Origin of the sequence: Roseburia faecis (genome assembly GCF_001406815.1) — a bacterium.
GTDB lineage: Bacteria > Bacillota > Clostridia > Lachnospirales > Lachnospiraceae > Roseburia > Roseburia faecis.
Window position 1 is genome coordinate 57,672 of the sequence record NZ_CVRR01000093.1, and the last position, 55,016, is coordinate 112,687.

The 55,016-nt window shown below is 45.2% G+C and carries 57 protein-coding genes (1 of these 57 only partly in view); 5 read left to right on the forward strand and 52 right to left on the reverse strand.

Annotation, left to right across the window (positions count from 1 at the left end):
- From rluF to aroD, 3 genes are all read right to left on the reverse strand, one after another.
- Positions 1 to 91 carry the start of a 23S rRNA pseudouridine(2604) synthase RluF gene (gene rluF / locus M72_RS15850; RefSeq protein ID WP_082413945.1) on the reverse strand. It extends 758 nt beyond the left edge of the window, so 91 of the gene's 849 nt are visible here — the first part of the coding sequence; its start codon is at positions 89 to 91; the stop codon falls past the left edge of the window.
- A gap of 65 nt (positions 92 to 156) precedes the next feature.
- Positions 157 to 1,455, reverse strand: a complete 1,299-nt coding sequence (locus M72_RS15855) for an SH3 domain-containing protein (RefSeq protein WP_055068882.1) — start codon at positions 1,453 to 1,455, stop codon at positions 157 to 159.
- Between the two features lie 266 nt (positions 1,456 to 1,721).
- On the reverse strand, positions 1,722 to 2,486 hold the full coding sequence (gene aroD, locus M72_RS15865; protein WP_055068883.1) for a type I 3-dehydroquinate dehydratase: 765 nt from the start codon (positions 2,484 to 2,486) through the stop codon (positions 1,722 to 1,724).
- A gap of 150 nt (positions 2,487 to 2,636) precedes the next feature.
- Here aroD and M72_RS15870 point away from each other — a divergent pair, with 150 nt between their 5' ends.
- Positions 2,637 to 3,671 (forward strand): 3-deoxy-7-phosphoheptulonate synthase, encoded by a 1,035-nt coding sequence (locus M72_RS15870; protein ID WP_022046154.1) that lies wholly within the window; start codon positions 2,637 to 2,639, stop codon positions 3,669 to 3,671.
- Positions 3,672 to 3,743: 72 nt separating this feature from the next.
- On the opposite strand, the gene M72_RS15875 is transcribed toward M72_RS15870, so the two are convergent.
- From M72_RS15875 to malQ, 30 genes are all read right to left on the reverse strand, one after another.
- A complete protein-coding gene (locus tag M72_RS15875; RefSeq protein ID WP_022046155.1) occupies positions 3,744 to 4,280 on the reverse strand; it encodes a hypothetical protein in 537 nt (178 codons plus the stop codon).
- 61 nt (positions 4,281 to 4,341) lie between these two features.
- Positions 4,342 to 4,908 (reverse strand): NUDIX domain-containing protein, encoded by a 567-nt coding sequence (locus M72_RS15880; protein ID WP_022046156.1) that lies wholly within the window; start codon positions 4,906 to 4,908, stop codon positions 4,342 to 4,344.
- 306 nt (positions 4,909 to 5,214) lie between these two features.
- Positions 5,215 to 6,735: a ribonuclease Y gene (gene rny / locus M72_RS15885; protein WP_405560145.1), complete on the reverse strand. Its 1,521-nt coding sequence runs from the start codon at positions 6,733 to 6,735 to the stop codon at positions 5,215 to 5,217.
- Positions 6,736 to 6,889: 154 nt separating this feature from the next.
- Positions 6,890 to 7,495, reverse strand: a complete 606-nt coding sequence (locus M72_RS15890; RefSeq protein WP_055068885.1) for a regulatory protein RecX — start codon at positions 7,493 to 7,495, stop codon at positions 6,890 to 6,892.
- A gap of 3 nt (positions 7,496 to 7,498) precedes the next feature.
- A complete protein-coding gene (recA, locus tag M72_RS15895; protein WP_055068886.1) occupies positions 7,499 to 8,560 on the reverse strand; it encodes a recombinase RecA in 1,062 nt (353 codons plus the stop codon).
- Between the two features lie 146 nt (positions 8,561 to 8,706).
- A complete protein-coding gene (gene trxA, locus M72_RS15900) occupies positions 8,707 to 9,033 on the reverse strand; it encodes a thioredoxin (protein WP_055068887.1) in 327 nt (108 codons plus the stop codon).
- Positions 9,034 to 9,050: 17 nt separating this feature from the next.
- Entirely contained in the window at positions 9,051 to 10,643 is a 1,593-nt protein-coding gene (locus M72_RS15905; protein WP_022046161.1) for a peptide chain release factor 3, read from the reverse strand.
- A 67-nt stretch (positions 10,644 to 10,710) separates the two neighbouring features.
- On the reverse strand, positions 10,711 to 11,340 hold the full coding sequence (locus tag M72_RS15910; protein ID WP_022046162.1) for a SpoIIIAH-like family protein: 630 nt from the start codon (positions 11,338 to 11,340) through the stop codon (positions 10,711 to 10,713).
- 2 nt (positions 11,341 to 11,342) lie between these two features.
- Entirely contained in the window at positions 11,343 to 11,867 is a 525-nt protein-coding gene (locus tag M72_RS15915; RefSeq protein WP_022046163.1) for a hypothetical protein, read from the reverse strand.
- On the reverse strand, positions 11,827 to 12,123 hold the full coding sequence (locus M72_RS15920; protein WP_022046164.1) for a stage III sporulation protein AF: 297 nt from the start codon (positions 12,121 to 12,123) through the stop codon (positions 11,827 to 11,829). The genes M72_RS15915 and M72_RS15920 overlap by 41 nt, the downstream gene beginning before the upstream one ends.
- Before the next feature lie 14 nt (positions 12,124 to 12,137).
- The gene (locus M72_RS15925) at positions 12,138 to 13,271 is read right to left on the reverse strand and encodes a stage III sporulation protein AE (RefSeq protein WP_055068889.1); all 1,134 of its coding nucleotides are present in this window, start codon (positions 13,269 to 13,271) and stop codon (positions 12,138 to 12,140) included.
- A gap of 2 nt (positions 13,272 to 13,273) precedes the next feature.
- On the reverse strand, positions 13,274 to 13,657 hold the full coding sequence (locus M72_RS15930; RefSeq protein ID WP_158569461.1) for a stage III sporulation AC/AD family protein: 384 nt from the start codon (positions 13,655 to 13,657) through the stop codon (positions 13,274 to 13,276).
- Between the two features lie 5 nt (positions 13,658 to 13,662).
- Positions 13,663 to 13,857, reverse strand: coding sequence for a stage III sporulation protein AC (gene spoIIIAC / locus M72_RS15935; protein WP_022046167.1), 195 nt, complete (start codon positions 13,855 to 13,857; stop codon positions 13,663 to 13,665).
- A 26-nt stretch (positions 13,858 to 13,883) separates the two neighbouring features.
- The gene (locus M72_RS15940) at positions 13,884 to 14,399 is read right to left on the reverse strand and encodes a stage III sporulation protein AB (RefSeq protein WP_055068890.1); all 516 of its coding nucleotides are present in this window, start codon (positions 14,397 to 14,399) and stop codon (positions 13,884 to 13,886) included.
- Positions 14,372 to 15,295: an ATPase, T2SS/T4P/T4SS family gene (locus M72_RS15945; protein WP_055068891.1), complete on the reverse strand. Its 924-nt coding sequence runs from the start codon at positions 15,293 to 15,295 to the stop codon at positions 14,372 to 14,374. The genes M72_RS15940 and M72_RS15945 overlap by 28 nt, the downstream gene beginning before the upstream one ends.
- Before the next feature lie 101 nt (positions 15,296 to 15,396).
- Positions 15,397 to 17,181: an arginine--tRNA ligase gene (argS, locus tag M72_RS15950; RefSeq protein ID WP_055068892.1), complete on the reverse strand. Its 1,785-nt coding sequence runs from the start codon at positions 17,179 to 17,181 to the stop codon at positions 15,397 to 15,399.
- A gap of 156 nt (positions 17,182 to 17,337) precedes the next feature.
- Positions 17,338 to 18,729 carry an NADPH-dependent glutamate synthase gene (gene gltA, locus M72_RS15955; protein ID WP_022046171.1) on the reverse strand — a complete coding sequence of 464 codons (1,392 nt, stop codon included), beginning with the start codon at positions 18,727 to 18,729 and terminating at the stop codon, positions 17,338 to 17,340.
- Complete coding sequence (locus M72_RS15960; RefSeq protein ID WP_022046172.1) at positions 18,729 to 19,619, reverse strand: sulfide/dihydroorotate dehydrogenase-like FAD/NAD-binding protein; 891 nt, start codon at positions 19,617 to 19,619, stop codon at positions 18,729 to 18,731. Before M72_RS15960 ends, gltA begins: the two co-directional genes overlap by 1 nt.
- Positions 19,620 to 19,744: 125 nt before the next feature.
- Complete coding sequence (locus M72_RS15965) at positions 19,745 to 20,689, reverse strand: TIGR03943 family putative permease subunit (RefSeq protein WP_022046173.1); 945 nt, start codon at positions 20,687 to 20,689, stop codon at positions 19,745 to 19,747.
- Between the two features lie 39 nt (positions 20,690 to 20,728).
- Positions 20,729 to 21,847: a CobW family GTP-binding protein gene (locus M72_RS15970; RefSeq protein ID WP_055068893.1), complete on the reverse strand. Its 1,119-nt coding sequence runs from the start codon at positions 21,845 to 21,847 to the stop codon at positions 20,729 to 20,731.
- 84 nt (positions 21,848 to 21,931) lie between these two features.
- Complete coding sequence (locus tag M72_RS15975; RefSeq protein ID WP_055068894.1) at positions 21,932 to 23,662, reverse strand: ABC transporter ATP-binding protein; 1,731 nt, start codon at positions 23,660 to 23,662, stop codon at positions 21,932 to 21,934.
- 67 nt (positions 23,663 to 23,729) lie between these two features.
- Positions 23,730 to 23,906, reverse strand: coding sequence for a 30S ribosomal protein S21 (gene rpsU / locus M72_RS15980; protein ID WP_006856185.1), 177 nt, complete (start codon positions 23,904 to 23,906; stop codon positions 23,730 to 23,732).
- A 140-nt stretch (positions 23,907 to 24,046) separates the two neighbouring features.
- On the reverse strand, positions 24,047 to 25,780 hold the full coding sequence (locus M72_RS15985; RefSeq protein ID WP_055068895.1) for a methyl-accepting chemotaxis protein: 1,734 nt from the start codon (positions 25,778 to 25,780) through the stop codon (positions 24,047 to 24,049).
- A gap of 13 nt (positions 25,781 to 25,793) precedes the next feature.
- Positions 25,794 to 27,092, reverse strand: coding sequence for an extracellular solute-binding protein (locus M72_RS15990; RefSeq protein ID WP_022046177.1), 1,299 nt, complete (start codon positions 27,090 to 27,092; stop codon positions 25,794 to 25,796).
- Between the two features lie 162 nt (positions 27,093 to 27,254).
- Positions 27,255 to 29,915: an alanine--tRNA ligase gene (gene alaS, locus M72_RS15995; protein ID WP_055068921.1), complete on the reverse strand. Its 2,661-nt coding sequence runs from the start codon at positions 29,913 to 29,915 to the stop codon at positions 27,255 to 27,257.
- Positions 29,916 to 29,932: 17 nt separating this feature from the next.
- Complete coding sequence (locus M72_RS17270) at positions 29,933 to 30,070, reverse strand: hypothetical protein (RefSeq protein ID WP_022046179.1); 138 nt, start codon at positions 30,068 to 30,070, stop codon at positions 29,933 to 29,935.
- A 72-nt stretch (positions 30,071 to 30,142) separates the two neighbouring features.
- Positions 30,143 to 30,898: an MBL fold metallo-hydrolase gene (locus M72_RS16000; protein ID WP_022046180.1), complete on the reverse strand. Its 756-nt coding sequence runs from the start codon at positions 30,896 to 30,898 to the stop codon at positions 30,143 to 30,145.
- Positions 30,889 to 31,725 (reverse strand): purine-nucleoside phosphorylase, encoded by an 837-nt coding sequence (locus tag M72_RS16005; RefSeq protein WP_055068897.1) that lies wholly within the window; start codon positions 31,723 to 31,725, stop codon positions 30,889 to 30,891. The genes M72_RS16000 and M72_RS16005 overlap by 10 nt, the downstream gene beginning before the upstream one ends.
- Positions 31,726 to 31,838: 113 nt before the next feature.
- The gene (gene spoIVA, locus M72_RS16010; RefSeq protein WP_055068898.1) at positions 31,839 to 33,338 is read right to left on the reverse strand and encodes a stage IV sporulation protein A; all 1,500 of its coding nucleotides are present in this window, start codon (positions 33,336 to 33,338) and stop codon (positions 31,839 to 31,841) included.
- A gap of 93 nt (positions 33,339 to 33,431) precedes the next feature.
- The gene (gene malQ / locus M72_RS16015) at positions 33,432 to 35,000 is read right to left on the reverse strand and encodes a 4-alpha-glucanotransferase (protein ID WP_055068899.1); all 1,569 of its coding nucleotides are present in this window, start codon (positions 34,998 to 35,000) and stop codon (positions 33,432 to 33,434) included.
- 121 nt (positions 35,001 to 35,121) lie between these two features.
- On the opposite strand from malQ, the gene M72_RS16020 reads away from it, so the two are divergent.
- Positions 35,122 to 36,381, forward strand: a complete 1,260-nt coding sequence (locus tag M72_RS16020) for a chloride channel protein (RefSeq protein WP_055068900.1) — start codon at positions 35,122 to 35,124, stop codon at positions 36,379 to 36,381.
- Here M72_RS16020 and pulA read toward each other — a convergent pair.
- From pulA to trpE, 9 genes are all read right to left on the reverse strand, one after another.
- Complete coding sequence (gene pulA / locus M72_RS16025; protein ID WP_082413947.1) at positions 36,362 to 38,287, reverse strand: type I pullulanase; 1,926 nt, start codon at positions 38,285 to 38,287, stop codon at positions 36,362 to 36,364. The two genes, M72_RS16020 and pulA, sit on opposite strands and share 20 nt — an antisense overlap.
- A complete protein-coding gene (locus tag M72_RS17425; RefSeq protein WP_195490488.1) occupies positions 38,265 to 38,477 on the reverse strand; it encodes a hypothetical protein in 213 nt (70 codons plus the stop codon). Before M72_RS17425 ends, pulA begins: the two co-directional genes overlap by 23 nt.
- Before the next feature lie 4 nt (positions 38,478 to 38,481).
- A complete protein-coding gene (gene trpD / locus M72_RS16030) occupies positions 38,482 to 39,492 on the reverse strand; it encodes an anthranilate phosphoribosyltransferase (protein WP_055068901.1) in 1,011 nt (336 codons plus the stop codon).
- Positions 39,493 to 39,525: 33 nt separating this feature from the next.
- Positions 39,526 to 40,320 (reverse strand): tryptophan synthase subunit alpha, encoded by a 795-nt coding sequence (gene trpA, locus M72_RS16035; protein WP_055068902.1) that lies wholly within the window; start codon positions 40,318 to 40,320, stop codon positions 39,526 to 39,528.
- A 16-nt stretch (positions 40,321 to 40,336) separates the two neighbouring features.
- Positions 40,337 to 41,524 (reverse strand): tryptophan synthase subunit beta, encoded by a 1,188-nt coding sequence (gene trpB / locus M72_RS16040; RefSeq protein ID WP_055068903.1) that lies wholly within the window; start codon positions 41,522 to 41,524, stop codon positions 40,337 to 40,339.
- Positions 41,521 to 42,186, reverse strand: a complete 666-nt coding sequence (locus M72_RS16045; RefSeq protein WP_055068904.1) for a phosphoribosylanthranilate isomerase — start codon at positions 42,184 to 42,186, stop codon at positions 41,521 to 41,523. Before M72_RS16045 ends, trpB begins: the two co-directional genes overlap by 4 nt.
- Positions 42,183 to 42,968 carry an indole-3-glycerol phosphate synthase TrpC gene (trpC, locus tag M72_RS16050; RefSeq protein WP_055068905.1) on the reverse strand — a complete coding sequence of 262 codons (786 nt, stop codon included), beginning with the start codon at positions 42,966 to 42,968 and terminating at the stop codon, positions 42,183 to 42,185. Before trpC ends, M72_RS16045 begins: the two co-directional genes overlap by 4 nt.
- A gap of 93 nt (positions 42,969 to 43,061) precedes the next feature.
- Positions 43,062 to 43,631, reverse strand: a complete 570-nt coding sequence (locus tag M72_RS16055) for an anthranilate synthase component II (RefSeq protein WP_055068906.1) — start codon at positions 43,629 to 43,631, stop codon at positions 43,062 to 43,064.
- Positions 43,628 to 45,040, reverse strand: a complete 1,413-nt coding sequence (gene trpE / locus M72_RS16060) for an anthranilate synthase component I (protein WP_022046192.1) — start codon at positions 45,038 to 45,040, stop codon at positions 43,628 to 43,630. The genes M72_RS16055 and trpE overlap by 4 nt, the downstream gene beginning before the upstream one ends.
- A 553-nt stretch (positions 45,041 to 45,593) precedes the next feature.
- Here trpE and M72_RS16070 point away from each other — a divergent pair.
- Genes M72_RS16070 through M72_RS16080 form a run of 3 tightly spaced genes read left to right on the forward strand, consistent with a single transcriptional unit; the run spans position 45,594 to position 47,961 of the window.
- Positions 45,594 to 46,547: a TAXI family TRAP transporter solute-binding subunit gene (locus M72_RS16070; RefSeq protein ID WP_055068908.1), complete on the forward strand. Its 954-nt coding sequence runs from the start codon at positions 45,594 to 45,596 to the stop codon at positions 46,545 to 46,547.
- Positions 46,548 to 46,567: 20 nt separating this feature from the next.
- On the forward strand, positions 46,568 to 47,755 hold the full coding sequence (gene gltS, locus M72_RS16075) for a sodium/glutamate symporter (protein WP_055068909.1): 1,188 nt from the start codon (positions 46,568 to 46,570) through the stop codon (positions 47,753 to 47,755).
- Between the two features lie 17 nt (positions 47,756 to 47,772).
- Positions 47,773 to 47,961, forward strand: coding sequence for a hypothetical protein (locus M72_RS16080; RefSeq protein ID WP_022046195.1), 189 nt, complete (start codon positions 47,773 to 47,775; stop codon positions 47,959 to 47,961).
- 63 nt (positions 47,962 to 48,024) lie between these two features.
- On the opposite strand, the gene M72_RS16085 is transcribed toward M72_RS16080, so the two are convergent.
- The 10 genes from M72_RS16085 to M72_RS16125 all read right to left on the reverse strand — a co-directional run bounded on the left by M72_RS16085 (position 48,025) and on the right by M72_RS16125 (position 54,977).
- Positions 48,025 to 48,924 (reverse strand): hypothetical protein, encoded by a 900-nt coding sequence (locus M72_RS16085; RefSeq protein ID WP_055068910.1) that lies wholly within the window; start codon positions 48,922 to 48,924, stop codon positions 48,025 to 48,027.
- A 67-nt stretch (positions 48,925 to 48,991) separates the two neighbouring features.
- Positions 48,992 to 50,014, reverse strand: a complete 1,023-nt coding sequence (locus tag M72_RS16090; protein ID WP_314733832.1) for an MATE family efflux transporter — start codon at positions 50,012 to 50,014, stop codon at positions 48,992 to 48,994.
- A gap of 26 nt (positions 50,015 to 50,040) precedes the next feature.
- Positions 50,041 to 50,310: an MATE family efflux transporter gene (locus M72_RS17875; RefSeq protein ID WP_055068912.1), complete on the reverse strand. Its 270-nt coding sequence runs from the start codon at positions 50,308 to 50,310 to the stop codon at positions 50,041 to 50,043.
- A gap of 4 nt (positions 50,311 to 50,314) precedes the next feature.
- A complete protein-coding gene (locus M72_RS16100; RefSeq protein WP_022046199.1) occupies positions 50,315 to 50,758 on the reverse strand; it encodes a hypothetical protein in 444 nt (147 codons plus the stop codon).
- Between the two features lie 100 nt (positions 50,759 to 50,858).
- Positions 50,859 to 51,482, reverse strand: coding sequence for an HNH endonuclease (locus tag M72_RS16105; RefSeq protein WP_055068913.1), 624 nt, complete (start codon positions 51,480 to 51,482; stop codon positions 50,859 to 50,861).
- Positions 51,483 to 51,514: 32 nt separating this feature from the next.
- Positions 51,515 to 52,309: a DUF6033 family protein gene (locus tag M72_RS16110; protein WP_155175972.1), complete on the reverse strand. Its 795-nt coding sequence runs from the start codon at positions 52,307 to 52,309 to the stop codon at positions 51,515 to 51,517.
- A gap of 282 nt (positions 52,310 to 52,591) precedes the next feature.
- Positions 52,592 to 53,110 (reverse strand): alpha/beta fold hydrolase, encoded by a 519-nt coding sequence (locus M72_RS16115; RefSeq protein ID WP_141652773.1) that lies wholly within the window; start codon positions 53,108 to 53,110, stop codon positions 52,592 to 52,594.
- 89 nt (positions 53,111 to 53,199) lie between these two features.
- The gene (locus M72_RS16120) at positions 53,200 to 54,099 is read right to left on the reverse strand and encodes a putative ABC transporter permease (protein WP_055068915.1); all 900 of its coding nucleotides are present in this window, start codon (positions 54,097 to 54,099) and stop codon (positions 53,200 to 53,202) included.
- Positions 54,100 to 54,154: 55 nt separating this feature from the next.
- Positions 54,155 to 54,325 (reverse strand): hypothetical protein, encoded by a 171-nt coding sequence (locus tag M72_RS17275; protein WP_176694806.1) that lies wholly within the window; start codon positions 54,323 to 54,325, stop codon positions 54,155 to 54,157.
- Positions 54,326 to 54,449: 124 nt separating this feature from the next.
- Positions 54,450 to 54,977, reverse strand: coding sequence for an IS66 family transposase (locus tag M72_RS16125; protein WP_055068916.1), 528 nt, complete (start codon positions 54,975 to 54,977; stop codon positions 54,450 to 54,452).
- Positions 54,978 to 55,016 lie beyond the last annotated feature (39 nt).

The window sequence follows — 55,016 nt, forward strand, 5'->3', positions numbered from 1 at the left end:
TGGTTACATTTCCTGCTTCAATCTGGCGATCTGCTTCTCTTCTGGAGCATACCCCTGCTTCACTTAAAAATTTATTAATTCTGACTTCCACGTTTCTTCCCTGTCTGACAAAAATCGCGGAGACCTCACAGCCTCCGCTTCTTTATGATGTCTTTATTATTTTACCGTTTTTATTAAATCGCTCTTGATGTATCCGGTTTTTCCCTGGAACTTCACCTTCGTCCATTCTCCCTTGGTGCCAAGTTTCTTTAATTTTACGCCCGCATCTACTTTTCCAAGAAGTTCTCCATCTGTACTGGCGGTTTTACGCACATTGCAGATATCCTTCGTTTTTACGGTTCCCTTGCCGGAACCTGACTTGGAAGATACTTCCTTTACAAATTCGCTCTTTACATATCCGGTTTCTCCCTGGAATTTTACCTTGGTCCAGTCACCTTCCGTTCCAAGTTTCTTCAGTTCCACACCAATATCCACTTTTCCGAGGAGCTCACCATCCGTACTCGGGCTCTTTCTGACATTACAGATATCTTTTGTCTTGACCGTACCGGTAGATTTCTTGGAATCGCTCTTTTGGGTATCTTCCTTCTTTTCCGTAGACTCCGTTGTCTGGGTTTCCTCGGTCTTTTGAGTTTCTTCTTTCTTTTGAGTTTCTTCCTGTTTCTTTGTCTCTGTGGTCTGGGTTTCCTGCGTCTGGCTTTCCGTCTCTGTCGTCTGGGTTTCGGTATTGCTTACAATCGTTTCTCTCCATTTTGCCATGGCATTTCGAAGTGTTCCACCCACCATATTGGCAAGTTTTTCATCACTCTTTACAGCTTCATTATAGCTTGTCTGCACCTCTTTCTGCAGAGCAACCACTTCATCACTCTTCTCATATGCCAGAATCAGGGAATACAGATTTGCATCCAGATCCTGATCCAGGAAATTGAAATTGTATGCAGAGTATATGTTATTGATGATCAGATTTCCCTTTCCGTCTCTCTCCACATAGAAGAAATCCATTCCCGGTGCCGGAGTATCCACACCTTTGAATTTCAGATCATAGCATACAGATACCAGATAAGAATCATCGGTTGCCCCCTTTGTGGAATAACAGGTGATGTTCTGATAATCCTCATAATACTCAGAAAACGTCGTGATATAACTCTTTTCATTGTCACTGAGCGGCTGTGCAATCATCTCCAGCGAATCCGTATCTCCACCGGCATATGCCGCATAATAATTTTCCATCAGTGTCACAAGTTCCGCATCTGCATCCTTCTGCAGCTTACCAATTTCCTGATATTCTGTAGTCTGTGTCACTCCCTGTGTACCGTTTTGTGTCTCTTTCTGATCTTTCTGCGGACCGGTACACTTTACCAGAATCACAACAAGAATCACAAATAAAACAGCTGCGCAAAAATATCGTCTATATTTCACAAAAAAGTCTGTAAACTTTTTTAATTTTTCATTCTGCATATGAACCCTCCATAAAAATGCATCTTTCCATTTATGATACCACACCTCATACTATTCGTCCAGTAAAAAAGCGGTGCATGACGCACCGCTTTTCCTGTCGTTCCATGGGTAAGTTGTTTCCTTGCCACATAGCATAAACTGCACCCGGCGGGAATCGAACCCGCATCTCAGGAGTCGGAGTCCTGCGTTCTATCCATTATACTACGGCTGCATAGCACTCTTATTTCACAAGTGCCTTTTTACTATATCACACTTCAAATTTAGAGTCAATCCACACTTTGATGTAAAATATGAAGTATTTCTTCCAGCTGCTTTACCGGAAGCTGCCCCGGTGCGCTCGCCTGCCCGCCTGCGCCAAATGTCACACACGATCCGAAAAACTCTCCGGCCACGCGGGAAATCCCCCCTTTTACACCCATGGACATGGTAATCAGCGGATGATCCGGATGGTTTTCATGAAAGCGGTTGGTCTCCTCCAGCAAATGCAATACATCCCACATATTCTGCGGCATAACTGCCAGTTTCACGACATCTGCGCCACTCTCACGGATCTGTTCCAACAGCATGCGGATCACCTCCGGGTCCGGCGTCTGTTCAAAATCATGATGGGAAGCAATCACATATACTCCCATCTCCTGCAACCTCGCTATTTCTTTCTGCGGATTTTTTGCTTCAAAATATTCCACATCAATAAAATCCACGACATCTGATTCTGCCGCCACCTGATGAATATCATAAATATCCGCCGCGGAAAGTGCTTTGCACCCTCCCTGATTTTTAGAACGGAAGGTATACACCAGAATACTTTCCTTTATGATATGTTTCATTTCGTTTAATATTTCGCGGATCGCATTCGGACTTTCCACGTTTTCAAACGCATCCACACGCCACTCAATCATTTCCGTGTGTGCTTCTTCCAGCCTTCTGGTTTCTCTTAAAATTTCTTCTTTCGAAGACTCCATGACCGGCACACACACGAGCGGTTTCCCTTTTCCTATAATCTTTCCTTTTATACAAAGCAGATTTTCCATCTCTGCACCTCCTGCTGTGTTGTAATTCTCTGTTATTATATTCTAAAAGCCCGAAAGAAACAACCGATTCCTGTTATTTGACATTTTTCCCGTTTTCCATTAAGATAGTCACGGTATGTGATATCCGAACTTAAGAGATAGGAGAAAAAAATGAGTTTTGAATTTTTAAACCAATTACCGACTCCGGCAGACATTAAGCGCGATTATCCGCTTTCCCCGGAGCTTCGTGAATTAAAAAAACACAGAGACCTCATGATCTCTGATGTAATTACAGGTAAAGATTCACGTGTCCTCGTAATCATCGGACCGTGTTCTGCAGATAACGAAGATTCTGTATGTGATTATGTGAGCCGTCTGACCAAAATCCAGGAAGATGTCAAGGATCAGGTCATCTTAGTTCCGCGTATTTACACCAACAAACCACGTACAACCGGCGAAGGCTACAAAGGGATTGCTTCCCAGCCAGATCCGGAAAAAGCTCCGGATATGATCGAGGGTCTGATCGCCATGCGTAAAATGCACATCCGTGCAATCGAAGAAAGCGGTCTTACCTGTGCCGATGAAATGCTTTACCCGGAAAACTGGGGATATGTCGAGGATCTTCTCTCCTACGTTGCCATCGGAGCACGTTCGGTAGAAGATCAGCAGCATCGTCTGACGGTCAGTGGTTTTGATGTCGCTTCCGGAATGAAAAATCCTACCAGTGGTGATTTTTCTGTTATGCTCAATTCTGTATACGCGGCACAGCATCCGCATCATTTCGTTTATCGCGGATACGAGGTGGAGACAACCGGAAATCCTCTGACTCACGTGGTTCTTCGCGGTGCAGTCAGCAAGCACGGCAATACCACCCAGAATTATCACTATGAAGATCTGATCCGTCTTCATGAGATGTACGAAAAAATGGATGTCATCCATCCGGCAGCCATCATTGATACCAACCATTCCAACTCCGGAAAGAAGTTTAAGGAACAGATCCGTATCGCAAAAGAAGTGATGCATAACCGCCAGCTTTCTTCCGATATCCGTTCTCTGGTAAAGGGTCTGATGATTGAAAGTTACATCGAAGAGGGAAATCAGTCTATCGGAGATCATATTTACGGAAAATCCATTACCGATCCTTGTCTCGGATGGGAAGATTCCAAACAGCTGATCTATGACATTGCGGAGATGAACGCAAAATAAACAGTTTTTGTCTGAAAACAAAAATGGAGTGTAAAAAGTGTTCCTTTTGCACTCCATCTTTTTATAATTTTTTTATAATTTTTCTACAACAAAACGTAACAGCCGGATTCCAACAGATGCCTCCAATACACATCCAAGAAGTACCAGTACCGCAACTCCCATCCCCCATGCCAGCCGCAGCAGCCATGGATTTTTCCGGTTATAAAACCTGTGCGGTTCTACCAGCAGTAAAAGCGCAAGCGCTGCAAGATACAAAATTCCATGTGGCAGCCACGATACCAGAAAAAAAACAATTCCAAGAATCCCCATATTCATCACACAGGCAGCAAAAAATACCCCGCCGGTAAAATAAATCAGGCAGCGCAATAATAATGGCAGAATTGCTTTTAAAGCAGTAAGGGAAAGGATTGCAATAATCACAAACACTTTTCCCCTTTCCCATAAAATATTTGCCAGAAGCGGCAAATACCCGGTATCCGATGCCGCAAATGCTTTCATATGATACGCATTTAAAAATCCATAAGTCGTAAAATATTCATATCCAAACAGACAGGTACATAAAATTCCCGCCAGGCCAAAACAGATTCCAATCGCCAGTTCCTTTTTCATAAAAATTCCTAAAACTCTTTTCTTTTCAGCCTATGCCCTGTCCGTTTTCTTTATTCCATTTTTATAAATCCAGATGTTTTCCCATTCCGCCTTTTTTTGCTGCCGCATATGCCATAATTGCAGCAATGGTTTTTCCATCCTGAATTTTCCCTTCATAGATCATATCGCACAACTCTTCCAGTGTGTAAATTTCCACATCAATGGATTCCGCTTCATCCAGATGCCGGGTTCCCACTTCCAGATCGGTAGCTACAAAAATATCAACCGCCTCATCACAAAATGCCACCGTCGTACGCAGGGATAATAAATGTTTCACATTCGTGCTGCGGTATCCCGTTTCCTCTTCCATCTCCCGTGCCGCACAATACGCCGTATCTTCCGTCTTACTGTCCCGACAGCCGGCCGGAATTTCAAGTGTTTCTCTCTCCAGCGCATTGCGGTACTGACGCACCATCACAATTCTTCCATCCTTCATAACCGGAAGAATGGCGGCTGCGCCCATACGATGGGATACAAAATCCCACTCTGCTTTGTTTCCATCCGGAAGTTCCATCGTATCTTTGTAGATATCCAGAATTGCTCCCTTGTATACCAGTTCTCTCTTCAATCGTTTTACATGCTCTACCATATTTCAAACCTCTCTTTCCTGTCCGAACATCATCCCCGGATATTTTTCATCGTTCACAGTTTCTTCAAATTTGTAACATATCCATTTCACACTTTTCCGGTATAGTGAAATCATCAAAAGGAACCAAAACCTTTCGATCATTTTTTTTCATAATCTGGCCAGTGCAGCCGTGCTGTACTGGTCCCTCCTTTTTATTCTATACGTCCCATGAAATCCCAATGTATTTATTTTACAACACATTATGATATAAAAAAGGCTTAATCCCGCTTTCCGCGGTCTTAAGCCTTTTTAAGTTCATTTTCACAATTACTTCGCATAGTCAACAACACGCGATTCCCTGATCACATTTACCTTGATCTGACCCGGATATTCCAACTCAGTCTCAATCTGTTTTGAAATATCTCTGGCTAAAAGAACCATATCCGCATCGCTGATCTGCTCAGGAACAACTAAGATACGAACCTCTCTACCTGCCTGAACTGCAAAAGATTTTTCTACACCCTTATAGCTATTTGTAATATCCTCAAGCTGCTGTAAGCGGTTTGAGTATGTTTCCAAAGTTTCTTTTCTCGCACCCGGACGTGCAGCGCTGATGGTATCGGCTGCCTGCACCAGACATGCAATCAGACTCTCCGGCTCCACATCACCGTGATGTGCTTCCACTGCATTGATGACAAGAGGTGATTCCTTGTACTTTCTACACAGTTCCACACCCAGCTGGATATGGGAACCTTCCATATCATGATCTACAGCCTTACCAATATCATGTAATAATCCCGCACGTTTTGCCATACGGACATCCTCACCGATTTCTGCGGCGAGTAAACCTGTCAATTGTGCGACCTCAATCGAATGTTTCAATGCATTCTGTCCATAACTGGTACGATACTTCATTTTGCCCAAAAGCCGGACAAGCTCCGGATGAATGCCGTGGATGCCGACTTCTAATACAGCAGCCTCGCCTTCTTCACGAATCATTGTCTCTACTTCTTTTTGCGCTTTTTCAACCATTTCCTCGATACGAGCCGGATGAATCCGTCCATCCACGATCAACTTTTCAAGTGCAATTCTTGCAACTTCTCTTCGAATCGGATCAAAGCTGGAAAGGATAACTGCTTCCGGCGTATCATCAATGATCAGATCTACTCCTGTCATCGTTTCAAGTGTACGAATATTTCGTCCTTCCCTACCGATGATACGGCCTTTCATCTCATCATTCGGAAGCTGTACAACAGAGATTGTGGTTTCAGCAACGTGATCCGCAGCACATTTCTGAATTGCAGTAACTACATAGTCCTTTGCCTTCTTGTTGACTTCTTCCTTCGCCTGCGCTTCCATTTCCTTGATCATCTTCGCAGTGTCAATCTTCACATCTTCTTCCACGGTCTTTAAGAGGTATTCTTTTGCCTGTTCAGAGGTTAATCCTGAAATTCTTTCCAGTTCCTGTACGCGCTGTTCGTTGAGCTTTGCTATCTCAACTTTCTGCTTCTTTAAATCTTCTTCTTTGGCACGGAAACTTGCCTCACGCTTTTCAATCGATTCGAGTTTCTTGTCCAGATTTTCTTCCTTCTGCACAATACGACGCTCGTTACGCTGAATTTCATTTCTACGCTCTTTGATCTCCTTGTCAATCTCATTCTTGGAACGAATGGTTTCTTCTTTGATCTCAAGCATAGCTTCGCGCTTCTTGTCTTCGGCATTTTTCACAGCCTCGTCGATGATGCCTCTGGCCTGCTCTTCTGCATTTCCAATCTTGGTATTTGCTACCTTCTTGTGATATTCAGTCGAGATAAACCATACAGCAACCGCAGTAATTATAAGTGTGATAACAACAGCAATAATTACTTGTGGCACAGGAGCACCTCCTTTATTAAGTTTTCATTGTACATATAACAAAAAGAAATATTAGTCTTCCATGTCATACTTCTACAACATTATAATTTTATCCTTTTTGCTTAAATATGTCAAGCAATACGTGCTTTCATTGTTTACTTTTCATAGCATGCAGCACATCATTGCTCCGAAAGCCCCTGCGCATCAGATACTGGTAAACACGTGTAAATTCTTTTTGGTCAGAATTTTGCGCGTCAAACTTTTTCTTTTCCAGCAGATGTATGATCTGCTCCTGTTCGTCCCCCTCATAACATTCCTCAAGGGCACGATCAATCACTTCTCCAGGAACTCCTTTTCCATACAGTTTTACTTTCAGCTGATAGCGGCTCATACGATCCTGACGATAATTGATATAGGTACATGCATAGCGGTAATCATCGACATAATGAAAAGATTTCACATATTCAAGTGCAAGATCAATACACGCCTGCGGATATCCGCCCTGTTTCAGTTTCTCCCGCAGCTGCTGCTCTGTACGGTCCATCTGTTCCAGCAGATGCATGGTTCTTCTCTTTGCACGCTTTCCCACCACTTCATAAATCAGCTGATGCTCCTCTTCATCCGAAAGTGTGCTTCCTTCCCGCATCCGAAACTGTTTTGCCTCTCCCCGGTAAAGAACAAGCTCCGTTCCATTATCCAGATGGAAACGAAGCCTGCCCTTTCCCAGAGTCGTACACTCTGTCACTGTAACCATATCTTATTCATTCTTGCTTTCCGCATCTGCAGATACCGGAGTCTCTTCTTCGCCTTCCGGGGTCTCATCCTCCTGTGCAAAATAATGTTCACGCACCATTTCTTCAATCATCTTACAGAATTCCGGATTTTCACGCAGATACGTCTTTGCATTTTCACGTCCCTGTCCGATCTTGTCTCCTTCATAAGCATACCATGCACCGGATTTGCTGATAATTCCGACATTTGCTGCCAGATCCAGAATATCTCCCTCTTTGGAAATACCCTTTCCGAACATGATATCAAACTCTGCTTCACGGAATGGAGGTGCTACTTTGTTTTTTACGACTTTGACACGGGTATGGTTACCAATGACTTCTCCTGCCTGCTTGAGCTGTTCTACACGGCGCACGTCCAGACGAACAGAAGAATAAAACTTAAGTGCACGGCCACCGGTCGTTGTCTCCGGATTTCCAAACATAACACCAACTTTTTCACGGAGCTGGTTGATAAAGATTACAATACAGTTTGACTTGCTGATCACACCGGTCAGCTTACGAAGCGCCTGACTCATCAGACGTGCCTGCAGGCCCACATGGGAATCTCCCATATCTCCGTCAATTTCCGCCTTTGGCACAAGAGCTGCTACCGAATCGACAATTACAATATCGACGGCTCCGGAACGCACCATGGTCTCGGTGATCTCGAGCGCCTGCTCTCCGCAGTCCGGCTGGGAAATATAGAGATTGTCAATATCAACACCGATGTTCTTTGCATAGACAGGATCAAGCGCATGCTCTGCATCAATGAATCCGGCAATTCCGCCCTGCTTCTGCACCTCTGCCACACAGTGCAGTGCAACGGTAGTCTTACCACTGGACTCCGGTCCGTAAATCTCAATGATACGTCCTTTCGGAAGTCCTCCGAGTCCCAATGCAATATCCAGACTGAGGGATCCTGTAGGAACCGTTTCTACGTTCATATTTGCGGAATTGTCCCCCAGCTTCATCACAGATCCTTTGCCATACTGTCTCTCGATCTGTGCGATTGCCGCATCCAGTGCTTTTAATTTATCGTCCTTTGCCATAATATTCTCCTTCTTATCGAACCTATGTTCGTATCTATGTTCTAATAGTAGTATATTTTGTTTGTATTGTCAATGCAAAATTTTAAATGGGGAAATAAAAAAAGACAGTCGCTCTGCAACTGCCTTTTATTATACGTTGTATCCTACTACGCGTCAAGAAGTGTTTTCAGGTAATCCTCAATCGCATCCTGCGTCTGTAATCCTACCATCTTCTTTTGAAACATTCCATCTTTCATGAATACCAGCGTAGGAATACTCACAATCTGGTAATTTAATGCAAGCTGTGGCTGCTCGTCCACATTTACTTTGCATACTTTCACCTGATCTCCCATTGATTCTGCAACTGCATCCACAACCGGTGACTGCATCTGACAAGGGCCACACCAGGATGCCCAGAAATCAATCACGACCGGCACCTTTGCGCCGACAACTTCTGCTTCAAAGTTTTCTTTTGTAATTGTTACAACTCCCATGATCTTTCCTCCTTTGATTAATTCTTACTGAACTCGGATAATACGAGTCCTTCGTTTCGGTCAAGTGTCATGCCGACACTCCATGCATTGACAAATAAAAGAAGCGGATTTCCCTTCATATCAATCACTTTCTTCATATCTGAAGTACCAGTCAGCGCGTCCACATCCACTTCCTCCTTGTTCTCGATCCAGCGGATATGTTCATATGGAAGATTCTCCAGACGGATCTCCACATTATACTCGTTTTCCAGACGGAACCGGAGTACATCAAACTGCAGCACACCAACTACTCCTACTATGATTTCCTCCATACCGCCTTTGTATTCCTGGAAAATCTGGATGGCACCTTCCTGTGCAATCTGTGTTACTCCTTTTACAAACTGCTTGCGCTTCATGGAGTCGATCAGACGTACACGTGCAAAATGTTCCGGCGCAAATGTCGGGATTCCCTCAAACTGAAACTTGTCCTTTGCCGTCGTGAGGGTGTCCCCGATAGAGAAAATGCCGGGATCAAAGATACCAATAATATCTCCCGCATATGCTTCTTCTACCATTTTACGCTCGTCTGCCATCATCTGCTGCGGCTGGGAAAGCTTGATCTGTTTGTTTCCCTGCACATGGAATACTTCCATGCCCGCCGTAAACTTACCGGAACAGATACGCATAAACGCAATACGGTCCCGGTGATTTTTATTCATATTTGCCTGAATCTTAAAGACAAACGCAGAAAAATCTTCCTGAAACGGATCAATCATTCCGATGTCTGATTTCCGGGCCATTGGCGCATAAGTCATCTTCAGGAAATGCTGCAGAAAAGTTTCCACACCAAAATTGGTCAGGGCAGAACCGAAAAATACCGGGGAAAGTTCTCCCTTTGTCACAAGTTCCATATCAAATTCCGCACTGGCACCGTCAAGAAGTTCGATTTCGTCATCCAAAATTGATTTTTTCTCCTCACCAATCTCGTCGATCAGTGCCGGATCATCGATATCAATAATCTTTTCGGAACCTTCTTTTGTTCCCTTTAATGTATCGGCAAATGTCATAACTTTTCTGGTATGACGGTCATATACACCTTTGAATTCTTTTCCGGAACCGATCGGCCAGTTGACCGGATACGTTGCGATTCCCAGTTCATTTTCAATATCATCAAGAAGCTCAAACGTATCATTTGCATCGCGGTCCATCTTATTGATAAATGTAAAAATCGGAATATGGCGCATTACGCATACCTTAAACAGCTTACGTGTCTGCGCCTCTACTCCTTTGCTTGCATCAATCACCATGACTGCGGAATCCGCCGCCATAAGTGTACGGTAAGTATCCTCCGAGAAATCCTGATGTCCCGGGGTATCCAGAATATTGATACAGTATCCGTCATAGTTAAACTGCAGCACCGACGAGGTGACCGAAATACCTCTCTGCTTCTCGATCTCCATCCAGTCAGACACCGCATGTCTTGCTGTTGCCTTTCCTTTTACGGAACCGGCAAGATTGATGGCTCCTCCGTAAAGCAGGAACTTCTCCGTCAGAGTCGTCTTACCTGCATCCGGATGGGAAATGATAGCGAATGTACGCCGTTTTTCTATTTCTTTTCTTAAGTCACTCACAGTATATCCTCCAAACCAATTGCACACTGTACCTCATTTTATACTAAAAACTATGTATTTGCAAGTGCTACTGGATGGGAGTGATCACAATCTTATCTGCGGATACTCCGGTCTTACGCTTTACAATATCTTCGACCTGCGCCCGCTTGGCATCGGTTGCCTCCCCCATATTAAGAACCACATCACAGCCGTCATCATTCATACTGACAACCACATCCGTAAACCCTTTTGCCTCCAGCATCATTTCTGCATTGGACTCTTTCTCCGCAATATCCGTCAGTGTAATCATTTCATTGACCGCATCTTTCTTTTTGGACTCATCCAAAGAATCATTGTCAATGATTGCCTGCAGGGTTTCTTTATTTTTGGAACGCACCTGTTCCCGGTTAAGTTTCACTTTTGCCGCATAGTCGGAATCCCCGCTTGTCACAGAGGTAAGTACCGTCTCTCCCGGATTTTCCACATCTTCCGTCGATGCATTCGCCAGATCTTCCTTGCTGCTTGTGATATCCAGATCCTCCCCGGTTTCATAATCTTTATCCGCCTGGTCACTTACGGCACCCTGATTCATATTAGCTACCGTCTCGGCATCTTTGATATCAGCGCCCTTTTTGTCATAAGTAACATAACCGGCCACCGCAATCAGCACCGCCAGCGTTGTAATAACAATCTGATTTTTATGCACTCTTTTTTTCACGTCTATTCCTCCTGTACCGACATTTTAACTACTACTACCTTATGCGCTTCCACCGGAAATAATGACATTACCGCGTTGGAAATTTCTGTAACGGTCTTTGCATTTCCTCCACCCTGTGCCACAACCACAACCCCTTCAATTTTCGGCATCTGCCTGCAGATCACATAGGGCTGTCTGGTATCACCGGTATCGTACACCACCGTTGTCTCTTCCTTTTTGTTTCCATCTTTTGTCACATTTTTATCCAGCTGGTCGGTTCCCTCATCGGAAAATGTCAGCATTACACGGGTTTTTCCCACCCCGTCCATGTGTTCAAGCAGCTCCTTCAGCTGCTGCTGCAGCTGCTCTTTATAGGAATCTTCCGTCTGCAGCTGCTGCTCCTTTTGTTCCTGCGTCTGTGTTTCTTTCTGGCTTTGTTTTGCCCCCGTCGGCATCGCAACGATCATTACCATCACCCCAAGCAGAATCAGTACAACGAAATCCGATTTATTCCTCTTTTTGATCCACTTTCCCAAGATACTGTTCAAAAATATTCTCTCCCTTCTCCTGATATTCTATGCTTTCCATCTGCTCGACAATCTCATGCAGCTGCTGCCTTGCCTCTTCTTTTTTCATTCCTCCCACATAGACCAAAAGCGGCTGTGCCAGCACGGTGATCACGAGCACGCTGACAAAAAAATGAAAATATTTCTGATAGGTTTCCTTTGGTGTCAGATATGACAACAGATAAAAAATCAGCATCAGCACGAAATAATTTTTCACAAATGTAAGTACAACTTCCATGTTCTCCTCCCTCCTCAATAGATGAAACTGGTGGAAACACTGATTATGGATGTGGTAATAAAAAATAAAAGCAGCGCATCCAGCTGTATGGTACAAAAAAGCGCGCATCCCCTGGCAGCGGCCTGCACACACTGCGCAATCCGGCTGTCTGCGACCGGTGCCAAAAATGCAGCGGTCAGGCGGTACATCACAGAAAAACAGAAAGATTTCAGCAGCGGTGTCATCCCGATTACAAGAAGAAGGATAAGGGCAGCCGCGCCAATGCTGTTTTTTATGAGGATTCCGCTTCCGAGCAGGATCTCTGCTGCGGAACCGAAGGTATTTCCTACTCCGGGAACCGCGGATATACTGTTAAAAATACTGTTTGTGGAAAGCCTGTCTCTTGCAGGTACAATCAGAGACTGTACAACACCGATTCCCATAACGGCAGTCAGCCCGCCTTTTAAGACCAGTCGTATTCCGTCTTCGAACAGCTGCGCCATCTTTCCAAGTTTTGTTTCCTCAAACAGGTTATCCATCAGAAGAAGCAGCACAAACACATGAACCCCCGGCAGAAAAATAAATTTCATTCCCAGTTCCAGCAGATACATCAGTCCAAATGCCAGCTGATAAAAGGAACCCGCAGATGCCGCATTGCCGGAGCAAAACAGCGTTGCCGCATACAAAGGCACAAATGCGGTCATAAATGCCACCAGACGGTCAATCCCCTGATCTACCACCTCTGAGATCAGGGCAAATGATTGCAGCAATAACAGAACCACCCCAAGATAAACAATAAAAAAGCTCATCTGCGAAACATACCCCTGTCGCGTCATCATCACTTTTCCGTACAGCGCAAATAAAAGTCCTATGGCAAACATCTGCAAAAACATGGGCTTTGCAGCCGTGATTTCATAAAAAAATAAATCTGCAATATATTCACAGATCATTCCCGCATCCAGTCCGCCTGTTCCTTCCGTCACCAGTTTATTCACCATTTTTTCAAAATCCATCTTTTCCGGCAGATCCTGCGTCTGTGCATTGATATCCGTAAAATCAAGTTCTTTTATGATCTCATCCGCCTCGGCCGCCATCACATTTTGCGGCTGTAAAAAAATCATCCATACGAACAAAACAGACCAGAACAAAATTTTAGCAATTTTTTTCATTTCTACCCCCCGGTCATCTGTTCGATCAGCCGCAACAAAACCCACAATTCCGGAATGGACAAAGCAACGATCGATAATTTTGCAAACAGTTCAATCTGTCCTGCGACAGATCCATATCCCGCTTCCCGGCAGACCGATGCGGAAAAATCGGCAACATATGTAATTCCAAGCATCTTTAACAGTGCTTTCAAAAGTGCCGGATCTACCGGAAGCGTGTCCATCAGTTCCCGTAAAAAATCCAGGATAAACGAAATTCTTGACAGTGTGTATCCGAAAATCAAAACCGATGCTGCAATTCCCACAAGCAACGCCAGCTCTCCCTTTTCTTTTTTCAGTAAAAGAGCCAGAAAAACCGCAGCAATTCCGATCATTCCTATCTTTATCATAGACATCACATACGAAACAGGGTTTCCATCGTTGTAAACAGTTCACTGATACAAGGCACGATCCAGAACAACACTATTATCAGACCTGCCAGGCTCAGCAGAAATGCCTGTTCCTCCCTTCCACTATGCTTGAGAATCTGGCTGAGTACTGCCACAACAATTCCAAGCGCTGCAATTTTAAAAATAATTGTTACACTCATACACTCAAGGTTCCCTTCCTACGCCTTTACACCAGAAGAATGATCATAACCACGCCGGTCAGCATTCCAACAGGCAGATACACCCGCTGTTTTTTTAAAAATTCCAATCGTGACTCTGCCAGAAATTTTTCCATCCGTTTTCTGCAGATTTCATTGCATCGCAGATTCTCTGCACTGCTTTCGCCATAAAATGCTCCCGCGGCAGACGTAAGGATTTCCCAGCCCTCCTGCCCGATCTGCAGTTCTCTTTTGTGCTTCTGCAGACAATCCTGCCATATTTTCTGTCCGCTTGGATTCTGATGGTTGCGCATACATACACAGACCTCATCCAGAAATGCCTGCATGGATGCATCTGCCGTTTCATAAAAAGACAAAAAATCGTACAACCGCACATGTTCCTGTTCCAGTGCATATCCCCAGCGCACAAACAGGCGTATCCATTCCCCCGCCATCCGCTGTCTGGCTTTTTCCCCCTCTGCCCATTTGTACAAAAATCCGGCACACCCTGCCAGTATCAGGACGGTTCCGAAAATCCTTGCCACAATGGATTTCCTCCTCCCTCATATACGGTGAGAATCCGGCGCCCGTCCGGTTCTCTCTGCAGACCGATGAGCCGCATCTGTGAGCGGATCAGATCCAGTCCTCCCATCTGCAGGCGGTGCAAAACCTCTAAGACACTGCCGGCATGTATGGTTCCAAGGATCGATACCCCGCACCGGGCACAGTCTGCCACCGCAGCAAAGTCCTCCGGAAGTCCCAGTTCGTCCACTGCAATGATCTGCGGGGACATGGAACGAAGCAGCATATGGATTCCATGTTCCTTCGGACAATTGTCCAGCACATCCGTGCGGGGGCCCAGATCGTTTTGCGGAATTCCCCGGTAACACGCGGCAATTTCCGACCGTTCATCGACTACCCCGACCTTTTTCCCGGCACGCAGGTGATTTCCTTTCGAAAGCAGCCGGATACAATCCCTTAAATAGGTTGTTTTTCCGACCCCCGGCGGTGCAAAGAAAAACGTATGATATACATTCTCTCCGCAATACAGCCATGGAATCAGTACCGATGCACACCCCTTTTTTTCGTGAGCCAGACGGATATTTAAACCGCTGATACAGCTTAACAGCTTCATACAGCTTGAGGTTCCGTGTTTCTCATAGCTTGCCCGCCCAGAAACCCCGATCCTGTGCCCGCCTTCCAGCGTAAAATACCCCTGTCGCAGTTCTTCTTCCAGTGCATACACGGAATATCCACTCAGATAATTCAGTACCTCCCGCATATGTGCTTCCGTGAGCAGCCCAATCTCTTTTTCTTTCTCATCCCCATATAAAATTTCCAGCGGTTGTCCGACCCGAAGCCGGATTTCTTCTGCCCCGCACAACGTTTCTGCTTCCATCTGCGTTCGAAAATCTACCGGAAGATATTCTGTAATCTCCATTCTGTCACTTCCTCCATGTTTCTTTCCATAAAAAATGAGCCATAAGGACAAATCCCTATGACTCATTTATATGTTTTATATGTGATTTTAGAACATCCGATTTACATACGGTCCGGTGCGGAAAAACCAAGCACATCGATACAGGTCTCAAGAATATTTTTGGTCAGTACCAAAAGACCGATATAAGAAGCCTGTACCTTAAGATCTTCCTCGGAAAGAATCTTTGTCTCATGATAAAATCCGTTGAATGCATTGGCCAGTTCATAAATATATGCACAGATCTTGTGCGGTGCTTTCTCCTCATATGCATTTTCCATCATGGCATTGAAACGTGACAATACAAGCATCAGGTTCTTCTCACTTGCAGAATGTGCCCCAAGAATCGGTGCATCCGGCAGCGTATTTTTTGCAGTGTATTTCTTTAAAATGGATTTAATACGCACAATCGTATATAAAATATACGGTCCTGTATTCCCTTCAAAAGAAGTAAAACGCTCAATATCAAAACAGTAGTCCTTGCTTGCCTGATTGGACAGATCTCCGTATTTGACTGCTGCCAGAGCAACCGTTTTTGCAGTCTGCTTTGCCTCTTCCTCGGAAATATCGAGGTTTTCCTTTTCTTTCTGGTTCTCTGTAATCTTTTTGAGCATCTCCTCATTGATCTCATCAAGCAGATATTCCAGACGCATAACGCCGCCATCTCTTGTCTTAAACGGTTTGCCGTCTTTTCCGTTCATGGTACCGAATCCGATATGGGTCAGTTCCACATCCGGTCCGACGAGTCCGGTCTTTCTTGCACAGCGGAATACCTGTACGAAATGCATGCTCTGACGCTGATCCGTCAGGTAAATAATGGCATCCGGGTTGTAATCCTGCATACGCATCACAATCGTAGCAAGATCTGTCGTACTGTATAACGAAGCTCCGTCTGACTTTAAGATGATACATGGCGGAATCTCTTTTGTATCCGTATCCTCTTTGACATCCACAACCAGAGCCCCTTCGCTCATGTAGGCAAAGCCCTTGTCCTTCATCATCTGTACCATATCCGGAATATACGGCTGTGCATCCGACTCTCCCTTCCAGAGCTCAAAGGAGACATTCAGATTATCATAGTTCTTCTTTAAATCTGTCACGGAAACATCCAGAATGTGTGCAAGAAGTGCACGGTATCCCCGTCTGCCGGCCTGCAGCTGGCTGGTTGCCTCCATGGCAGCCTCACGGAACGCTTCGTCTTCCTTACTCTTTTTGCTGGCAGTCGGATAGATATCCTCCAGTTCGGAAATGGTAAACGGCGCCTCTTTCGGATATTCTCCGGTATAGCTTTCATCATAATATACCAGATCCGGCTTACGCTCTTTTAATTCTACAATGATCAGTCCCATCTGCAGACCCCAGTCTCCCAGATGCACATCACCGATCATGTTATGTCCCATAAATTTGCCGATCCGCTTGATACTCTCTCCAATGACAGCAGAGCGCAGATGTCCGACATGCAATGGCTTGGCAACATTGGCCCCGCCGTAATCTACAATAATGGTCTTCGGATGTGCCGCTTTGTCACAGCCAAATCTTCCCTCATCTGCTTTCATATCGCTGACATATTTCGCCAGATAGGCAGGACTTACTTTCATATTGATAAATCCCGGTTTTACAGACTCTACGCTCTCAAACAGTTCGTTTTCTGCCAGCGCCTGCGCAATCTTATCCGAAATCATGAATGGTGCACACTTGTACTCCTTTGCTGCAGCCATTGCTCCGTTACACTGGTATTCACACAGGTCCGGACGATTGGAAAGTGTAACTTTCCCGTATTTTGCATCATATCCCTGACCGGTAAATGCATTTGTCACCTGCTCGGTGATCAGATCTATTAATGTCTTCATCCTAGGGTTCTCCTCTTTTTTTACTACAGATTATTGTATACATCATAGAAGAAAAAGTCAAACGCTTCTTCGTATCTGACATTTTTCTTCATACAAAAACGGCTGCCACATTACGCGGCAGCCGTCTCCACTTTTATCAGTTCTATCCGTTATTGTCTAATTGTTCTTTCCGGAAAGGTACTCATCAATACCCTTTGCAGCTGCCTTACCTGCTCCCATTGCAAGGATAACGGTAGCGGCACCTGTTACGGCATCTCCACCTGCATAAACACCGTCTTTGCTTGTTGCACCGGTATCTTCGGTTGCAACGATACACTTGCGGCGGTTTGTCTCAAGCCCCTTGGTTGTGGAAGAAATGAGTGGGTTTGGAGAGGTACCGAGTGACATGATCACGGTATCACAATCCATCTCATACTCAGAACCAGGAATCTCCACCGGACTTCTTCTTCCGGACGCATCCGGCTCACCGAGTTCCATCTTGATGATGCGCACACCCTTTACCCAGCCATTCTCATCGACAAGAATTTCCGTCGGATTCTGCAACAGATCAAAAATGATTCCCTCTTCTTTTGCGTGATGTACTTCTTCCTTACGTGCCGGAAGTTCTTCCTCACCACGACGGTATACAATATGTACCTCTGCGCCGAGACGGAGTGCGGTTCTTGCAGCATCCATGGCTACATTACCACCACCGACAACGACAACTTTCTTTCCATGGGAAATCGGGGTTTCATATCCTTCCTCAAATGCTTTCATGAGGTTGTTTCTTGTCAGGAATTCGTTTGCAGAGAATACTCCGTTTGCCTGCTCGCCAGGGATTCCCATGAAACGTGGAAGTCCTGCTCCGGAACCGATAAATACAGCCTCAAAGCCTTCCTTTTCCATCAGCTCATCGATCTTTACGGATTTACCGATGACAACGTTGGTCTCGATATCCACACCGAGTGCTTTTACGTTTTCTACCTCGGCTGCTACAACCTTGTCCTTTGGAAGACGGAACTCCGGAATACCGTAGCTTAACACACCACCGGCACGATGCAGTGCTTCAAAAATGGTCACATCGTAGCCAAGCTTTGCCAGATCTCCGGCACAGGTCAGACCTGCAGGGCCGGAACCGATCACTGCTACTTTGTGTCCGTTTAACTTCTCTGCTTTCTTTGGCTTGATACCGTGCTCGCGTGCCCAGTCTGCAACGAAACGCTCTAATTTACCGATGGCAACCGGATCACCCTTGAAACCGCGGATACATTTACCTTCACACTGGCTCTCCTGTGGGCAGACACGTCCACAGACAGCCGGAAGTGCGGAAGACTCGGAGATAATATGATAAGCCTCCTCAAAATTGCGCTCCTTGACCTGTGCGATAAATGCCGGAATATTGATAGAAACCGGACATCCCTTCATACACTGTGCGTTTTTACAATTTAAGCAACGGGAAGCCTCTGCAACTGCCTCTTCCTCGTTGTATCCATAACATACTTCCTCAAAATTCGTAGCGCGAACCTTTGGTTCCTGCTCACGAACCGGTACTCTGACTAATCCTTCCATTACTTGTCACCTCCGCAATGGCCGCATCCACCGTGATGGGTAGCGCCCTCTTCATATGCGAGCTTTGCTCTGCCTTCTTCTGTCTTATACTGCTGCTGACGCTTCATTGCCTGATCAAAGTCAACGAGATGTCCGTCGAACTCCGGTCCGTCAACACATGCGAATTTTACTTCTCCGCCAACCATCAGACGGCATGCTCCACACATACCGGTTCCGTCTACCATGATCGGGTTCATGGATACAACGGTAGGAATCTCAAGCTTCTTGGTAAGGATTGTAACGAATTTCATCATGATCATCGGTCCGATTGCGACACATACATCATAATGTTTTCCCTCATCGATCAATGCCTGTAACTGCTGACAGCCATTTCCGTGAAATCCGTAAGTACCGTCATCCGTACATACGTATACATTTCCGGCTACTGCCTTCATCTCATCCATATAAAAAAGCAGATCCTTGGTACGGGAACCCATGATCACGTCTGCATCAATTCCGTGCTCATGCAGCCATTTTACCTGTGGGTATACCGGTGCGGTTCCCAGACCTCCTGCGATAAATACAATTTTCTTTTTCCTGGTCTCCTCAAGGTTCTCCTCCTCACAGAGTTCGGACGGACATCCCAAAGGTCCAACGAAATCTTCGAGAGCATCGCCCTCATTTAAGGCCATCATACGCTCGGTTCCTGCGCCAATCGTCTGTACCACGATGGTGACAGTCTCCTTCTCTCTGTCATAGTCACAGATCGTAAGCGGAATACGCTCTCCTACTTCATCTGTCTTTGCAATGATAAACTGTCCCGGCAGACACTCATTGGCCACACGCGGTGCCTTGATGTCCATCAGGATAATGTTATCTGCCAATGTTTCTTTTCGAACAATCGGGTACATAAACTGCCTCCTGTATGTAATAAATTTAATCTAATCCCTGTTCTCTTTTTCTGCTGAATACAAAAAGAGGTGTATAGCACACCTCTTTATTGTATATGACTTCTTCACTTTTCGCAACGACTTTTTTACGAAAAATATACAAGCTCATCTTCCGGTTTCTGGGCTTTTTCGATGGAAATCGGGTAAAGAACCGGTCCTTTTCCCTTATATTCCCGTGCAAATTCGACACGAATCTCTGCCGTAATTGTAATCCATGACTTGTGCGGAAGTTCCTCTTCCCTGTCATATTTACATTTGAAACCGATAAATGTCACATCCTCAATGCAGCAGGTCATCGCAAACCGTCCCGGAACAAACACGCCTTTCTTGAGTTTATCCGGATTATATACCAGAGCCAGGAATTTTACTTTCTTGCGATCGTATTTCTTGTAATTTTCCATGGCATCCATGTACCAGATAGCATAATCCGCATCGGTCAGCTCAATCACATCCTGATTGATATCAAACGGTAATTCCTCCGGACGCTCATCAATCGTTCCGTCCTTGCGCTCATAGACAATCTGTGCTTTCCGGTTGATGTTCTTAATGGTACGGCGCAGATGTCCGCGATCGGTATCATCATCTGTACGGTTAAAAATAACCACATCACTGGAAAAAACCTGTTCCTGCATCATTGCACGCATATTATTCATATACAGATCATACGTCGTAGAATCTACGGTTGCCAGTGACTGTACAATCACCCAGCCCTCCGGCATTTTTGCCTCAAGCAGCTTGTCCATCCCCCAGGTGCCGTTGTACTCGATAAAAATTTGTTCCGGCTGATAGGTGTCCTGGATTTCCTGCAGTTTTGCAGGCGTAAAATCCTCTTCCTCTTCGACCGTTACCAGCTTGAAGTTGATGGTTGCCAGTTTTGCTTCGTCATATTCTTTCTCGCCGTCTTCGCACATGATGATAATTCCTTTCGAACCATCACCGAAGTTATTCTCAAACAGCGTTTCTTCTACGAGAGTTGTTTTTCCGCTGTCCATAAATCCTGTAAATAAATATACCGGAATATCCTGTGCCATAATTGCTCTCCTTACATTTTTATTGGGGTTTACAGCATTTTAAAGACCAAATGTCTTCAGTAATTCATCCTCATGAATCTCCGTTCCGATTACCACGATACGTCCGGTGTAATCCGGCTCACCCTCACGGATCTCATACTCGCCCGGAACCATATCAAAGTACAGCCAGGTACCATCGGTACTCTCCACCATACCTTTGGAGCGGAGGATATTGTCAGAATCGACAAACTTCTTAAGTACTTCCTCAAGTTTTGCACGCTCGAATTTGTGCGGTGTCTCCTTGCCCCAGCTGGTAAATACATCATCTGCATGATGATGGTGATGGTGCTCATGGTCATGGCAGCCACAGGTACAGTTTTCATCATGCTCATGGTGATGCTCATGCTCCTCATGATCATGGCAGCCACAGGTACAGTTTTCATCATGCTCATGGTCATGGTCTTCGTGGTCATGGTGATGCTCATGGTCTTCGTGGTCATGGTCATGATGATGGTGCTCATGCTCATGTTCTGCCTCTTCCTTTGCATGATGTGCCTCGGCAAGAGCCTTCATCTCCAGATTATCCTGTCCTTCCATTACCTTAAGGATCTGTTCTCCGGATAATTTTGCCCAGTCTGTTGTAATAATGGCAGCCTTTGGATTCAATTCCTGAATTTTATTGACACAAAACTCCAGCTGTTCCGGTGTTGCATTCTGGCTGCGGCTTAAAATGACAGTTGTCGCATACTCGATCTGGTTGTTGAAAAACTCACCGAACGCCTTCATCTGCTTGCTCGCCTTAAGCGCGTTTACAACCGTTACCAGTGCGTTTAATTTTACATCCTGCTCTTTTTCAATATCAATCACGGACTTCATAACATCGGAAAGCTTACCGACTCCGGATGGCTCAATCAAAATACGATCCGGATGATACTTGGTGATGACTTCATTTAAGTTCTTTCCGAAATCACCAACTAAAGAACAGCAGATGCATCCGGAATTCATCTCTGTAATCTGGATTCCAGCATCCTTTAAAAAACCACCGTCAATGCCGACCTCGCCAAATTCATTCTCGATAAGGACAATCTTTTCCCCGGTAAATGCCTCATCAATCATCTTTTTGATAAAAGTTGTTTTTCCGGCTCCTAAGAATCCGGAGATAATATCTATTTTGGTCATGATAATCCACTCCTTTTTGTTTTTTCAAAATCTATTCTATTTTACTCGTTTTTTTATAATAATGCAAGTTGTGACACAGCCGGTCTAATAATGCATATGATAAAGTTTTTCATACACACCGCCCCGTGCCAGCAGTTCTTCATGGGAACCGGATTCCGCAATCCCATCTTCTGTCAGAACCAGAATTTTTTGTGCATTCTGGATCGTTGTCAGACGGTGGGCGATCACAAATGTCGTACGGTTCTTTGCCAGTTTCTCCAATGATTCCTGTACGACCCTCTCGCTCTCGTTATCCAGTGCGGAAGTTGCCTCATCAAAGATCAGAACCGGTGGATTTTTCAAAAAAACACGGGCTATGGAAAGCCGCTGCTTCTGCCCTCCGGAGAGCTTGATTCCACGCTGTCCGATATCTGTATCATATCCATCGGGAAATGCCATGATAAATTCGTGGGCATTGGCATTTTTTGCAGCAGCAATCACTTCTTCCCTTGTCGCATCCGGCTTTCCATACCGTATATTTTCAAAAATCGTTCCCGCAAACAGGTATACATCCTGCTGCACCATTCCGATATGGTCACGCAGGCTCTTTAACGTCACCTTACGGACATCTTTCCCATCCACGCGGATACATCCTCCGGTCACATCATAGAATCTCGGAATCAGGGAACAAAGCGTTGTCTTTCCGGCACCGGATGATCCCACCAGTGCCATATATGCCCCTGCAGGCACATGCAGATTGATCCGGTTAAGCACCTTCTCCTGATTGTCTTTGTACTGAAAAGAAACATTTTCAAAATCAATGGTTCCTTTCACATCGGTCAGTGCTACAGCATCGTTTGCATCCTGGATTTCCGGTTCAATATTCATAATTTCCTGAAACCGTTCAAATCCCGTATAGCCATTCTGAAACTGCTCGGTAAAGTCCACCAGTGTCCGGATTGGATCCGTAAATACCCCAATATACAGCAAAAACGTAACCAGATCATTGACCGTGACCATTCCCTTTGCAATGAGAACCCCTCCGGCAAGGATGACATTTACCTGAATCAGTGTTGTAAAAACGCCAACCCCGGCCTGAAAACTGCCCATGTAATGATAACTGTTCTTCTTTGCCGCAAGAAATCCGTCATTTCCATGACGAAATTTTTCGTTTTCAATCGCCTCATTGGCAAACGATTTCACCACACGGATGCCTGACAGATTATCCTCGATCTGTTCATTAATCTCGGCAATTTTAATACGGTTCTGCTGAAAAGCCCGGCGCATCCGCTTATTTAACACAAATGCAAATACAAACATAACCGGAAGCACCGCAAACGCGGCAAGCGCAAGCCATCCATTAATGTTGAGCAGGATCACAAACGCTCCCACTATCTTTAATACCGACAGGATAATATTCTCCGGGCCATGGTGCAGCAGTTCTGTAATATCAAATAAATCTGCCGTCACACGGCTCATCAGCTGTCCGACTTTTGCATCATCATAAAAAGAAAAAGACAGCTTCTGCAGATGCCCAAACAATTCGGCCCGCATGTCATATTCCATTTTTGCCCCCATCACATGTCCATAATTTCCGATAAAAAACCGGCTGTAACAGTCCAATGCCAGAAGCACAAACAATCCGATGCCAATCAAAAAAAGTTTCCGCAACATCATCTGGGGCTGCTGATAAATCAGAGTCGATGTCACATACCGCACAACCAGTGGAATGGTCAGTGCCACTGCCGCAGAAAGTGTCGCAAATAACATGTCTGCCGCAAAAACTGCCCGGTAGGGTTTGTAATAGCTTATCATTTTTTTCAGATTTTGATTCATGGTTCACCTCATCCTGATCATTTTTACAAAAAAGCACCCCGCGAGTTATCCCGCGGGGTTAAATACATTAGTTGTATTTTCTTTTTCTAGCAGCTTCAGATTTCTTCTTACGCTTTACGCTTGGCTTCTCGTAATGCTCTCTCTTACGAATCTCCTGCTGGATACCAGCCTTCGCACAGTTTCTCTTGAAACGACGTAATGCGCTATCTAAAGTCTCATTCTCTTTTACGATTACACTAGACATTCTTTCCTAACCTCCCTCCAGTTGCGATATTGTGCATCAACTGTAAGGTAATCTTAATTGCACTATCGATTATTTTAACAAAATATCCTGATTTGTCAATAGTTTTTCCGAAATTTGCATAGTTTTTTTCTTCCACATGCTTAAAGCTTTGTAAACACGGAAGTTTCTTTCTTCAATCCCTCTGCAATCGCAAAGTTCTCATCCATCTTCTTGGAAATTTTATCCATATCGGATACAAGAACCTGTGTGCTGTCCGCTGCCGAAACGACTCCACTGACGCCTTCCTCGATCGCATGGGAAATCGTATTTACGGAATTTGCAATCTCATCCATGGAATTCTGTAAAGAATCCGTCTTTGCCTCAAAATCTGCCATGACACTTTCGATAAATGTTGCCTTGTCATGATATGCCCCACCGGATTCCACAAACTTCTGGAATTCCGGCAGGATTTTTTCATTCATGTACTCTACCAGTCCGTTTGCATTGTCTGCAAGATTATGTACTGCAGTTATAACAATGGCATTGATGCTCTGGATATTGTTAGCCGCTTCCTGACTGGCGGCTGCCAGCTGACTGATTTCGGAAGCAACCACTGCAAATCCTTTTCCTGCATCCCCGGCACGGGCAGCCTCAATGGATGCGTTTAATGCAAGCAGGTTTGTCTGGCTTGCAATATTTAAGATGTCGTTTGTCAGATTGTCTACCTGATTGACACTGTTGCTGTCCTCAATTGCCTGACTCAGCACGGAAACAATGTCATTTACTTTCGCACCCGTTGTATCCATATTTTCACGTGCAGCATGTTCCATTGCCTCTGCATGCTCTTTCATTTCTTTTGTATACTGATTGATTTCAATCGTTTTCTCTGCAATTGACTTGACTTCACCGGCAACCGATTCGGTATTTTCATTAATCCGTGAAGCATTGTCGGAAATATCCTGCATCGTTGCAGAAAGTTCTTCCGTCAGTGCGGACAGATCGGATACACTTCCGTTGGAAGTCTGCACACTCTCACGCACTTCATTTACAACACCCTCAAGATCCCTGGAATTGCTGCTGATCATCCGGAAAATTTCCTGCAGCTTTGCCATAAAAGCATTGATGCCTCCACCGACAGATGCCACTTCTTTGTTGTTGGTAATGGTAACCCTGCGGGTCAGGTCACCCTGCCGGTTATCAATTCCAGAAATAATCTCATTTATTTCCCTGTTCGTATTTGTAAGCGGATAGATTACCCACCGAAGCACTGCCACCATTGCTGAAAAAAGTGCTGCAATACTAATCAGAATCGTCACTACGCTTGTTCCGATTGAACTATGGTATGCAGATGTCAGTTTCTGTCTCTGTGCATCTGCATCCTGATTTACAATTTTCTTGATACTTTCGATATCCGACTCAATGGCATCTGCACACTTGCTGATTTTTCCATTCGCAAGTTCATAGGCATCTTCATTTTTCCCTGCTGCGGAAAATGCCATAACATTGGCACATTCATACTTTAATTCTTCGTAATTTTTTTGGATGTCATTGTATTCTTTTTTGGTATCCGGTGTCACGTATGTCTTGTAACTTTCCAGATCTTTCTCCAATGCATCTTCCTGACTGCGGATTTTTTCCACCAGCTTGATCATGGAATCCAGATCCACCGCTATGATATGGGACAGTCCCAGATTATGGATGTCCTGCGTCTGTTTCTGGATTTCTGCCAGACCCGAAACATTCTTTAAAGATACTTCCGAAATCTGTACGGCACTCCGGTTAACGTTCCTGATATTGGAAACAGACATCACATTCGAGATGATACTGAATATTCCAAGTATAAATACCGGAATTAAAATGATAAGTTTGGTACTTAATTTCTTTTTCTGATTCATATGCTCCCACCTCTTAGCCTGCTACTGATTTTGTAATACCATCGACCAGATTATCCATCAGTTTCTGTAACTTTATGTGGTTTGGATTTCCTGCTGCCATCGTATTCCCGAATTCCATGCTTGCATCCCAGTAACTGTTTCCGACACGCTGCAGTTTTCCGAATTCCGACTGTGCAATCACTGCCTGAATGGATGGAGAAGCCTTAACCGCATCCGAATCCGCTGCCTTTGTATTGGAAGGTCCCTGTCCGTTCATCTCAAACCGGACAGTCTGGTTCTGCTCATTGGTCAACCAGTCTGCCAGTTTTGCTGCCCACTGTGGATTTGCCGAATAAGCACTGACTCCCATCAGCTTATAGCCGGTAAAGGAAGCCATCTGTACCTGTTTTCCTGCCACGGTATAGGTCGGAAGCTTGGCTGCGCCAATATCATCTCCCCAGATCTTTTTCAGTTCGGTCTCACTCCATACACCGCTTACCCCTGCAATTACACTGCCTTTTTTTGCACCTTTAATAAAATCTTCATTCACCGCATTTTCAAATCCACTGCTGGAACTGATATCAAGCATCGCCTGCGCAATATCCACGCCTTTGATATCCCCTTCGGTGGAATTCCATTCACAGTGGTTTGTCACATTGTCATCATTGATACCGAAATCCAGTCCTGTATTTCCGAAAAACGAATACAGATACCAGCCGGAAGACCAGTCCATCATAAACTTCTTATGATTTTTTTCTGCTACTTTTAAAATGCCGTCAAGGGTTTTGACATCCGAATCACTCAGGTACTTTTTGTTATAATACAAAAAATACCCATTGTCTGCAGTCATGGGATATGCATAAAGCGTATCATCGACTGTGGCAGCGTCTATTGCGCCCTCCACATTTGCTTTTTTCACTTCGTCTGCATTCGGAACCGGATACAATGCACCACCGGCCGCCATAGAAGCCACCTGGTCATCTGCAAGGATAAACACATCAGCTGCGTTATGCACATCTCCAAGCACATTGTCACGCGTATCGGAATCCGCATTCTGTTCCAGAGTGATATCAAAAGTTGCCTGCCCCTTATACTCTTCTTTGAAACTGTCGATCATCTTATTCAACGCATCATACGTTGATTCCTCTGCCCACACTCTCAGTTTTACCGTTCCGCTCGTCCTGTCCGTCTCCTGTGCACTGCCCTGCGTGGTCTCCGTTGCACCCTGAGGTACCGCCGATGCGCAGCCGCCCAGCATGGACACAGCAAAGATTCCTGCCAGCATGGCTGACAATAACCTCTTTCTCTTCATAAAGTCTCTCCCTTTCTTCATGTCGTTTCCACCTTTTGTTGTATATACACAAATTTCACAGTGGATTTACTGTTATTATACTATAAATATTTGCAAAAAACAGGTAAAATTGCATTTTTATTGCGCATTTTTACCTGTTTTTTGCGTTTTTATTATATTCTTTTATACGTTATCAGTGATAGATTATTTCAACATGTTTTCCAGTGCCGTCTTCGCCTGTGCAATGGCATCCGGAATACCAGCCGGATTCTTTCCACCGGCCTGTGCCATATTCGGACGTCCACCGCCGCCACCGCCGACGTTTCCGGCGATCGCCTTGATCAGATTACCGGCATGTGCCCCCTGCTTCATCGCTGCATCGGTTGCCATGGCAATCAGGTTTACCTTTCCGTCACAATCGGATGCGATCACTACGACGCCCTCACCGATCTTGTCCTTCAGCTGGTCACCGAGATCACGCAGACCATTCATATCCACACCAGATACGCTGGTTGCCAGAAGCTTCACACCTTTGACATCCTCGATCTGATTCATCACATCCCCAAGTGCATCCTTGGCTGCCCTGCTCTTTAACGCCTCGTTCTCGCTCTGCAGATCTTTCATCTCTGCGGTCAGATGCTCCAGACGTTCCTTAAGGTTTGCAGGTGTAGACTTTACAACCTTCGCTGCTTCCTGAAACTCTTCTTCCATCTTTTTGTAGTATGCAATCACATTGTCACCGGTCAGTGCTTCGATACGGCGCACACCGGCTGCAACACCGCTCTCAGAAAGAATCTTAAATGTCTTGATCTCTGCAGTATTCTTTACATGTGTACCGCCACAGAACTCCCTGGAGAACTCTCCCATGGAAACGACACGGACTTTTTCCCCATACTTTTCGCCAAACAGAGCCATTGCCCCGGTCTTCTTTGCCTCATCAACGGTCATGATATCGGTACGGACTTCCATGCCCTCGTTGATCTTTTCATTGACCATTTCTTCCACTTTCTGCAACTCTTCCGGAGTCATGGCTGCAAAGTGGGTGAAATCGAATCTGGTACGTTCACTGTCCTGATAAGACCCCGCCTGCTCGACATGTGTACCCAGCACTTCACGGAGTGCTTTCTGCAGTAAATGGGTTGCCGAATGGTTTGCACAGGTCTTTGCGCGAAGTTTTGCGTCTACAACCAGTTCCACTTCCTCGCCGGTATGGATCATGCCGGATACCATATGTCCGATATGTCCGTATTTACCGCCCAGAAGCTTAACCGTATCCTCAACCTGGAATACACCGTCCGCCGTACGGATCTGTCCCTTATCGCCCTGCTGACCGCCCATCGTGGCATAAAACGGAGTCTTCTCTACGATAATGGTTCCTGCATCCCCATCGGAAAGTGCTTCCACGATCTCGGTCTCGGTCGTCATAACCGTAACTTTAGAAGCATATGTCAGATTCTCGTATCCGACAAATTCTGTTGTGATGGAAGGATCAATCTGCTCGTAAACCGTTGCATCTGCACCCATGTAGTTTGTCACTTTACGGGCACTTCTGGCTTTCTGTCTCTGTTCTTCCATACAGGCCTTAAACTCGTCCTCATTATAGGAAAAGCCCTTTTCTTCAAGGATTTCTTCGGTCAGATCTACCGGGAATCCATAAGTATCGTAAAGTTTGAATGTATCGGCACCGGAAAGTTCCTTTTTGCCGTTTTTCTTCATCTCCTCCATCAGGTCAGACAAAATGGCAAGTCCCTGATCGATGGTCTTATTGAATTTCTCTTCTTCCTGTGTCAGAACCTTAAAGATAAATTCTTTCTTCTCTTCCAGTTCCGGATATCCATCCTTGCTCTCATTGATGACCGTCTCTGATAATTTTGCAAGAAACAGTCCGTCAATTCCAAGCATCTTTCCGTGACGTGCCGCACGACGGATCAGACGGCGCAGAACGTAGCCTCTTCCTTCATTGCTTGGCATAACACCATCGGATACAAGAAATGTGGAAGAACGGATATGATCCGTAATCAGACGGATGGATACGTCATCCATGGCATCTACTTCATACTTCTTTCCGGACATCTCACAAATCTTGTCGCGGATCGCTTTCATGGTATCAATATCAAATACGGAATCCACATCCTGCATAACAACTGCCAGACGCTCAAGTCCCATACCGGTATCAATATTTTTCTGGGAAAGCTCGGTATAACCGCCCTTGCCGTCCCCTTCAAACTGTGTAAACACGTTGTTCCATACTTCCATGAAACGGTCACAATCACAGCCTACTTTACAATCCGGACTTCCGCATCCGTATTTTTCGCCTCTATCATAGTAAATTTCAGAACACGGACCACATGGACCGGCACCATGCTCCCAGAAGTTGTCACATTCTCCGGTCTCAGGATCACGGTAAAAACGTGTGATCTTCTCTCCCGGAACTCCTACTTCCCTGGTCCAGATCTCATACGCTTCCTCATCTTCTCCATAAATGGACGGATACAGACGATCCTCCTCAAGCCCAAGTACCTTTGTCAGGAATTCCCATGACCAGGCAATCGCTTCATGCTTAAAATAATCCCCAAAAGAGAAGTTTCCAAGCATCTCAAAGAATGTAAGGTGACGCGCAGTCTTTCCTACATTTTCAATATCTCCGGTACGCACACACTTCTGACATGTAGTCACACGTCTGCGTGGCGGAATCTCCTGTCCTGTAAAATACGGCTTGAGCGGTGCCATTCCCGCATTGATGAGTAATAAGCTGTTGTCATTGTGTGGTACTAATGAAAAGCTCTTCATGACAAGATGTCCCTTGCTCTCGAAGAAGTCAAGATACATCCGGCGCAGCTCATTTACGCCATAACTCTTTTTCATTACCAGTTCCTCCAAAATCATTCTTTCGTCGTGTCAGCCTTCGCATCCTTGTGCCTGCGGAGTCTGATACCAATAAATGCCCCTAATCCGCCGATCAAAGCCAAAGCAGCCATCTCGACCACATATCTGCCAATACATAAAAGAAAATCTGTCATATAGTTTTCTCCTCTCTGTTGTTACCCCATTAACTTAATTATTATATATGAATTTTTCTGTAAATTCAAGAGTTAGAGTTCCCCGAACGGAAATACCTGATTCTCCCTTTCAATTTCAATTACGCGGTCTGCCATTCCAAGATTTGTAATGTGTTTTTTGTATTCCCTGATTGCAGAATAATCCTGCCACATATGCATCGGGAAAACAAATTCTGCATCGGTGTTTTTCAGCACAAAATCAATCCCGAGTGTCTGATACGGTCCCAGCCGCGGATCCATCGGGACAAACGCAAAATTGACCGGCTTGTCCGCAAGCTTACGGATCTCGTGCCGGAAAGTGCGTTCCTGTTTGCCGTTTATAAGTTCTCCCACATGTTCCATCTTCCAGTCGTTTAAATCTCCTGCATGGAAGATACTCACCCCACGCACATTCACATAAAATGCCACTCCTGCATCGGTAGACAAAAGGGTCTGGATCTTTAGATCATCCACTTCATAATGGTTGTTTGCGGAGACAAACGTCACTTTTTTCCGCACCCCCGGGTCAATTCCATGCTTTTGCAGAAAATGCGGACTGATGCGGATATCCTTGGATAAAATATAATGTACATTGGTATATTTTTCACTCCAGCGCAGAATATCCATGTCAAAATGATCCTGATGTTTGTGGCTGGCAAACATATAGATTTTTGTATCCGGTGCGTAATCTGGAATCTTTCCCGTAAAGTGGAAACCATTCACCCGGTCCCCGCCAAAATAATCAAAAATCAATACCAGATCATCCACTTCCACCAGAAAACAGCTGTGATGTATAAAAATTACCTGCATGTTATTCCAATCTCCTTTATCATCTGTGTTACAAGCTTTTGAAATACCGGAGCCACCGCATCGGCTGCTTCCTGCACCTCCTTATGGGACAATGGCTGTGGCGAAATGCCGCATGCCAGATTCGAGATACAGGAAATTCCCACAATCCGCATCCCCATATGATTCGCCGCCACAGCCTCACATGCCGTACTCATTCCTACGGCATCCGCTCCGAGTGTACGCGCCATTGCCACCTCCTGTGGAGATTCATAGGCCGGCCCGGTAAACTGCAGATACGTTCCCTCTTTTAAATCCGCCCCGGTCTCTGCCGCACATTTTTTTGCGATTTTCTGTAAATCATAATCATAAATCCGGCTCATATCCGGAAACCGCGGTCCCAGTTCCTCTATATTTTCTCCAATGAGCGGCGACGGAACAAAACTTGCAATCTGCCCGGTAAGAAGCATCAGATCCCCCGCCTTCATGCCCAGCTGGATTCCGCCCGCTGCATTTGTCAAAAACAGAACTTCTGCCCCCAGAAGTTTCATCAGCCGGATCGGCCGTACCACTTCCGTCATGGAATATCCTTCATAATAATGCACACGTCCCTGCATGCACACAACCGGCACATCCCCGACATAACCAAACACAAAGCGCCCAGTATGGCCCGGCACCGTAGATACCGGAAATCCCTCGATCTCATGATAATCCACCGTGGCCTCCACGCGAAGCTGCGACGCATAATCACCCAGACCGGACCCTAGTACCAGTGCCACTTTCGGCACAAAATCTGTTTTCGTCCTCACGCTGCGCACACAGCGCATGAGAGTTTCATATTCGTTGCTCATTTGTTCTCCTTATTTTTTGCAATTACATACAGAATTTCATTAACTAATAGTATAACAGAATCAAAAATAAAATAAAACAAGAGCAACTGAAATTCATACTTTTTTTATTTCTCTTAAATAATGATGCAGATCATTCCCCCATTGCTGTCATTGACAATTTTCTGCATAGTATCCTGCAGTTTCAGCTGGCACTCATCATCCATCTGCAGGATCTTGCTGCGGATGCCGTCTTCCATCAGTTCCCCGACCGATTTTCCGAAAATATTTGTGGTCCAGATTCCTTCCTTGCTCTCCTCCCCCTCGCGGATATATGCAATCAGATCATTTGCCTGTTCCTCACTGCCGACAATCGGTGCTATTTCGGTTTCAATGTCTGCCTTGATCATATGAATGGACGGGGAAATTGCCCGCATTTTCACGCCATATTTTCCGGCATGCTGGATCAGCACCGGATCTTCCATCCGGATATCCGAAAGCCCCGGCATGACCACTCCATACCCCTTCTGTTCCACAGCTGCCATGGCATCTTCCACACGCTCGTATTCTTTTTTCATCCGGGAGAGGGAACGCAGCATGGAAATCATCTGATATTCCCCTTCGATCTGCATTCCCGTCATCTCACTGATGTAGGAGAAATAGCACTGTTCCGTTGTCTCCATACGGATCGTCACGGTTCCGTTGGAAAGATCTGCCGTCTGTAGCTGGATGTCACGAAAGACCTCCTCTGCCATCTGCTCATTTGCACTTTTTACCCATTCCTGCCCGGCAAGCACAGCCGCTGCATCCCGCACGCGGCCGATTCCATCCATCAGTCTGGATGCCGTCTGAATCATGGCTGCCTTTAATTTATGTTCCATTGGAAGCATTTCCGTCCACTTTGGAATTGCAAAGTCCACACGGGTAACCGGAAATTCAAACAGAATCGCCTTCATAACCGTAACCAGATCCTCCCGGTGCATCTGCTGACAGTTGACCGGAACCACTACCGCCTGATATTCCTGCTCTAAACTTTCTTTCAGTGCAAGTGTCTCACTGCTGTATGGGCGCACGGAATTTAAAACAATCACATACGGTTTTCCAATCTCTTTAAGCTTTTCCACCGCGGTTTGTTCTGCCTCCACATAATTTTCCCGCGGAAGTTCCCCGATACTGCCATCCGTTGTCACCACAATACCAATGGTTGCATGGTCTTTGATTACTTTTTCTGTTCCAATTCTCGCTGCATCCGAAAAAGGAATTTCCTCCTCGAACCACGGCGTATGTACCATGCGATATCCGTCCCCCTCCAGATGACCATTTGCTCCCTCCACCATAAAACCGACACAGTCAATCAGACGCACACTGACACTGCTCTCATCTGCAAGTGTGATCTCTGCTGCCTCCTGCGGAATAAATTTCGGTTCTGTCGTCATGATCGTTTTCCCGGCGGCTGACTGAGGCAGTTCATCGAGCGTCCGTTTTTTTTCTTCCTCATCTTCGATGTACGGAAGTACAAACAGATCCATAAACCGCTTAATGAACGTTGACTTTCCGGTGCGGACCGGTCCTACAATACCAATGTAGATTTCGCCGTTCGTTCTTTTCTGGATATCTTTATATAAATCAAACTCCATAAAAAAATCTCCCTTCTTTGCATATTCGATTAATCTATCTAATCTATATGCAAAGGGGAGAATTCTTATTCACAGAAATACTCTGTTGTATATTTATTTCTCAGATGACTTCTTTTTGTCGGAAGTCTTCTTCTTTGCAGCTTCTTTCTCTGCTGCTTTCTTTGCCTGCTCAGCAAGCACTTTTTCACTGATGCGTCCATACATCTGCATGTATTTATAGAGTTTCTTTGCCAGATCCTTGGTAATCTGTCCCTCCAGGGCACGCCACTTCCAGTTTTCTCCAAGTGTGGACGGAATGTTGATGCGGGCTTCGGAGCCAAGTCCGATCAGATCCTGCATCGGAACAATTGCCATATCTGCAACGGAAGACCATGCGGCACGCATCATACCCCAGTTATAACCTTCCTCCTCCGTCAGGTTCAGGTATTCGATTGCAAACTTGACAGATGCTTTCGGTGCGGTCTTCATCCATCCCATCACGGTATCATTGTCATGTGTTCCTGTATATACAACACAGTGACTGGTATAGGTGTGCGGCAGATAATCACTTCCCTCACGGCTGTCAAACGCAAACTGGATGACTTTCATGCCTGGGAATCCGGAATCCTTTAACAGTTTGCGGACAGAATCTGTCAAAAATCCCAGATCTTCCACGATAATCGGAAGTTTGCCAAGTTTCTTCTCCAACTGGTTAAACAGATCCATACCCGGACCCTGCTTCCATTTTCCGTTCTTTGCAGTTTTATCTTTTGCCGGGATTGCATAATAAGAATCAAATCCGCGGAAATGATCGATGCGGATAATATCATACAGCTCGCTCATCGCTTTGATTCGTTTGGTCCACCATGCATAGTTATCTTTTTTCATTTCATCCCAGCGGAACAGCGGATTGCCCCAGAGCTGTCCATCTGCCGAAAATCCGTCCGGAGGACATCCTGCCACTTCAATCGGATTTAAATCTTCATCCAGATAAAACTGTTTCGGATTTGCCCATACATCCGCACTGTCTCCGGCCACATAGATCGGCACATCTCCGATAATCTCGATTCCGTTTTCATTGGCATATGCCTTTAACTCTCTCCACTGTTTAAAGAACAGATACTGAAGCATCTTATAAAACTCAATATCTTCTGCGTACTTTTTTCTTGCCTCATCCAATGCCGCTGCGTCACGCACACGAAGTTTCTCATCCCACTCGGCCCATGCTTTTCCGTCATTGGCATCTTTTAATGCCATAAACAGTGTATAATCTTCCAGCCAGTCCTTTTCCGCCTCACAAAATGCCGAAAAATCTTCCGGCATATTTTTTACAAAACGGGCATATGCTTTATGCAGCAATGCATAGCGTGATACATACATGGTTCCATAATCAATGTATTCCTCGCTTGTGCCCCAGTCAAATGACTCACATTCCTTTTTCTTTAATAAATTTTCCTTGCAGAGAATGTCCAGATCAATAAAATAAGGATTTCCCGCAAAACTGGAAAACGACTGATACGGCGAATCCCCGTAACTGGTCGGACAGATCGGCAGAATCTGCCAGTAAGTCTGACCTCCTTTTACCAGAAAGTCTACAAATTTTCTGGCTGATTTTCCCATAGTTCCAATGCCATACGGTGATGGCAGAGAAGATATCGGCATAAGTACGCCACTTGTTCTCATAAGTGATTCCTCCTAAGATCCAATCTATAATCTATAATTATATCATACCACCTTTTTGTCCCCTTGTAAAAAACATTTTTCAATGCTAGTATGAAGAAAAGGGATTATGAGGTGAAGAATTATGAACGATGTCATAAAACATAAAATCAAACACAATGCACACCGTACACTGGTGTCGATCAAATGGGTAATTTTTGCAATTCTTGTCGGCGGTATCGTCGGACTGTGCGGCACCGCATTTTATTTTTGTCTGACATTTGTCACCGTGCTGCGCGGGCAGGACCCCTGGCTGTTGTATCTGCTCCCTGTCGGGGGACTGATCATTGTCGGTGCTTATCACCTGCTGCACGATGAAAAAGATACCGGAACCAATCTGGTCATCTCTGCCATCCACTCGGATGACGAGCTGCCCCTGCGCATGGCTCCTTTGATCTTTATTTCCACACTGATCACGCACCTGTTCGGCGGATCTGCCGGCCGTGAAGGTGCTGCCCTGCAGATGGGCGGAAGTATCGGAAACGCAATCGGAAAATTCTTCCGTTTTGACGATAAAGATAAACATGTCATGATCATGTGCGGCATGAGTGCTGCGTTTTCCGCTCTCTTTGGTACCCCGATGGCTGCTGCCATCCTTCCAATGGAAATTGTAAGTGTCGGCGTCATGTACTATACCGCCCTTGTTCCATGTGTGATCAGTTCTCTTGTCGCACACGGAGTTGCTTACCTGTTTGGTGTTTCCAACCAATGGTTTTCCATCGAGCACATCCCGGACTTTGGCATTCTTCCTGCCGTGCAGATTTCCATCCTTGCCGTGCTCTGCGCACTGGTAAGTATTGTTTTTTGTATTCTTCTGCACAAAAGTGAAGAAATTTACCGCAAACTGTTCCAGAATCCCTACATCCGCATCTTTGCCGGTGGATGTATTGTTGTCATTCTGACGATGCTTGTCGGCAACCAGAATTACAATGGTACCGGTATCGGCATCATCCAGATGTGCATTGATGGAACGGTCCGTCCGGAAGCCTTCCTGTTAAAGATGATCTTTACCGCACTGACTCTTGGTGCCGGTTACAAAGGCGGAGAAATTGTTCCTTCCTTTTTCACCGGCGCGGCCTTTGGCTGCCTGTTTGGAACGCTGACCGGCATATCCCCGACACTTTGTACGGCTGTCGGCATGACTGCCGTATTCTGTGGTGTCACAAACTGTCCGATCACTTCACTGTTAATCAGTTTTGAATTGTTCGGTTATGACGGCATGCCGTATTTTCTTCTGGCTGTCGCTTTCAGCTATATGCTCTCCGGATACTTTGGTCTGTACCGGAGCCAGAAGATTGTGTACTCCAAATACAAAACCAGTTACATCAACAAGACAACTCATTAATCCCAAGAACCACACAGCCAGTCGCCGGCAATTCCATGTTCGAATGAACCGAACCGATTGGCCGGGTTCCTGCATGCAGGTCATCAATATATAACGTCCATGTCCTGTCATCCGGCAGCAGGAGTGTTTCTTTTCTGCCGGATGCATTGTATGCCACCAGAAGTGTTTCTTCCGGCTGGCGGATTGTAAACGCGATGGTCTGTTCGGATGTCATTTCCATAAACAAAATATTCTGGCGGATCTCCTCTGCGTCTGTCATACGCAATCCTTTATGTGCTTTCCGGAAAGCAATCAGTCCCCTGTAATACTGCTGCAGCCCTTTTTGTCCATCGCTCCAGTCATAGCGCAGTACATTTGTTTCATACGGCAGATTATAACTGTTCTCGGATATCTCACCATTTTTTCCGGCTGGTTTGGTTCGTGCAAACTCTTCTCCCCCCAGGAAAAACGGAACTCCCTGTGCGGTAAATACCATCGCAGCCGCCAGACGGTTCATTGCAAGGCGTTCGCCTGCATCACAATCCGGTCTGGAAATCTGCAGTTTATCCCACAAGGTCAGATTGTCGTGACAGGAAACATAATTGATCACTTTCTCCGGTGTATCCGTCCATGTGCCGCCGGCTGCATAGGTATAAGCTGCATAATCTACCTGTGGATGCCACACACCTCCTGTTGCACAGTAACGCACCGCAACTTTCATTTTTTCCTTTCCGCTGACATAGCCGCAGTCTTTGTTATAAAACACATGTCCGCGCACCATGTCCCGGATATCATCCGAAAACATTCCGATGCCGTCCAGCATACGCGCGTTTCTCTTCATGGCACGCCTAAATTCCGGCATGGTTGAAGTACCGCCTGTCCAGCCCTCTCCATACAGAATGATATATGGATTGATTTCTTTTAACCTGCGGCTGATCTCATTCATGGTATCAATATCAAGAACACCCATCAGATCAAACCGGAACCCATCCACATGATATTCCCTTGCCCAGTAACAGACAGATTCTACGATGTATTTGCGCATCATCGGCTGCTCCGAAGCAATTTCATTGCCACAGGCAGATGCATTGGAATATCTGGTTCCGTTCATCCGGTAATAATAATCCGGCTCACATTTCTGCAGACAGCTGTCCAGATCATAGGTGTGATTGTACACCACATCCATGATCACTCCGATACCCTCCCTGTGAAAAGCCGCAATCATTTCTTTCATTTCCCGGATACGCACCTCCCCATGGAACGGATCTGTTGAAAAAGATCCCTCCGGTACGTTATAATTCAGCGGATCGTATCCCCAGTTATACTCCCGCTTCTTTGGTGCCGCCTCATCAATACTTGCAAAATCATACATTGGCATGATCTGCACATGCGTAATACCGAGCGATTTCAGATAATCCAGCCCGGTAGCTTCTCCCTCTTTGTTTTTGGTTCCCTTTTCTGCCAGTCCCAGATACTTTCCCGGATATTTTACCCTGGAAGAGCCATCCGCGGTACTGTCCAGAACAGAAATCTCACAGATCACCAGATCCGTACGGTTTGAAAAAACCGGTCCATGATCCTCCTTAAAATTCTCCGGATCAGTTTCTTTTAGGTCCAGCACCATACTCCGCTGCCCGTTCACACCGACAGCTACCGAATATGGATCCTGTGACTCCACGGTCTTGCCGCTTCTCTCCAGACGGTATGTATAATAAACATGCCGCAAATCTCCGTCTACCCGAATCGTCCAGGTTCCCTGTACATCCCGTTTCATCGGAAGTGTATCCGACAGGCAGTCCCCGTCTCCTTCCCGATACAGACACAGTGTTACTGCATCCGCAGTCGGAGCCCAGAGCCGGAACGCTGTATATTTCTTTGTGTACACAGCACCCAGATCATTTCCATCATATGGAATCCTTTGCTGCATTCCCTCTCTCCTCCCTGAAATATATTATTTTCGCATTTTTTCGTAATTCATTATATTTTAATTTTATGTATCTGTAAATTGGAAAAATCACTAAGTTTTTTTCAATATTTTGTGAAATAAGACGAAGAAAAGAGGCATTCCATGTTTTATGCCATGAAATGCCTCTTTTTTTGTTTTCCGTATCAGGCAAACCCTTATGCGTTTGTTGCCTGTACCATTGCCTCAAGGGTTCTGACTGCTGCTCCAGAATCGATCGTCTTTGCTGCAAGTGCAATGCCATCTGCAATACTGTCTGCCTTTTTCCCAATATACAAAGCGGCTCCTGCATTCAAAAGCACAATCTCCCTCTTTGGTCCCTGTTCCTTTCCAGAAAGAATATCTCTGGTGATCTGTGCGTTTACGGCTCCATCCCCACCCTGCAGTTTTGCGATTTCACACCGCTTTAATCCAAACTGTTCCGGTGTGATTGTATAGGTGGTTACTTTTCCGTCCTTAATTTCAGATACCGTGGTCTCACCGGTCAGTGTGATCTCATCCATGTTATCCTCTCCGCTGACAACCATTCCCCGTTCTACCCCGAGGTTCATCATGGTTCCCGCAATCACTTCCGTAAGTGCCGGGGAATACACCCCTACAAGCATTGCCCTGGCACGGGATGGATTAGAAAGTGGTCCTAAAATATTAAACACGGTGCGGATGCCCAGCTGTTTCCGGACCGGTCCCACATACTTCATGGCAGGATTAAAATGCGGTGCAAACATAAATCCGATCCCGACCGTCTCCACACACTTTTCTACCACAGCCGGATCTGCGGAAATATTTACGCCAAGTGCTTCTAACACATCTCCGGCACCACTTTTAGAAGAAATGGAACGATTGCCATGTTTTGCCACCGGAAGCCCGGCTGCTGCCACAACGAACGCTGATGTTGTGGAAATATTAAACGAATAGGTACAGTCTCCGCCGGTACCGACAAAATCCACATAATCTGCCACTTTCGGACTGATCGTATTTGCCTTGTTGCGCAATACAGCTGCCAGTCCCGTAATCTCATCCAGCGTTTCCCCTTTCATGCGGAGTGCTGTCAGAAAACATGCAATCTGCGCCTCTGTTGCCTGTCCGGTCAGAATCAGCTCCTGTGCTTTCATCGCTTCCTCTTTTGTCAGATCTTTTCCCTCTACCAGTTTGGCCAGAATCTCTTTCATCTATGATATCCTCCTGTTTTATTCGCTTTTCCGTTACATTTCATTTAACTCTTTTTTGAATGTGCTGCAATAGTCTGCTGCAGCCTGCGGATCAAAACCGTGTTCCCGCATCAGTGTGATAAAATGAGAGCCTACAATGGCTCCGTCAATAATCTCTTTCATCGGACGTACATCCTCTGCCGTGCGGATACCAAATCCCATCATAACCGGAATTTTTGCCTCTTTCTTTACCGCTGTCAGATATTCTAAAATCTGACGGTGGAAGGTTGCTTCCTGTCCGGTAACTCCCATGGAAGACACACAGTAGACGAATCCCCTTGCATTTTTAAGGATTTTTGGCACACGGTCTTTGGATACCGGGGAAACCAGCTGGATCAGAATGGTTCCATCCTCTTTCTGTAACTGTGTCTGGAGTTCTTCCTGCTCTTCCAGCGGCAGATCCGGAATGATCAGTCCATCCACCCCGCAGGCATTGCACTCTTTTACAAATTTTTCCACTCCATAATGCAGTACCGTGTTGTAATACATCATAAATACAATCGGGATCTGCACACCATCGTCACGCATCTCTTTCATACAGGTAAATGTCTTCTCCAGATTTGCCCCGCCGAGAATTGCCTCATAGGAAGCCGCCTGAATGACCGGACCGTCCGCTACCGGATCGGAAAACGGAATTCCAAGTTCAATAATGTCCGTTCCCGCCGCTTCCTGTGCTTTGATGATCGCCTTTGTCTTATCATAATCCGGCAGACCTGCTGTGATATAAGTAATAAATGCCTTTTCTTTCTTTTCCTGTAACGCCTGAAGCGCTGTCTCAATTCGATTCATCCCTGTTATGCCCTCCTTAATTCAGATATCCTTTTCCGTCAAGATAATCCGCAATGGTGTTTACATCTTTATCTCCACGACCGGACAGACAGATAATCATGCTCTGGTCCATGGTCATTTCTTTTGCCTTTTTAAATGCATAGGCAACGGCATGTGCACTCTCAATTGCCGGAATAATTCCCTCTAACTTACACAGTTCCATCAGCGCATCCATTGCCTCCACATCCGTAATTGCCACATATTTTGCACGTCCGGTATCCCGCAGATATGCATGCTCCGGTCCGACTCCCGGATAATCCAGTCCGGCGGAAATGGAGTGTGCCAGCTGGATATTTCCATCGGTATCCTGCAACAGATACGAACGCATGCCATGCAATACTCCAGGCTCTCCCAAAGCCATGGCGCTGGCATGTTTTCCGGTCTCAATTCCAAGGCCCGCTGCTTCTACACCGATCAGTTCCACCTCCGGCTCATCAATAAAATCGGCAAACATTCCGATGGAATTGGAACCGCCGCCCACACATGCCATAACCACATCCGGATTCTTTCCTTCTGCTTCCATGTGCTGACGCTTTGCCTCCCGGCTGATCACACTCTGAAACTCTTTCACCATCTTCGGATACGGATACGGTCCTACCGCAGATCCGATAATATAGAACGTATCCTCCGCTGTTTTAGCCCAGGTACGGATGGCTTCGTTTGTCGCGTCTTTTAAGGTATTGCTTCCGGATTCCACGGATACCACTTTTGCACCAAGCATCTCCATACGCATCACATTCAGTTTCTGTCTCTGGATATCTTCTTTTCCCATGTACACCGTACATTCCATATCAAACAGTGCTGCTCCCGTTGCAGTAGCTACACCATGCTGTCCTGCACCGGTCTCCGCGATTACCTTTGTCTTTCCCATACGCTTTGCCAGAAGGATCTGACCGATCACATTGTTGATCTTGTGGGCACCGGTATGGTTTAAATCTTCACGCTTTAAGTAAATTTTTGTACCGTATTTTGCAGACAGACGCTCTGCATAGTAAAGCGGTGTCTCTCTGCCGACATACTGTTTCAGATAATAATGATACTGCTTCATAAACTCCGGATCATGAATGGCCTCCTCATATGCCTGATCCAGTTCCTGTAATGTATTCATCAGCGACTCTGCCACATACTGTCCGCCAAACTGTCCATAATATGCTTTCTTATTCATCTTTCTTTCCTTTCTTTTGCTTCCTCTTTGACACATGCTACAAATTGTTTGATCAATGCTTCATCTTTGCCATTTTCATTTTCCACCCCGGAACTGACATCCACAACATCCGGATGAAACAGCTGGATTCCTTTGTTCACATTTCCGGCATGTAAGCCTCCTGCTAAAACGAATTTTCTCCCGGCAAAAATTCCCTCTGTCTGGTGAAACGTCTGCGTCTTTTGCCAGTCAAACGTCTGTCCGCCTCCGTAATTTGCTCCATCCACCACAAGTGCTGTAATTTTCTGCTGTAACTTTTCCGGCAAATCCAAAAAATCTTTTGTCTTTTCTGCAAACTCTTTGGGATCTGACAGGTTTATGGCATACCAGACGGGAAGTTCCACTGCCGAAAGTGCCTCGGCTGACAGCGTTCCATGCATCTGGATGATATCAAATTTCATCTGTTGCAGTATTTGAATCTGTGCTGCATCCGGAGAAACAGTCACGGCAACTTTCTTTATATCCGGACGGATTTTTTCCATAATTTTTTTTGCTTTTTGACAGCTTACATTGCGTTTGCTTTTTTCATAAAACACAAATCCTGTATAATCGGCACCTGCATCATTTACATATTGTGCATCCACTGGCTTTTGAAGTCCGCAGATCTTTACTTTTGGTCTCATGCCTGATACAGCTCCTTCCACTTTTGTGCAAGCGCTTTTGGATTTTCCGATTCCATAAATGCCCGCCCGATCAAAAAGGCATCTACTCCGCAATCGCGCAGAAAACGTACATCTTCATCCCCTGTAATTCCACTTTCTGCCACAAACACCTTATCCTCTGGCACATAAGGGCGAAGCCGTCTGGTATGTTCTAGAGAAATCGTAAAATCTTTCAGATTTCGATTATTGACTCCAATAATGCGCGGATTGATTTTCATTGCCCGCTCTACCTCTGCCTCATCATGCGTTTCTACCAGCACATCGAGTTCAAGTTCTCTTGCCAGCTGATAAAAATCATGCATCTGTGCATCATCCAAAATTGCCGTAATCAAAAGTACCGCATCCGCTCCAATCACTTTTGCCTCATAAAACTGATACTCACAGATCATAAAATCTTTCCGTAAAATCGGAAGCTGTGATTTCGCCCGGATTTCCTTTAAATATTCTACATTTCCGTGAAAATGATCTTCTTCTGTCAGACACGAAATGGCATCCACAGATGCATTGTATTCCGCGATCCGCTCCATCAGATCAATCTTGCTTGTAATTGTTCCAAGACTTGGGGATGCTTTCTTAAATTCTCCGATAATAGAAAGTCCCGGTTTCTTTAAATGATTGTAAAAGCAATTGGCTTCCCTCGTCTTTGTCTCCTCTGCCATACGGCGCATCTGACTTTCTGAAATGCGGGCCATATGTTCTGGAAGCCGTCTTTTTTTGTCTGCTACAATTTCTTCTAAAATCATATCGTATCTCCTAACACTTTTCGGGGACATCGGTCCATATAAAGTTTTCCTTTGGCAAAGGACCGACGCTGCATGTTAGATTTCCAAGGAAATCTAACACATATCATTTACGAAGTTTTCTATGATGCGTTTGCCGTGTTCGGTATAAATGGATTCCGGATGGAACTGTAATCCGACAACCGGATATTCCTTATGACGCATAGCCATGATCTCGCCATCGTCTGTCCGTGCCAGCACCCGCAGACAATCTGGCAGATCTTTTTCCTGTACCGCAAGCGAATGATACCTTGCCACACGGATCGGAGAATTGATTCCCGTAAATACGCTGCTTCCATCATGCTCAATCAGTGACTGTTTGCCATGAAACAGTGCTTTTGCATAAGAAACGGTTCCCCCTAATGCCTCACCAATACACTGGTGTCCCAGACAGATACCAAGAATCGGCTTCTTTCCGGTAAATTCCCGGACAACATCCATGCAGATGCCAGCCTCTTTTGGATTTTTCGGTCCTGGAGAAAGCACGATCCGTTCCGGGTCCATCGCAGTAATTTCATCAATGGTAATCTTGTCATTACGGACAACTTTGATATCGGAGTTAAAAATCCCGATATACTGATACAGGTTATAAGTAAAAGAATCATAGTTATCAATCAGTAAAATCATAAATTTTCCTCCTCAATCAGTGTCTTTGCCAGTGCCATTACTTTATTGCAGCACTCCTGGTACTCATTTTCCGGAACGGAATCTGCAACTATTCCCGCTCCAGCCTGCAAATATACACGGTTTTTCTTTTTGATCATTGTCCGGATCGTAATACAGAAATCCATATCACCGGAGAAATCAATGTATCCGGTTGCGCCTCCGTAGAGTCCTCTGCGCACACTCTCAAGTTCATCGATAATCTCCATCGCGCGGATCTTCGGTGCTCCAGAAAGCGTTCCTGCCGGAAGGAACGAAGAAACCAGATCCAGCGGATGAAATTCTCCTTTTTTCTTTCCTTCCACCATAGATACGATGTGCATTACATGGGAATAATTCTGTACTTCCATAAACTGTGTCACCTTGACGGTTCCGAATTCTGAGATCCGTCCCATGTCATTTCTCGCAAGATCCACCAGCATGACATGTTCGGCGCGTTCCTTTTCATCCCGGAGCAATTCATCCCGAAGCAATGCATCCTCCTCGGCATCCACACCCCTGCGCCGGGTTCCGGCGATCGGACAGGTATACACCCTGCTTCCCTGCTGCTTTACAATCATTTCCGGGGAACTTCCGATCACTTCAAACTCTCCATAATTGAAATAATACAGATACGGGGATGGATTCAGTTCCCGGAGCTCTTTATACAGCTCAAATCCGGTCTGTTTTGTCTCAATCGTCCATCTCTGGGAAAGCACGGTCTGGAAAATATGTCCTTCCCGGATATACTGTTTGATTTTTTCGACTTTTTCGCAATACTGTTCTAAGGTATCGGACTGGTTGACAATCACACCGTCATGTGTAAAATTTCTGTCCGGTATCTGTCCGGCATTTTTTCTTGCCTCCTCAATCAGTTCTGCTGCTTCTGCTAATGCTTTCTTTTTTCCGTCTTCCGAATCTTCTCCAAGAATCACTGCGGTCAGTGTCTCTGCCACATGATCCACCAGGATAAATTTTGTCATGAGCATCATCTGGATGGTCTCGATTCCAATCTCGTCTGGATTGTTATCCGGCAGTACTTCCGCATAGCGGACAAAATCATATCCCAGATTTCCGACCAGTCCTCCGGAAAAAGACAGCTCTTCGTTTTCTTTTACGATATCAAACTCGCTGTAATATTCTTTCAGACGTTCGAGCGGATTTCCCTGCCGGATTTCTTCCGTCCCGTTGTTCCGCCGGATCACGAGTGCATCCCCGCGGGAAGTAATGATCTCTTCCGGTTCTTTTCCAAAAAACGTATATCTGTCATAATTTTTATCATAACTTTCCAGAAGAAATCCTTTTTTGTTTCCTACCAGACTCTCATACATGCCGATCGCTGTTTCATTTACAATGCTGACTGTCTTTTTGTATACCCGTAATCTCCGCTTCATATTACTGCTCCTTTTTTCCAAATAAAAAACGTCCCTGATCCGACTGCTGCCGGATCAGGGACGATTATCCTCGTGGTGCCACCCTTCTTCGCTCCGTAACTGAAAACTAACAAAGGCAGCCATCCCCGAACCGGAAATAACTGCCACCAATTACGCAACCTCTTGTGATACAGAAAACAAAATCTCTTTGTCTCGATATCCATGCCCCTGTAACGTGGGGAAACGGCTCAACTACTCGCCTTACGCTTTCACCTTGCATCTAACGAATCCATTCCATGACAAACTATCCTGCCGGCTCACACCTGCCGCCGGCTCTCTGAAAGGAATCATCTGCTGTACTTACCTTCGCTCAATGATTTTATTTCTCTTTAATTTATTAACAGTTTAATACACTACAGTGTGTCTGTCAACCAAAATTTTAACTTTCAGGAAAATTTCATTTTAGGATACAATCACCTTGCGGAATTTTATATTTTCTTTTTCACTCTTTTCGTGTAAAATACATTTTACGGCAATGTTTATTGCATAACAACTTAAGAAAGGACTTATAGCTATGAAACAAAAAATAGGACTGTTTCTTTGTCTTGCCCTGCTCCTTACCGGATGCAGCTACCAGACAAAGACCATCCGTTTCGGTGCAGCCGACATCGGTGGGATGTATTATACCGTTGCAAATGCTTATGCCGGTCTGGCATCCAAAGAATCCTCCGACCTGAAATTTGAAGTTAAAAACACCGCCGGATCTGCGGCAAATCTACGGCTTTTGTCCGGAAATTACATTGATCTTGGGATCGCACAGGCGGATCTGGTCCGGGCAGCCCATGAAGGAACCGGCAGTTTTTCTGATAACAGACAACAGGGATACCGTGCCATTGCAGGACTTTATACCGAAGCCTGCCAGATCGTCGTCCGGGCAGATTCTGATATCCGGACATTAAATGATCTGCAGGGAAAAACCGTCAGCATCGGTGCCAGCGAATCCGGAACCGAACAAAACGCTACCGAAATTTTAAAACTGAGTGGTCTGACTTCGAAACTGGTGCACATGGTGAATCTGGATTATGCAGATGCCGCCGGAAAACTTGCCTCCGGTGAAATTGATGCCTTATTCTGCACCGCCGGCATCCGCACCGCAGTCATTGAAGAACTGGCAAAGGAATGTGATCTGCGGCTCCTTTCCATCGACGATACCTGTCTGGAAAAACTGCTTGCAACCACAAAGGAATACAGCAAATATGTCATTCCTGCAAACACTTACAGTGGACAGGACGAAGACGTGACAACCATTGGAGTCAAAGCTGTACTGCTTGCCTCCGATGCCCTTTCCGAAAAAACCGTGGAAAAACTTACAGAAATTCTGTTTTCCCACGCACAGGATCTGGCCTATGCCACATCTTTAGACGCTGCTTTTGACGAGACAGATGCATCCTCCGGTGTAACCATTCCCTTCCATCCGGGTGCTGCTGCTTATTATGCCGGGCAGGGAATCAGCGTCAATACAAAATAACATATGAAAGAAGGACAACTATGGAAATACATTTGAATATGTACCAGACACTGGCAGTTGCTGTACTGGTACTCTTGTTTGGCAGCTTTTTAAGACACCGCATCGGGTTTCTGGAAAAATTCTGTATTCCGGCACCTGTCATTGGCGGTCTTTTGTTTGCAATTTTGACCTGTCTTTGTTATGTTACCGGAATTGCGGAATTCTCTTTTGACGACACACTCCGGGAAGTATGCATGGTATTTTTCTTTACCTCGGTCGGTTTTCAGGCCAACTTAAAAGTGTTAAAAAGCGGGGGCACAGCTATGGCAGTTTTCCTCGGTCTTGTCGTTGCACTGATTATATGTCAGAACCTTCTTGCCGTGGGATTGTCCCATGTCCTGCACTTAAATCCGCTGATTGGTATGTGTACCGGCTCCATCCCAATGGTCGGCGGTCATGGTACAGCCGGAGCATTCGGTCCTGTATTAGAAGATTTTAATATTCAGGGAGCCACCACGATCTGTACTGCAGCTGCCACCTTTGGTCTGATTTCCGGCAGTCTGGTCGGCGGTCCGCTCGGCAGACGCCTGATTGAAAAACAGAACCTGCTGTCCACGGCAGTCACGGAAGATGACAGTCTGCTGGTTGAGGACGAAAAGAAACATGAGCGCCATACGAACATGTATGCATCTGCCGTATTTCAGTTAATCCTTGCGATCGGTCTGGGAACTATTTTTTCTTATTTTCTGACCAAAACCGGACTTACCTTTCCGGTTTACATCGGTGCCATGCTTGCAGCCGCACTGATCCGCAACATTGCCGAATACTCCGGCAAAGCAACGATCCACATGGGTGAAATCAACGACCTTGGAGGTATCAGTCTCTCCCTCTTTTTGGGTATGGCGATGATCACCTTAAAGCTCTGGGAACTTGCTTCTTTAGCGCTTCCGCTTGTGATCCTGCTGACGGCACAGGTCGTACTGATCTGTGTATTTACTTACTTCATCGAGTTTAATATTATGGGACGGGATTACGATGCCGCTGTACTGGTTGCCGGAACCTGTGGTTTTGGTATGGGTGCTACTCCAAATGCCATGGCAAACATGCAGGCCATCTGTGACCGCTACGTGCCTTCCGTAAAAGCGTATCTCCTGATTCCTCTGATCGGAAGTTTATTTGCAGATTTTATCAACAGCCTTGTAATTACCTTTTTTATCAATATTTTGTAATTGGGAGGACAACGAAAATGTTTTGGAAAAAATTAAAGAAAAAGGCAACGGAAAAGCATAATTACGACCTGACCTACGACAATGTAGCGATTCCGGAAGTGCACACCCACAAACCGGAAGATCACGAAGAAACTCCGGGTGAAGATGCCCCGGTGCACTATGACAATGTAGCTATCCCTGAGGTACATATCCGCAGGAAAAAATAAAAGACTCCGCAGAATCAAATCCCTGAGGGTTCCGGTTCTGCGGAGTTTTTCTTTTCCTGTCATTTATTTTAAATGCAGACTTTCTTCCTTTCCCTGAATCTGCAGCGTCACCGGGCGTTCCACATGTACGCATTCTCCCTGTTCTAACGTTCCTATCACGTTGTCTTCTTTCAGCAGTAAAATCTTCTCCGGAGAATCACTGATCATCCGGTATGTCTGTTTCGAAGGGTCATAGGAAATCTGACAATGTTTCCACTCGAATGTTTTGTTTCCTGCTGTATTCTTCTTTTTTGTGGAAGAATCCTCTTTCCGGCTGCGTTTCTTTTTCGACTTTCTCCGCCGGTGAGCTTTTTTGCGCCGCCAGCCGTGTCCAGACCGCTTCGGATTCTTTTCCCTTTTTATCTGCTCATTTCCCTGTTTTTCGGGTGGCCGGTACCCTCCTGTAATCCATCCTGTCAGTATGAGTATCCATGCGACTCCATGCAGCAGGGTAAAGAAATATATCCCTGACAACAGAAACGGATACAGTGCCGGAAACACAGCCAAAACAATCAGCAGTTCTGCCAGCACCAGACTGGTAAACAGCGTTGGCAGCAGCATCGTCTTTTTTCCTTCCGCCAGAAACAACATTCCCACAGACAAAAAACAAAGCAGTACCGGGAGCAGTGCTGCAATGGCACAAACTGCCAGAAGCCGCATCTGTCCCACTCCCTGTACATAAGAAAGACTGCTTTTTACCGTACCAACCGTGATCGGAGCTTTTAAAACGAAAGTATCTGCCACTCTGCCTTCTGTCAGATACGTATAACCTGCCCTTCCTCCTGCTTTCACCACATCCAGACCGGACAGCGTCATCTCCTGCCCGCCTGCCGAAAACTTACAAAACGGCAATAGCATGGAAAGTAATGCCAGAAGAAGTGCTATTGCTGCTATATTTTTCAATAAACGTCCATACGTTCTCATGCTCATTTCCTCCCATCGTTTTACATTCTGACAGGCTCATTATAGCACGGAATCTTTTGTCTTCTTATTAAATTTCTTTTAAATTTTTGTGATTCACAATTGCCACCCAGATTCCCGGGGCTTTCAACGGCACCGAAAGGATATAGGCCAGCACAACACGCAGCCCCAGAGAGATCACCGTAAGTACCACTGACATCTGTGCTTTGTTGATTGCCCGGTAATATCCGTACAGCAGAAACAGACACCCGATTCCACAGTAAAACGAGCCCTCGATACGCAGATACTGCACACCACACGCGATGACCGCCGTCTCCTGTGCCTTCACAAAAATCTCCATCAGAGATGCTGCAAACGTGCACACCAGAATGGAAATAATGATACTGAATACAATACTGATCGCAAAGGCTTCCTTCGTTCCTTTTTGGATCCGTCCGTAATCTTTCACCCCATAATTCTGTGCGACAAACGTGGAATACGCATTGCCGAAATCCTGTACCGGAAGATATGCAAATGTGTCAATTTTGACCGCTGCCGCAAATGCCGCCATCGTTGTTGCCCCGAAACTGTTTACAAGCCCCTGCACCATCAGAATTCCAAAATTCATGACCGACTGCTGCAGACAGGTCAGTGAAGACAACGTTATAATTTCTTTCATGATAACCGGATCAAATCCCTCACGCAGCATCCCTTTCTGCTGTGATTTCTGCGGTTTCATCGTTGCGCCAGCCGCACGCCCTGATTGTGACACAACAACATACAGCAAAATGCCGATTCCCGCTATATACTGGGAAACCACAGTTGCTGCCGCCGCCCCACGGATGCCCCAGTGAAAGCCTACAACAAACAACAGATCCAGTCCGATATTTAAAACGGAAGATACCGCCAGAAATACAAGCGGAACCGTAGAATTTCCGAGTGCCCGGAGCAGACAGGCAAAAAAGTTATACAGTGAAGAGGCAAGCAGCCCCGCATAAATAATAACCAGATACTGCCGCATCCCCTCCATGACTTCCTGTGGCACACGTAGAAACCACAGAATAGGATGCATACACACATACACCAGCACGTTAACGAAGACCATCACTGCCATGATGAGCACAAAAGCATGCGCCACAGCTACCCGCGCGCATGCTTATCGTTTTTCCCTTTATAAATGGAAAATAAGACTCCTGCCCCCATGGAAAGTCCCAGAAAAATCGAGGTCAAAAAGGTCATAAGTGTATAGGCGGACCCCACCGCCGCGAGTGCATTCTTTCCAACCACGCGCCCGACAATCAGTGTATCCGCAATATTGTAAAACTGTTGCATCAGATTGCCCGCCATCATCGGCAGTGCAAATAAGATAAGATTTTTTGATATTTTTCCTTTTGTTAAATCATAGTACATTCTTTTATTCCGTGATGATTTCCCCAACACTGCTTTCCATTTCGTCCTTTTCCAGAAGCATCTGCTGCGCCCGCTTATCCTCCGCGATTGCTGTCATGATACGGTTGATATCCTCCGGACAGAACATCGTAATTGCCTGTGACAGGTCACTGAGATTATCCCGGTTGACCATCAGACACCCGCCACCTTTTAAGCTGATGTTCAGACACTTGCTACGGTCGGTGACATCCCCGAGTGTAATCCGATTTCTGTCCGTATCACATACAAACGTAACCCCTTTGTACGTGATTGTACCGTTTTGTGCCAGATGCTGATACGGCGCTTTCTTTTCGGTTCCGTCTATATGCTCCCGAAAACTGCTTCCGCGCGTTTGTCCGTTTTGTGTACCCAGTCCTGCTATTTTTCCGTATAATGTAGTGTATCCTGTCTGTAATGCTCCAATTGCCATATTCTTTTTATCCTCCGTAAGTTACATCCTGTTTTTCATGCTTTTCACCTCTGGAAAATAATTCCCGGGTTTGCATGTATTTATACATTTTTCCCAGCTTTTATTTTTGTAATGTATTTATCCAGTTCCATACCACAGGCATATATATTTTTCGCCCGAGATATAGCACAAAAAACACCAGTATCACCGTAAGTATTCTCCGAAGCGGCCAGTACCAAGGCTGTTTTCCAATAAAGCCTTTCAGAATCCAGATTCCCATTTTCGCTTCTTTTTTCTGATTGCACCGCATACAGGCAGTACATAAGTTTTTCATATCATTCGAACCGTGAATTCCAAACAATGCGGCTCTTCTACGCACTGCCGGATACTCCTCCATGCAATGAACCGGAAAAATATGGTCAATCGTTATTTTATCTTTTGACTTCTTTTTCCCACAGTATGCACACCGGTATTTTCCGGTAGGTGATGGATACTTTGCAAAAAAAAGGCTACGGTAATTGCTGCTTCGCGTATACTGCGTTGGCACTGCTTCAAATGTAAGATTCCTTCTTCTGCAATAACGCTGCATATGATTTTTTTCCCATCTGGAACATTCCTTTTTTTCATAATATACTCTGCTATTTTCCCGCCTGATACAGGTATATTTCTTCCACCACAGAAAAATGCGGCAGCGCTTTACGCTTTTTGTTCCATTTTTTATTCTTACGGTATATGTCTGTGCCAATGTTGCAATTTCCTTTATTTCAATTTTTTCTTTTACAGCTTATAATCCACATGTTGTCCCATGAGCTTCTCGCGATCCGTCCGGACTTCATTACTCCTCTCTACAAATGTATATTCACCTATTTTATCCATAAGCTCTTCTACAGAATTGGCAGTTAATGTAATGGTCTGTGTATCATCCTCACTCTCAGTCCTGGATTCTTTGGATTTCTCCAGGCGTTCCTTCTCCTGCTTTTTCTCTGCCTTTTTCTCCGCTGCTTTCTTTTCCGCCTTCTTTTTCTCCGCAGACTTTTGAATTCTGGATTTCTGATCCGACGATGATTTTCTGAGCACTGCAAAAAACGAAGTGGTTCCACCATCATTCACCTGCATGCCATACTCCTTTACATCAGCACCGGATTTTTCCACGCTGGATTTTAACTGTTGCAGCTGTGCTGTTGCTCCACTGAGAATTCCCTCGTATTTCTTACGATAACTCTCATCCATAGCCATTCGTTCAATTTTCTCTTCATCAATAAGAACGACTGTCTTAATATTATTTGCATATTTTGCGGCATTTGCCTGAGCATTTGCTTTCTGATCTTTGCTTACCAGAATAAAATCATAATTTCCGTATTTCTTTTTTAATTTTTCATAATACTTTTGCGCTTCTTTCGAAAGTTTTGGATCACCAATCGTCTTTCCCAAATCTTTGGATTCCGTTACCTTCTCTTCTTTCTTTACTTCCCCGGTTTCCGTATTCCTGGCTACTTTCGTTTTTTCCTTACTGCCCGGTGTATAATTTTGAGCATATACATTTGAAACTATTGTGTTTGTATTAACTGCCATAACCCTTCCTCCTATCACAAGATCAACATCATTGTGCCAGCCCCTGCATCTGCACTGCTACTAATACAAGTATCGTCACATCTTTCAAAAACTTTATACATCGAATGTGTTGATCCGGCATATATGCAATATTCAGAAATTTTTCAGCAGAAATCCACGAATTGTCTGCACATAATCCTCTACTTTCAGGACTGTCGAAAGGTGCCCACCCGAAACATATTTAATGGTTGGATTATGCATCAGCCGAATGAGATCTTTCTGCATTTTACCGGAAAAGAAATCCTAATCCGGAAGTATCAGTAATATTTTGCCTTCCAGTTCCTTAAAATCCGACTCTGTGACAGGTGTCTGATTCATCAGATCAGCCAGCAGCCCGGAAATATGCACAGCTTTTTCCTTCGTATAATCCTTAAAAATAGTTTCAAACATCTCCTGTGCATACGCAATTTCTTCTTTACTTTCATTGCGGATATGTCCCATTCCTGCCCTGATCAGTTTCGGTTTTAATTTTTCATAATTGCAATATTTCATATAAAACAGCATAAGCGGTGCAAGAAAATATTTCTTCTTAAGGCTTTTAAGCGTAGCCGCATCCATCCCACCGTTTGAAATCAGAATGATTCCGCCAACTTCTTTCGGATACTTCTGTGTATAGATCTGTGCAACCATACCTCCGTCACTTGCACCAACAAAAATTGGCTGTGTTACTCCGATCCTGTCAAAAATTATATTTACAAAATATATGAAATTTAAAAAGACGGCTCTTCCGTTTGATTGAAGCTCGTAAAAATGGTGGGCGATTTATCGACCACCACAAAAAAATCAAAAAATTTACACACTTTACTTGACAAACTCAAAAGGGATATATTCTATTTTCTATTTTCTATTTTCTATTTTCTATCTCTCATCTTATTCTTTAATTCCTGAACCACTTCCAGATAATCTCTGTGTTTCATATCCGGAAAAGCCTTGATCAGTCGTCCCTGTCCCACAAACGTATGCTCTACGATTGAGCTGGATAACTCATCAAATTCCTTCTGTAGATCTGCCTTATTTTTGCGAAGCGTCTCAATGGATTTATTTACTTTCTCTTCCGTTGCTTCCTTAAACTCTGCCCTGGCCAAAGCCGCCTGCACCTTACCTTCGCCAACTTTCTGTACGGTATCAATCGTCGTTGTTGCCAGAGAATCACTAATCTTATCACTGATCACCCGCATGTTGGCACGAATTGTATCCAGCCTCGTAAGTTTCCTGTTCAGTCCCTGAATAACCGCAACGGTCACTATAAGATCCGCCAGATACAATGCATAAAGTATGGCAACGACCATCCAGCCCACAATGGATGGCGCGTGCGCAGAAGTGTGATGTTCCACAAAAGACTGAAATACTTTCACAACAAGCAGAATCGCCACTCCCCAGATCAATGAGAACTCCAGACAGATATATCCATGAAAATTCAATGGCTTGTTGGAATAATCCCACCATCTTGCATGAAAGCAAACGTCGAGGAGCCATCCGGCGATCAGTTCAACCGCAGTTGCCAAAATCACACCAAACAGGAAAATCATACCGTCATTCAGCTGGTATCCGCTGCCCTGAAACGTATTCATCATCGCAAATACCGAAAGCACTCCAAATCCGTATACCGGACACACGGGTCCATTTAGGAATCCTCTGTTAATTACTTTTCCACAGGCTACCGCATGATAGACAACTTCAAGTGCCCAGCCTCCAAATGAATAGATCAAAAAATACCAGCATATCTGGTAATATGTCATTCCACAAATCATCTTTTTTCCCCTTATTCTAATATTCCATGTTAATAAAACAGCTCTCATATGATAGCTAAATGCCGTATTCGATGATTTCTTTGCATCTTCTGTCTGTTCCGATACCAGTTCTATCAAATTTTCCGCTTCCAAAATAATCACCTGCTATTTTCTCTAACTGCTCTGCAATCTGCGGAAACGGAAGGTTCAAATCCAATGTCCGCACCCATATCGTGTTGCCATCCATAGAATACTTATTATTCGGTGTTATTTGTTCCTGTGTCGTAAGCGCATAGTTTTAGGGCGTACCCTATAAATGAAATCTGACACCCCGCGCTAGGATGCCAGACATGCGAGTATTTCACTACATTTTATTTACAAGTTTTCTGAGTCAATTCACTCCACGGGGCAAATTGTTCCAATTCCTCCTCTGACATTTCAGCACCAGGACGATGCTCCAGAAGGAAGCTCAGATATTTAAGTGGGTCAAGTTCATTGGCTTTTGCCGTTTCTATCATAGAATAGATTTTCATACTAGCATCCGCTCCGGCTGGTGCATCACAGAAAAGCCAGTTCTTACGGCCAACTACCAATGGTCGAATGCTGTTCTCACTGAGATTATTACTCAGGCTGCATGCACCATCTTTCAGATAGTTCATCATAAACGGACGGCAACCATTGGAATAGTTGATTGCCTTGATCAGCCTGTCTCCGGATTCCGGATGCAGCTGATCAAGCCATGACAAAAAAGCCTCTATGCCAGGTTTTTGATCCTTCAGGCGGCGATGATAAATCTGTTTGAGCGATAATCCTTTTTCTCGATAAGATCGTTCATACTCAAACAGCTTATTACAGTATAGGAATCCCACCATTGTCACCAGTTCGTACCAGCCAGACATAAGATTTACTCTGTGGTCTGCGGCCTTCTTCCTTTAATA

Bases quoted from the DNA above. Each gene is read 5' to 3' on its own strand.
- M72_RS17875 (WP_055068912.1), bottom strand. From the start codon at position 50,310: ATGTACTATGATTTAACAAAAGGAAAAATATCAAAAAATCTTATCTTA.
- M72_RS15960 (WP_022046172.1), bottom strand. From the start codon at position 19,619: ATGTACCCGATTGTTCGAAAAGAAACATTGGCAGATAACATTATCCTG.
- M72_RS16045 (WP_055068904.1), bottom strand. From the start codon at position 42,186: ATGAGACCAAAAGTAAAGATCTGCGGACTTCAAAAGCCAGTGGATGCA.
- argS (WP_055068892.1), bottom strand. From the start codon at position 17,181: ATGAAGACATTAATAGATCTGATCACCGAGCAGGTGACAAATGCATTT.
- M72_RS15880 (WP_022046156.1), bottom strand. From the start codon at position 4,908: ATGGTAGAGCATGTAAAACGATTGAAGAGAGAACTGGTATACAAGGGA.
- M72_RS15925 (WP_055068889.1), bottom strand. From the start codon at position 13,271: ATGAAAAAAATTGCTAAAATTTTGTTCTGGTCTGTTTTGTTCGTATGG.
- M72_RS15965 (WP_022046173.1), bottom strand. From the start codon at position 20,689: ATGGCACAGGATATTCCGGTATATTTATTTACAGGATTTATGGACAGC.
- trpC (WP_055068905.1), bottom strand. From the start codon at position 42,968: ATGATTTTAGAAGAAATTGTAGCAGACAAAAAAAGACGGCTTCCAGAA.
- aroD (WP_055068883.1), bottom strand. From the start codon at position 2,486: ATGGAAAATCTGCTTTGTATAAAAGGAAAGATTATAGGAAAAGGGAAA.
- gltS (WP_055068909.1), top strand. From the start codon at position 46,568: ATGGAAATACATTTGAATATGTACCAGACACTGGCAGTTGCTGTACTG.
- M72_RS16000 (WP_022046180.1), bottom strand. From the start codon at position 30,898: ATGCAGGTAATTTTTATACATCACAGCTGTTTTCTGGTGGAAGTGGAT.
- pulA (WP_082413947.1), bottom strand. From the start codon at position 38,287: ATGCAGCAAAGGATTCCATATGATGGAAATGATCTGGGTGCTGTGTAC.
- trpA (WP_055068902.1), bottom strand. From the start codon at position 40,320: ATGAATCGAATTGAGACAGCGCTTCAGGCGTTACAGGAAAAGAAAGAA.
- recA (WP_055068886.1), bottom strand. From the start codon at position 8,560: ATGGCAAAGGACGATAAATTAAAAGCACTGGATGCGGCAATCGCACAG.
- M72_RS15870 (WP_022046154.1), top strand. From the start codon at position 2,637: ATGAGTTTTGAATTTTTAAACCAATTACCGACTCCGGCAGACATTAAG.
- spoIVA (WP_055068898.1), bottom strand. From the start codon at position 33,338: ATGGAGTTTGATTTATATAAAGATATCCAGAAAAGAACGAACGGCGAA.
- M72_RS15890 (WP_055068885.1), bottom strand. From the start codon at position 7,495: ATGGTTACAGTGACAGAGTGTACGACTCTGGGAAAGGGCAGGCTTCGT.
- M72_RS17270 (WP_022046179.1), bottom strand. From the start codon at position 30,070: ATGACAGATTTTCTTTTATGTATTGGCAGATATGTGGTCGAGATGGCT.
- M72_RS15875 (WP_022046155.1), bottom strand. From the start codon at position 4,280: ATGAAAAAGGAACTGGCGATTGGAATCTGTTTTGGCCTGGCGGGAATT.
- M72_RS16120 (WP_055068915.1), bottom strand. From the start codon at position 54,099: ATGATTTGTGGAATGACATATTACCAGATATGCTGGTATTTTTTGATC.
- trxA (WP_055068887.1), bottom strand. From the start codon at position 9,033: ATGGGAGTTGTAACAATTACAAAAGAAAACTTTGAAGCAGAAGTTGTC.
- M72_RS16080 (WP_022046195.1), top strand. From the start codon at position 47,773: ATGTTTTGGAAAAAATTAAAGAAAAAGGCAACGGAAAAGCATAATTAC.
- trpB (WP_055068903.1), bottom strand. From the start codon at position 41,524: ATGAATAAGAAAGCATATTATGGACAGTTTGGCGGACAGTATGTGGCA.
- trpE (WP_022046192.1), bottom strand. From the start codon at position 45,040: ATGAAGCGGAGATTACGGGTATACAAAAAGACAGTCAGCATTGTAAAT.
- M72_RS16125 (WP_055068916.1), bottom strand. From the start codon at position 54,977: ATGTCTGGCTGGTACGAACTGGTGACAATGGTGGGATTCCTATACTGT.
- M72_RS16085 (WP_055068910.1), bottom strand. From the start codon at position 48,924: ATGAGAACGTATGGACGTTTATTGAAAAATATAGCAGCAATAGCACTT.
- spoIIIAC (WP_022046167.1), bottom strand. From the start codon at position 13,857: ATGAGTGTAACAATTATTTTTAAAATTGCAGCGCTTGGAATTGTTGTG.
- M72_RS15855 (WP_055068882.1), bottom strand. From the start codon at position 1,455: ATGCAGAATGAAAAATTAAAAAAGTTTACAGACTTTTTTGTGAAATAT.
- M72_RS17275 (WP_176694806.1), bottom strand. From the start codon at position 54,325: ATGGATGGCAACACGATATGGGTGCGGACATTGGATTTGAACCTTCCG.
- M72_RS16005 (WP_055068897.1), bottom strand. From the start codon at position 31,725: ATGAGCAACGAATATGAAACTCTCATGCGCTGTGTGCGCAGCGTGAGG.
- M72_RS16100 (WP_022046199.1), bottom strand. From the start codon at position 50,758: ATGGCAATTGGAGCATTACAGACAGGATACACTACATTATACGGAAAA.
- M72_RS16110 (WP_155175972.1), bottom strand. From the start codon at position 52,309: ATGGCAGTTAATACAAACACAATAGTTTCAAATGTATATGCTCAAAAT.
- M72_RS15920 (WP_022046164.1), bottom strand. From the start codon at position 12,123: ATGGAAGTTGTACTTACATTTGTGAAAAATTATTTCGTGCTGATGCTG.
- M72_RS15990 (WP_022046177.1), bottom strand. From the start codon at position 27,092: ATGAAGAAAGGGAGAGACTTTATGAAGAGAAAGAGGTTATTGTCAGCC.
- trpD (WP_055068901.1), bottom strand. From the start codon at position 39,492: ATGAAAGAGATTCTGGCCAAACTGGTAGAGGGAAAAGATCTGACAAAA.
- alaS (WP_055068921.1), bottom strand. From the start codon at position 29,915: ATGAAAAAGAGTTATGGCGTAAATGAGCTGCGCCGGATGTATCTTGAC.
- M72_RS16070 (WP_055068908.1), top strand. From the start codon at position 45,594: ATGAAACAAAAAATAGGACTGTTTCTTTGTCTTGCCCTGCTCCTTACC.
- gltA (WP_022046171.1), bottom strand. From the start codon at position 18,729: ATGGAAGGATTAGTCAGAGTACCGGTTCGTGAGCAGGAACCAAAGGTT.
- M72_RS15970 (WP_055068893.1), bottom strand. From the start codon at position 21,847: ATGACCAAAATAGATATTATCTCCGGATTCTTAGGAGCCGGAAAAACA.
- M72_RS15945 (WP_055068891.1), bottom strand. From the start codon at position 15,295: ATGGAGATTACAGAATATCTTCCGGTAGATTTTCGAACGCAGATGGAA.
- M72_RS16090 (WP_314733832.1), bottom strand. From the start codon at position 50,014: ATGGCAGTGATGGTCTTCGTTAACGTGCTGGTGTATGTGTGTATGCAT.
- rpsU (WP_006856185.1), bottom strand. From the start codon at position 23,906: ATGTCTAGTGTAATCGTAAAAGAGAATGAGACTTTAGATAGCGCATTA.
- M72_RS16055 (WP_055068906.1), bottom strand. From the start codon at position 43,631: ATGATTTTACTGATTGATAACTATGATTCTTTTACTTATAACCTGTAT.
- M72_RS15930 (WP_158569461.1), bottom strand. From the start codon at position 13,657: ATGATAAAGATAGGAATGATCGGAATTGCTGCGGTTTTTCTGGCTCTT.
- M72_RS15985 (WP_055068895.1), bottom strand. From the start codon at position 25,780: ATGAATCAGAAAAAGAAATTAAGTACCAAACTTATCATTTTAATTCCG.
- M72_RS15975 (WP_055068894.1), bottom strand. From the start codon at position 23,662: ATGAATCAAAATCTGAAAAAAATGATAAGCTATTACAAACCCTACCGG.
- M72_RS16020 (WP_055068900.1), top strand. From the start codon at position 35,122: ATGAACGATGTCATAAAACATAAAATCAAACACAATGCACACCGTACA.
- malQ (WP_055068899.1), bottom strand. From the start codon at position 35,000: ATGAGAACAAGTGGCGTACTTATGCCGATATCTTCTCTGCCATCACCG.